Annotated in this window: 59 protein-coding genes and 1 riboswitch (2 of these 60 only partly in view); of the genes, 23 read left to right on the top strand and 36 right to left on the bottom strand. The window is 63.7% G+C overall.

What is annotated here, in order from left to right; all coding sequences use genetic code 11:
- The 4 genes from pucL to P4U43_RS04070 all read left to right on the top strand — a co-directional run.
- Positions 1-815, top strand: partial view of a factor-independent urate hydroxylase gene (gene pucL, locus P4U43_RS04085; protein ID WP_277357573.1) — the 3' portion only. The gene continues 139 nt to the left of window position 1, outside the view; the window shows 815 of its 954 coding nt (coding positions 140-954); its start codon lies off the left edge, out of view; the stop codon is at positions 813-815.
- Between the two features lie 121 nt (positions 816-936).
- On the top strand, positions 937-2,508 hold the full coding sequence (locus P4U43_RS04080; RefSeq protein WP_277357572.1) for a nucleobase:cation symporter-2 family protein: 1,572 nt from the start codon (positions 937-939) through the stop codon (positions 2,506-2,508).
- 169 nt (positions 2,509-2,677) lie between these two features.
- The gene (locus P4U43_RS04075; protein WP_277357571.1) at positions 2,678-4,024 is read left to right on the top strand and encodes an 8-oxoguanine deaminase; all 1,347 of its coding nucleotides are present in this window, start codon (positions 2,678-2,680) and stop codon (positions 4,022-4,024) included.
- Between the two features lie 187 nt (positions 4,025-4,211).
- Complete coding sequence (locus P4U43_RS04070) at positions 4,212-5,408, top strand: ATP-grasp domain-containing protein (protein WP_277357570.1); 1,197 nt, start codon at positions 4,212-4,214, stop codon at positions 5,406-5,408.
- A 45-nt stretch (positions 5,409-5,453) separates the two neighbouring features.
- On the opposite strand, the gene murJ is transcribed toward P4U43_RS04070, so the two are convergent.
- From murJ to P4U43_RS04055, 3 genes are all read right to left on the bottom strand, one after another.
- Positions 5,454-6,986: a murein biosynthesis integral membrane protein MurJ gene (murJ, locus tag P4U43_RS04065; RefSeq protein ID WP_277357569.1), complete on the bottom strand. Its 1,533-nt coding sequence runs from the start codon at positions 6,984-6,986 to the stop codon at positions 5,454-5,456.
- 213 nt (positions 6,987-7,199) lie between these two features.
- On the bottom strand, positions 7,200-7,787 hold the full coding sequence (locus P4U43_RS04060) for a DinB family protein (protein WP_277357568.1): 588 nt from the start codon (positions 7,785-7,787) through the stop codon (positions 7,200-7,202).
- Between the two features lie 23 nt (positions 7,788-7,810).
- Entirely contained in the window at positions 7,811-8,572 is a 762-nt protein-coding gene (locus P4U43_RS04055; protein ID WP_277357567.1) for an IclR family transcriptional regulator, read from the bottom strand.
- A 270-nt stretch (positions 8,573-8,842) separates the two neighbouring features.
- Here P4U43_RS04055 and P4U43_RS04050 point away from each other — a divergent pair, with 270 nt between their 5' ends.
- Genes P4U43_RS04050 through P4U43_RS04030 form a run of 5 tightly spaced genes read left to right on the top strand, consistent with a single transcriptional unit; the run spans position 8,843 to position 14,163 of the window.
- Complete coding sequence (locus P4U43_RS04050; RefSeq protein ID WP_277357566.1) at positions 8,843-10,258, top strand: NAD-dependent malic enzyme; 1,416 nt, start codon at positions 8,843-8,845, stop codon at positions 10,256-10,258.
- 9 nt (positions 10,259-10,267) lie between these two features.
- Complete coding sequence (gene aceB / locus P4U43_RS04045) at positions 10,268-11,866, top strand: malate synthase A (protein WP_277357565.1); 1,599 nt, start codon at positions 10,268-10,270, stop codon at positions 11,864-11,866.
- Positions 11,867-13,132, top strand: a complete 1,266-nt coding sequence (locus P4U43_RS04040) for a DUF6986 family protein (protein WP_277357564.1) — start codon at positions 11,867-11,869, stop codon at positions 13,130-13,132.
- Positions 13,133-13,142: 10 nt separating this feature from the next.
- Positions 13,143-13,955, top strand: a complete 813-nt coding sequence (locus P4U43_RS04035; protein WP_277357563.1) for a bifunctional allantoicase/(S)-ureidoglycine aminohydrolase — start codon at positions 13,143-13,145, stop codon at positions 13,953-13,955.
- Between the two features lie 28 nt (positions 13,956-13,983).
- The gene (locus P4U43_RS04030) at positions 13,984-14,163 is read left to right on the top strand and encodes an AsnC family protein (protein WP_404800696.1); all 180 of its coding nucleotides are present in this window, start codon (positions 13,984-13,986) and stop codon (positions 14,161-14,163) included.
- Here the strand turns inward: P4U43_RS04030 and P4U43_RS04025 are convergent.
- Complete coding sequence (locus P4U43_RS04025) at positions 14,160-14,294, bottom strand: hypothetical protein (RefSeq protein WP_277357561.1); 135 nt, start codon at positions 14,292-14,294, stop codon at positions 14,160-14,162. The two genes, P4U43_RS04030 and P4U43_RS04025, sit on opposite strands and share 4 nt — an antisense overlap.
- Positions 14,246-14,686 carry a VOC family protein gene (locus P4U43_RS18050; RefSeq protein ID WP_404800695.1) on the bottom strand — a complete coding sequence of 147 codons (441 nt, stop codon included), beginning with the start codon at positions 14,684-14,686 and terminating at the stop codon, positions 14,246-14,248. The genes P4U43_RS04025 and P4U43_RS18050 overlap by 49 nt, the downstream gene beginning before the upstream one ends.
- Positions 14,687-14,939: 253 nt before the next feature.
- Between P4U43_RS18050 and P4U43_RS18045 the strand changes: the two genes are divergently transcribed.
- Positions 14,940-15,152 carry a TetR/AcrR family transcriptional regulator C-terminal ligand-binding domain-containing protein gene (locus P4U43_RS18045; RefSeq protein WP_404800694.1) on the top strand — a complete coding sequence of 71 codons (213 nt, stop codon included), beginning with the start codon at positions 14,940-14,942 and terminating at the stop codon, positions 15,150-15,152.
- Between the two features lie 253 nt (positions 15,153-15,405).
- Here P4U43_RS18045 and P4U43_RS04020 read toward each other — a convergent pair whose 3' ends face one another.
- The gene (locus P4U43_RS04020) at positions 15,406-15,879 is read right to left on the bottom strand and encodes a hypothetical protein (RefSeq protein WP_318532999.1); all 474 of its coding nucleotides are present in this window, start codon (positions 15,877-15,879) and stop codon (positions 15,406-15,408) included.
- Positions 15,880-15,945: 66 nt separating this feature from the next.
- Between P4U43_RS04020 and P4U43_RS04015 the strand changes: the two genes are divergently transcribed.
- Entirely contained in the window at positions 15,946-16,404 is a 459-nt protein-coding gene (locus tag P4U43_RS04015) for a hypothetical protein (protein ID WP_277357560.1), read from the top strand.
- Positions 16,385-16,705, top strand: coding sequence for a transcriptional regulator (locus P4U43_RS04010; protein WP_277357559.1), 321 nt, complete (start codon positions 16,385-16,387; stop codon positions 16,703-16,705). The genes P4U43_RS04015 and P4U43_RS04010 overlap by 20 nt, the downstream gene beginning before the upstream one ends.
- On the opposite strand, the gene P4U43_RS04005 is transcribed toward P4U43_RS04010, so the two are convergent.
- The 4 genes from P4U43_RS04005 to P4U43_RS03990 all read right to left on the bottom strand — a co-directional run bounded on the left by P4U43_RS04005 (position 16,702) and on the right by P4U43_RS03990 (position 20,394).
- Entirely contained in the window at positions 16,702-17,460 is a 759-nt protein-coding gene (locus tag P4U43_RS04005; protein WP_277357558.1) for a class I SAM-dependent DNA methyltransferase, read from the bottom strand. The genes P4U43_RS04010 and P4U43_RS04005 overlap by 4 nt on opposite strands.
- A gap of 40 nt (positions 17,461-17,500) precedes the next feature.
- Entirely contained in the window at positions 17,501-18,061 is a 561-nt protein-coding gene (locus tag P4U43_RS04000; RefSeq protein ID WP_277357557.1) for a hypothetical protein, read from the bottom strand.
- Complete coding sequence (locus P4U43_RS03995; RefSeq protein ID WP_277357556.1) at positions 18,058-19,662, bottom strand: alpha/beta fold hydrolase; 1,605 nt, start codon at positions 19,660-19,662, stop codon at positions 18,058-18,060. The genes P4U43_RS04000 and P4U43_RS03995 overlap by 4 nt, the downstream gene beginning before the upstream one ends.
- Before the next feature lie 567 nt (positions 19,663-20,229).
- Positions 20,230-20,394, bottom strand: coding sequence for a hypothetical protein (locus tag P4U43_RS03990; RefSeq protein ID WP_277357555.1), 165 nt, complete (start codon positions 20,392-20,394; stop codon positions 20,230-20,232).
- Between the two features lie 387 nt (positions 20,395-20,781).
- On the opposite strand from P4U43_RS03990, the gene P4U43_RS03985 reads away from it, so the two are divergent.
- Positions 20,782-21,153, top strand: coding sequence for a thiol-disulfide oxidoreductase DCC family protein (locus tag P4U43_RS03985; RefSeq protein ID WP_277357554.1), 372 nt, complete (start codon positions 20,782-20,784; stop codon positions 21,151-21,153).
- A gap of 377 nt (positions 21,154-21,530) precedes the next feature.
- Here the strand turns inward: P4U43_RS03985 and P4U43_RS03980 are convergent, their stop codons facing one another.
- The 13 genes from P4U43_RS03980 to P4U43_RS03920 form a co-directional block, all read right to left on the bottom strand.
- The gene (locus P4U43_RS03980; RefSeq protein WP_277357553.1) at positions 21,531-22,505 is read right to left on the bottom strand and encodes an NAD(P)/FAD-dependent oxidoreductase; all 975 of its coding nucleotides are present in this window, start codon (positions 22,503-22,505) and stop codon (positions 21,531-21,533) included.
- 129 nt (positions 22,506-22,634) lie between these two features.
- On the bottom strand, positions 22,635-23,708 hold the full coding sequence (locus tag P4U43_RS03975; RefSeq protein WP_277357552.1) for an alkene reductase: 1,074 nt from the start codon (positions 23,706-23,708) through the stop codon (positions 22,635-22,637).
- A 102-nt stretch (positions 23,709-23,810) separates the two neighbouring features.
- On the bottom strand, positions 23,811-24,116 hold the full coding sequence (locus tag P4U43_RS03970; protein WP_277357551.1) for a winged helix-turn-helix domain-containing protein: 306 nt from the start codon (positions 24,114-24,116) through the stop codon (positions 23,811-23,813).
- Positions 24,113-24,577: a hypothetical protein gene (locus P4U43_RS03965; RefSeq protein ID WP_277357550.1), complete on the bottom strand. Its 465-nt coding sequence runs from the start codon at positions 24,575-24,577 to the stop codon at positions 24,113-24,115. Before P4U43_RS03965 ends, P4U43_RS03970 begins: the two co-directional genes overlap by 4 nt.
- Before the next feature lie 58 nt (positions 24,578-24,635).
- Positions 24,636-25,568, bottom strand: a complete 933-nt coding sequence (purU, locus tag P4U43_RS03960) for a formyltetrahydrofolate deformylase (protein ID WP_277357549.1) — start codon at positions 25,566-25,568, stop codon at positions 24,636-24,638.
- Positions 25,531-26,340, bottom strand: a complete 810-nt coding sequence (locus P4U43_RS03955) for a methylenetetrahydrofolate reductase (RefSeq protein ID WP_277357548.1) — start codon at positions 26,338-26,340, stop codon at positions 25,531-25,533. The genes purU and P4U43_RS03955 overlap by 38 nt, the downstream gene beginning before the upstream one ends.
- A 37-nt stretch (positions 26,341-26,377) precedes the next feature.
- Complete coding sequence (gene lipA / locus P4U43_RS03950; protein WP_277357547.1) at positions 26,378-27,385, bottom strand: lipoyl synthase; 1,008 nt, start codon at positions 27,383-27,385, stop codon at positions 26,378-26,380.
- Between the two features lie 25 nt (positions 27,386-27,410).
- Entirely contained in the window at positions 27,411-28,808 is a 1,398-nt protein-coding gene (locus tag P4U43_RS03945; protein WP_277357546.1) for an L-serine ammonia-lyase, read from the bottom strand.
- Positions 28,809-28,904: 96 nt separating this feature from the next.
- On the bottom strand, positions 28,905-30,236 hold the full coding sequence (glyA, locus tag P4U43_RS03940; RefSeq protein ID WP_277357545.1) for a serine hydroxymethyltransferase: 1,332 nt from the start codon (positions 30,234-30,236) through the stop codon (positions 28,905-28,907).
- On the bottom strand, positions 30,233-30,616 hold the full coding sequence (gene gcvH / locus P4U43_RS03935) for a glycine cleavage system protein GcvH (RefSeq protein ID WP_277357544.1): 384 nt from the start codon (positions 30,614-30,616) through the stop codon (positions 30,233-30,235). The genes glyA and gcvH overlap by 4 nt, the downstream gene beginning before the upstream one ends.
- A gap of 126 nt (positions 30,617-30,742) precedes the next feature.
- Entirely contained in the window at positions 30,743-31,864 is a 1,122-nt protein-coding gene (gene gcvT, locus P4U43_RS03930; protein ID WP_277357543.1) for a glycine cleavage system aminomethyltransferase GcvT, read from the bottom strand.
- Positions 31,865-31,874: 10 nt separating this feature from the next.
- A complete protein-coding gene (gcvP, locus tag P4U43_RS03925) occupies positions 31,875-34,727 on the bottom strand; it encodes an aminomethyl-transferring glycine dehydrogenase (protein WP_277357542.1) in 2,853 nt (950 codons plus the stop codon).
- Positions 34,728-34,885: 158 nt separating this feature from the next.
- A riboswitch (glycine riboswitch) is annotated at positions 34,886-34,983 on the bottom strand.
- A gap of 85 nt (positions 34,984-35,068) precedes the next feature.
- Positions 35,069-35,233: a hypothetical protein gene (locus tag P4U43_RS03920; protein ID WP_277357541.1), complete on the bottom strand. Its 165-nt coding sequence runs from the start codon at positions 35,231-35,233 to the stop codon at positions 35,069-35,071.
- 148 nt (positions 35,234-35,381) lie between these two features.
- Between P4U43_RS03920 and P4U43_RS03915 the strand changes: the two genes are divergently transcribed.
- From P4U43_RS03915 to xdhC, 3 genes are read left to right on the top strand one after another with little or no spacing between them, the layout of a single operon-like run.
- Positions 35,382-36,878, top strand: coding sequence for a xanthine dehydrogenase small subunit (locus P4U43_RS03915; RefSeq protein ID WP_277357590.1), 1,497 nt, complete (start codon positions 35,382-35,384; stop codon positions 36,876-36,878).
- Positions 36,875-39,265: a xanthine dehydrogenase molybdopterin binding subunit gene (gene xdhB, locus P4U43_RS03910; RefSeq protein WP_277357540.1), complete on the top strand. Its 2,391-nt coding sequence runs from the start codon at positions 36,875-36,877 to the stop codon at positions 39,263-39,265. Before P4U43_RS03915 ends, xdhB begins: the two co-directional genes overlap by 4 nt.
- A 1-nt stretch (position 39,266) precedes the next feature.
- Positions 39,267-40,082, top strand: coding sequence for a xanthine dehydrogenase accessory protein XdhC (gene xdhC, locus P4U43_RS03905; protein WP_277357539.1), 816 nt, complete (start codon positions 39,267-39,269; stop codon positions 40,080-40,082).
- Positions 40,083-40,119: 37 nt separating this feature from the next.
- Here the strand turns inward: xdhC and P4U43_RS03900 are convergent, their stop codons facing one another.
- From P4U43_RS03900 to P4U43_RS03875, 6 genes are all read right to left on the bottom strand, one after another.
- Entirely contained in the window at positions 40,120-40,413 is a 294-nt protein-coding gene (locus P4U43_RS03900) for a type II toxin-antitoxin system RelE family toxin (protein WP_277357538.1), read from the bottom strand.
- Positions 40,406-40,684 (bottom strand): type II toxin-antitoxin system Phd/YefM family antitoxin, encoded by a 279-nt coding sequence (locus P4U43_RS03895; RefSeq protein WP_277357537.1) that lies wholly within the window; start codon positions 40,682-40,684, stop codon positions 40,406-40,408. The genes P4U43_RS03900 and P4U43_RS03895 overlap by 8 nt, the downstream gene beginning before the upstream one ends.
- Before the next feature lie 52 nt (positions 40,685-40,736).
- Positions 40,737-41,432: an EAL domain-containing protein gene (locus tag P4U43_RS03890; protein ID WP_277357536.1), complete on the bottom strand. Its 696-nt coding sequence runs from the start codon at positions 41,430-41,432 to the stop codon at positions 40,737-40,739.
- Positions 41,433-41,684: 252 nt separating this feature from the next.
- A complete protein-coding gene (locus P4U43_RS03885) occupies positions 41,685-41,972 on the bottom strand; it encodes a DUF1905 domain-containing protein (protein ID WP_277357535.1) in 288 nt (95 codons plus the stop codon).
- 37 nt (positions 41,973-42,009) lie between these two features.
- The gene (locus P4U43_RS03880) at positions 42,010-43,518 is read right to left on the bottom strand and encodes an NCS2 family permease (RefSeq protein WP_277357534.1); all 1,509 of its coding nucleotides are present in this window, start codon (positions 43,516-43,518) and stop codon (positions 42,010-42,012) included.
- 10 nt (positions 43,519-43,528) lie between these two features.
- Positions 43,529-44,023, bottom strand: coding sequence for a nucleoside deaminase (locus tag P4U43_RS03875; protein WP_277357533.1), 495 nt, complete (start codon positions 44,021-44,023; stop codon positions 43,529-43,531).
- A 343-nt stretch (positions 44,024-44,366) separates the two neighbouring features.
- Between P4U43_RS03875 and P4U43_RS03870 the strand changes: the two genes are divergently transcribed.
- Complete coding sequence (locus tag P4U43_RS03870; RefSeq protein WP_277357532.1) at positions 44,367-44,954, top strand: pullulanase X25 domain-containing protein; 588 nt, start codon at positions 44,367-44,369, stop codon at positions 44,952-44,954.
- A 13-nt stretch (positions 44,955-44,967) separates the two neighbouring features.
- Here the strand turns inward: P4U43_RS03870 and P4U43_RS03865 are convergent, their stop codons facing one another.
- Entirely contained in the window at positions 44,968-45,228 is a 261-nt protein-coding gene (locus tag P4U43_RS03865) for a hypothetical protein (protein ID WP_277357531.1), read from the bottom strand.
- 100 nt (positions 45,229-45,328) lie between these two features.
- On the opposite strand from P4U43_RS03865, the gene P4U43_RS03860 reads away from it, so the two are divergent.
- Entirely contained in the window at positions 45,329-46,324 is a 996-nt protein-coding gene (locus P4U43_RS03860) for an adenosine deaminase (protein ID WP_277357530.1), read from the top strand.
- A 13-nt stretch (positions 46,325-46,337) separates the two neighbouring features.
- On the opposite strand, the gene P4U43_RS03855 is transcribed toward P4U43_RS03860, so the two are convergent.
- The 3 genes from P4U43_RS03855 to P4U43_RS03845 are packed head-to-tail and all read right to left on the bottom strand — an operon-like array spanning position 46,338 to position 49,232.
- Complete coding sequence (locus P4U43_RS03855; RefSeq protein WP_277357529.1) at positions 46,338-47,189, bottom strand: ABC transporter permease; 852 nt, start codon at positions 47,187-47,189, stop codon at positions 46,338-46,340.
- On the bottom strand, positions 47,179-48,135 hold the full coding sequence (locus tag P4U43_RS03850) for an ABC transporter ATP-binding protein (protein ID WP_277357528.1): 957 nt from the start codon (positions 48,133-48,135) through the stop codon (positions 47,179-47,181). Before P4U43_RS03850 ends, P4U43_RS03855 begins: the two co-directional genes overlap by 11 nt.
- On the bottom strand, positions 48,132-49,232 hold the full coding sequence (locus P4U43_RS03845) for a LolA family protein (RefSeq protein WP_277357527.1): 1,101 nt from the start codon (positions 49,230-49,232) through the stop codon (positions 48,132-48,134). The genes P4U43_RS03850 and P4U43_RS03845 overlap by 4 nt, the downstream gene beginning before the upstream one ends.
- Before the next feature lie 193 nt (positions 49,233-49,425).
- On the opposite strand from P4U43_RS03845, the gene P4U43_RS03840 reads away from it, so the two are divergent.
- From P4U43_RS03840 to P4U43_RS03820, 5 genes are all read left to right on the top strand, one after another.
- On the top strand, positions 49,426-50,421 hold the full coding sequence (locus P4U43_RS03840; RefSeq protein ID WP_277357526.1) for an acyl-CoA thioesterase: 996 nt from the start codon (positions 49,426-49,428) through the stop codon (positions 50,419-50,421).
- Between the two features lie 171 nt (positions 50,422-50,592).
- Complete coding sequence (locus P4U43_RS03835; RefSeq protein ID WP_277357525.1) at positions 50,593-51,675, top strand: ABC transporter permease; 1,083 nt, start codon at positions 50,593-50,595, stop codon at positions 51,673-51,675.
- A gap of 49 nt (positions 51,676-51,724) precedes the next feature.
- Entirely contained in the window at positions 51,725-52,432 is a 708-nt protein-coding gene (locus tag P4U43_RS03830) for an ABC transporter ATP-binding protein (protein ID WP_277357524.1), read from the top strand.
- A 47-nt stretch (positions 52,433-52,479) separates the two neighbouring features.
- Entirely contained in the window at positions 52,480-52,914 is a 435-nt protein-coding gene (locus tag P4U43_RS03825) for a DUF2269 family protein (protein WP_277357523.1), read from the top strand.
- Positions 52,915-52,977: 63 nt separating this feature from the next.
- Complete coding sequence (locus P4U43_RS03820) at positions 52,978-53,556, top strand: HutD/Ves family protein (protein ID WP_277357522.1); 579 nt, start codon at positions 52,978-52,980, stop codon at positions 53,554-53,556.
- Here the strand turns inward: P4U43_RS03820 and P4U43_RS03815 are convergent.
- The 3 genes in view from P4U43_RS03815 to hpaD are tightly spaced (at most 2 nt apart) and all read right to left on the bottom strand, a layout consistent with a single transcriptional unit that may run on beyond the window.
- The gene (locus P4U43_RS03815; protein WP_277357521.1) at positions 53,550-54,356 is read right to left on the bottom strand and encodes an HpcH/HpaI aldolase family protein; all 807 of its coding nucleotides are present in this window, start codon (positions 54,354-54,356) and stop codon (positions 53,550-53,552) included. The genes P4U43_RS03820 and P4U43_RS03815 overlap by 7 nt on opposite strands.
- Positions 54,341-55,126, bottom strand: a complete 786-nt coding sequence (gene hpaH, locus P4U43_RS03810; protein ID WP_277357520.1) for a 2-oxo-hept-4-ene-1,7-dioate hydratase — start codon at positions 55,124-55,126, stop codon at positions 54,341-54,343. The genes P4U43_RS03815 and hpaH overlap by 16 nt, the downstream gene beginning before the upstream one ends.
- A 2-nt stretch (positions 55,127-55,128) precedes the next feature.
- Positions 55,129-55,309 carry the 3' portion of a 3,4-dihydroxyphenylacetate 2,3-dioxygenase gene (hpaD, locus tag P4U43_RS03805; protein WP_056545274.1) on the bottom strand. It continues 911 nt past the right edge of the window, so the window shows 181 of its 1,092 coding nt (coding positions 912-1,092); the start codon falls outside the window, past its right edge; the stop codon is at positions 55,129-55,131.

Genomic DNA, 55,309 nt, shown 5'->3' with positions numbered 1-55,309 from the left:
ACCAGATCGAGGACCTGAACGTCACCTCACAGCTGCACGGCGACTTCGAGACCGCCCACACCGAGGGAGACAACTCACACGTTGTTGCCACAGACACGCAGAAGAACACGGTGTACGCGTTCTCCCGTGAAGGTATTGGCTCTCCTGAGCAGTTCCTCCTGCGCCTCGGCAAGCACTTCACCGAAAGCTTCGACTGGGTTTCCGGCGGACGCTGGGAGGCGGAGCAGTACTTCTGGGACCGCATCAGCGACCACGATCACGCGTTCTCGCGCAACAAGTCGGAAACCCGCACGGCTGTGCTGCTCATTGAGAACGGCACGCGCCACATCGTCGCCGGAATCGAGGATCTGACCGTATTGAAGTCGACCGGCTCTGAGTTCCACGGGTTCCCGCGGGATCAGTACACCACTCTGCAGGAAACCACGGACCGCATCCTCGCGACCGATGTGACCGCCCGTTGGCGCTACGCAGCAAATACCACGGACATCGACTTCAACGCGGTGTACGCCAGCGTTCGCAAGATCTTCCTCGATGCTTTCGCCCAGACCCACTCGCTCGCTCTGCAGCAGACCATGTTCCAGATGGGCAAGCAGGCACTGGAGGCACACCCGGAAATCGAGGAGATCAAGCTCTCCCTGCCGAACAAGCACCACTTCCTCGTGGATCTCGAGCCGTTCGGCGTCGACAACCCGGGCGAGGTCTTCTTCGCGGCCGACCGGCCGTACGGACTGATCGAGGCGACCGTAGAACGCGAGCGCGCCGAAGGATCAACCAACGAAGCAGCAATCTGGGCAAACATCCCCGGCTTCTGCTGAGAAAACGGTTGGGAACGGGCGCCTGCGCGGCAGGAACGCCGCCCCAACCGCGAACGGCCCGGCACAAGCCCGTGCCCGGCCGTTCACCCCACTACTCATGTGAGACAAGGAAGTCATACTCATGAAAGCAGTCAGCTCTATGAAACATCAGGCCAAACCCCAGCGCCCCGAGGATGAACGGCTGCCCCTCGGACGATCATTCGCCTACGGGTTCCAGCACGTCCTCACCATGTACGGCGGAATCATCGCCGTTCCGCTCATCGTCGGAACTGCCGCCGGCGTATCCCAGGACGACATCGCCGTCCTGATTGCCTCCTGCCTCTTCGTAGGCGGTGCCGCAACCATCCTGCAGAGCTACGGTGTGAAGTTCTTCGGCTCCCAGCTCCCGTTGGTGCAGGGCGTCTCCTTTGCCGGCGTTGCCACCATGACTGCGATCATCAGCGGCGGTGGAGGACTACAGACCATTTTCGGCGCAGTCCTCGTGGCCTCCGTGATCGGTCTGGTCCTTGCGCCGTTCTTCGCGAAGATCATCCGATTCTTCCCGCCGGTAGTGACTGGTGTCATCATCACCACCATCGGCCTGACCCTCATGCCTGTCGCTGCCAACTGGGCAATGGGCGGAAACCGGACCGCTGACAACTACGGCAGCCTCACGAACATCGGGCTGGCCGCCGGAACGCTGGCTCTGGTTCTCCTCATGAGCAAGCTGGGCAGCGCGGCAATCTCCCGCCTGTCGATCCTGCTCGCCATTGTGGCAGGAACCATCATCGCGGCGCTCCTGGGCCTCGCCGATTTCTCCAACGTCGCTGAGGGTGCCATCTTCGCCTTCCCGCAGCCGTTCGCCTTCGGCTGGCCTGTCTTTGATATCGCAGCGATCATTTCGATGACCATCGTGATCCTGGTCTGCATGACTGAAACCACGGCAGACATCCTTGCCGTCGGTGAAATCGCTCGGACCAAGGTCGACTCACGCCGTATCGCCGACGGCCTCCGCGCCGATATGCTCTCCAGCGCCGTCGCTCCGATCTTCAACTCCTTCCCGCAGACTGCCTTCGCGCAGAACGTGGGCCTGGTGGCAATCACGGGCATCCGCAGCCGCTATGTCGTAGCCGCGGGCGGCCTCATCATGGTCATCCTGGGGCTCCTGCCCATCCTCGGACGCCTGGTTGCCGCAGTTCCGACGCCGGTACTCGGCGGAGCTGGCATCGTTCTCTTCGGCACCGTGGCAGCGAGCGGCATCCGCACGCTGGCAAAGGTCGACTACGAGGGCAACATGAACCTCGTGATCGTTGCCGTGGCGCTCGCTTTCGGTACGATCCCCGTCGTGTCCCCTACCTTCTACGACGCCTTCCCCACCTGGTTCGGCATCATCTTCCACTCGGGAATCAGCTCGGCGGCCATCATGGCGGTGCTGATGAACCTGCTCTTCAACCACCTGAAGGCCGGTAATCCGGAGCGCGCTTCCGTCTTTGTTGCCAGCCCACCGCGCATGGTGCGGGCAGACGAGCTCACCGCCCTCCAGGACGGCGACAGCTTCCAGGGCGGCAAGCTCGTGGCAGCGGACGGTACCGAGATCCCCGTAGTGACCGCGGCGCAGTACACCGTAGTCAAGCAGAAACTCGATAACGGCGAGATCAGCTGCGTCGAGGACATTCGCAAAATCTGCGACGAGACTCCAAGGCACCAGCACTGACTTGGATCCCTGCCTGCCTGGCGAGAGTCAGGGCAGGCAGGGACCACAACCTGGATCAGCAGACAGGACCACTGAGCTGACGGCACACTCCGCCGTCACGCGGTGGTCCTGTGCCGTTTCGTGCCACTCAAACGTCATCCCCTGACAATCACGGAACGGAAATCCAATCATGCAACGCATCTGGGTGCGAGACCCGCTCGCCATCTTCACCGCGAATGAATCCGACGCCGGAGGTGGACTCGTGATCGAAGGCGCCGCCATTGTGGAACTGGTCCGGACGGGAGCAACGCCGGCCGCCCGGTACGACTCCGTCTTCGACGCCCGGAGCCATGTGGTGCTTCCCGGACTCATCAATACGCATCACCACTTCTACCAGACGCTCACCCGCGCGTGGGCGCCGGTGGTCAACGTGCCGCTTTTCCCCTGGCTGGTGAACCTCTACCCGGTATGGGCGCGGCTCACGCCCCGTGATCTCGAACTGGCGACGACTGCGGCGCTCGCTGAGCTCCTCCTCTCCGGGTGCACCACGGCCGCGGATCACCACTACCTGTTCCCGGGCGGCATGGAGGAATCGATCGATGTGCAGGTGTCGGTGGTGCGCAGGCTCGGCATGCGCGCCACCCTGACGCGCGGTTCCATGACACTGGGGGAGGACGACGGCGGCCTGCCGCCCCAGCAGACGGTGCAGGACCCCGAAGTGATCCTCGCTGACAGTGAGAGGCTGATCCGGCAGTACCACGAACGCGCTGCAGGTGCGCAGGTTCAGATTGCGCTGGCGCCGTGCTCACCGTTTTCGGTCACTACGGAGATCATGAAGGCCAGCGCTGCACTTGCCGACCTCCATGACGTCCGGCTGCATACCCATCTCGCTGAGACGCTTGACGAAGAAGACTTCTGCCGGGAGCGGTTCGGCATGAGGACGGTCGAGTACCTCGACAGCGTCGGCTGGTTGGGGCCGAGAACCTGGTTGGCCCACGGCATCCACTTCGACGACAGCGAGATTGCCCAGCTCGGAGCCGCGGGGGTCGGCGTGGCGCATTGCCCCACATCGAATATGCGCCCGGCCTCAGGGATCTGCCGGGCCATCGAACTCGAGGAGGCCGGCGTAGCGGTGGGCCTTGGTGTGGATGGGTCCGCCTCCAACGATGCATCCAATCTGATCCTCGAAGCGCGCCAGGCTCTCTATATCCAACGGCTGCGGTACGGCGCCGAGCGCGCCACCCCTTCCCGTGCTCTGGGGTGGGCAACGCGCGGATCGGCCGCCGCGTTGGGCCGGAGCGACATCGGGGAACTGGCTGTGGGCAAACAGGCTGACCTTGCGATGTTCCGGCTGGATGACCTTCGATTCTCGGGCAGCCACGACCCTCTGTCGGCGCTGCTGCTCTGCGGTGCTGACCGCGCCGACCGGGTGATGATCGGTGGCCAATGGCGGGTGGAGGACGGCGTCGTTGTCGGGCTGGATCTCGAATCGCTGATCGCTGAGCACACGGCAGCAGCACGGCGGCTGGTTGGCTGAAAGCTGCAGCACCCCTGATCCTGGCAGGCGCATGCAGTGCATGCAGAGGATGCACTTTTCCGGAAGACCTTCCGCCTGCCAGGGCGGTTCCGGTGCTTGCGACTCGCCGTTCAATCGCTCTATCATCTGTTTCTCATCTGCGCTTCCTAGGCTGGGACAAGACGTTTCCCGCCTATCGGAAGGCCGTGTGGACACGCAGCCCAGAATTGATGACGCTTCACACGCGCACCGCCGTGCACTGATCGTCAGCACATCCCGTGACCGCGGTGCGCTCGCGGCCGCTCGTTCGCTGCGCGCAGCCGGTTGGACCGTGGGGGTGGGCACGCCTGAGGGAAGGGGGATGCTCTGCTCCTCACGCGCCGTCGCCGTCTGTCACACAGTTCCTCGTCCCCGAGGCGACGGTAAGGCCTTCATCAACGGAGTAGCGGCCGCGGTGAAGGCCGGCGGGTATGACGTGGTTTTCGGCGGCGGCGACGACTGGATGGCTGCGCTCGCAACCTACCGGCACCAAATCCCGACGACTGTGGCACACCCTTCCCCGGACGCGGTCGAGCGGGCGCTGGACAAGGTCCTGCTCGCGGAGAGCGCCGGCCGGGTGGGACTGGCGGCGCCCCGCACAGTGCCTGCCACGCCGGAGGCGATCGCTGACTGGGAGGGTCCCGTTGTGGTGAAGTCGCGTGCGCACTGGTCTCCGGGGCAGACGAGGCCGCACCGCATCGAGGCGCGGTTGTTCGACAGCATGACCGCCGCCAAGGAACGCGTCAACCACATGGAGGAACTCGGCGCTGAGCCGCTCCTCCAGGAGCCCATACGAGGACAACTCGGTGCGCTCATCGGCTTTTTCCGCGACGGCCGCCTTGAAGGAAGGGTCCAGCAGGAAACGCCGCGGCTCTGGCCCACACCCAACGGAGCGTCAGCTCGTGCACGGACAGTCGCAGTCGACGCGGTGCTGGCGCAACAGGTTGACGCGCTGCTTACGGAGATCGGCTGGTGGGGACTGGTGGAGTTACAGTTCTTGACAGACGACGACGGCGTTTCCCACCTGATCGACTTCAACGGCCGGTTCTTCGGGTCCATCGCTCTCACCAATGCAGCCCGCCCCGGCCTGGCCGACGCATGGGGCAGGCTGGCTCTGGGCGAGACGGTGCCGCATCTTGCGGACGCGCCCGCCGGCTTTAGGTACGCGTGGACTGCGGGAGATTTACGCCGCGCGCGCATCGAGCGGCGGGGCGGGCTTGCCGCGGACCTCATCGACACCGTCCGTTGGGCAAGCCGTGCACAGCACAGTGTGTGGGACGTGAAGGATCCGGGCCCCACCCTGAACCTGATTTTTGCGCGGTTCACGCGGGACAAACCGGTGACGCTTCGCCCGTCCGCCGCATAAGCAACAGCGTCTAGTAAGCAACAGCGTCGAAGGCAGCACCCCCGCTCAGCGGCGTCGTGCCGCCCGCAGCATGTCGAGGGGCACCCGGCCCTCCGGAGCACGCAGCACAACCAGCCCGAGCGCGTAGGTGCCGCACACCCCAAACACCACGACGACGGACGTCATCAGCGCCGGACCGGCAACGAGGCTCGCCAGGACAACCCCGACAGCACCGGCAACAGCCGCCAACAGGGCAGCGCGGAGAAGGAGGACGAAAGCCTCGCGCAGGTTCACGCCGTCGTGCCTGCTTCTGAGAAGCCACGCATTCGCAACGGCGGCGAGGACCAGTGAGGCGCTGGTGGCCAGCGCAATGCCTGCGACTCCCATCACCGGTGCCAGCAGAATGTCACCCACAACGTTGACCACCATGGCCAGCACGGAGATCACTACGGGAGCCCTGGCGTCGCCCAGGGCGTACGCGGTACTCACTACTACCTGGCGGATGCCCAGGGCCAGGAGTGCCGGCGCGTACCAGAGCACTGCGGTGGCGGTGGCCTCGATGTCCTCCGGGGAAAAGGCGCCACGGCCGAAGGCCACTTCCACGAGCGGCTCCGCAGCGACCGCCAGGACAACGCAGAGTGGAACCAGGATGGTCACAGTCACTGAGAGGCCGCGGTTCACGAGCCGCCTGAGCTCTGTAAGGTCGCGCACCGAAGCGCTGATCGCCGGATACAGCGGCACGAGCAGGGAGGCGATCAGCAGCTGTTCGGGGAGGTTCACGAGCCGCCAACCGTAGGAGAGCGCAGTGATCGCGCCCTCCTCAAGCGTGGAACCCACAGCCCGGTCCACCAGTGTGTTCACATTCCCGACCGCGCTGCCCACCAGCATTGCCGGGACCAGTACGGCGATCTCCCGGAAGCCTGGATCCTTCAGCTGCAGGCGGGGGCGCACCCGTGTGCCGAGGCTGCGCAGCGGGGGCAACTGCAGCAGGAGCCGTGCGCCGGAGCCCACAACGAATCCCACGGCGAGAGCCGCAATGCCGTAGCGGGGGCCGAAGAGCCCGGCCGCCGCGATCATGATCAGGTTGAACGGGACGCCCTGGAGGGATGCCCAGGCGAAGCGTCCGTGCGACTGGGCCAGTGCGGCCAGCAGATCGGTACCCGCCACGAGCACCGTTGCCACCAGCACGATGCGCGTGAGCGTGGCAGCTGTGGCTGTGGTCTCGGCGTCGAATCCTGGTGCGAGCAGCGAGGCCACAGGACCGGCGAAGATCGCCATGACCACGCCGCCGATCCCGAGCACCACCATGGTGAGGGTGAAGGCGACATCGAAGCCGGTGTGTCCCCTGCAGTTGCCGTCTTCAACCGCTGCTTCCCGGGAGACCACGGGTGTTGCGGAGCGGGCCATCGCGTAGGCAACCAGGCCCAGCACGATGTTCATCAGCCCCTGCGCCACGAGATAGGCGTCGAGCTCGGCACCCGCCCCGAAGATTGCTGCTATGACGACGTCGCGCAGGAACCCGAGGAGCGTGGAAACTGCAGTCAGCCCGGCGACAAGGACGGCAGCCCTGGAGATCGACTTACCTCCGAGTCTGGCCACGAAATTCCACGCTATCCTGTCTGGGCGGTGAAGCGCTGCATCCACGCCCGTTCCGTGCACGATTGGCGGATACGAAACCGCTGTGTGCAGGTTTGCTGGCCAACGCCCCCTATCTTCGGCGTGTCTTGGAGGACACGCCGTACCAGCGCTCCAAACCTGCATGGAATGGTATGTGGCCGGCGATGCTTCCGCAGCAGCTTTGCGGCGAGGGGGTCAGGTGGCGCCCTGCTCGGCATGGCGTGCCGCCGTTTCGATCCGTTCCCAGTGCTCAGCCCATTCATCGGCGCTGCGCTGCGGCATGTTCGGGTCATCCGGCCCGCGGCCGGTGGCGCCGTCGAGCTGTTCACGAAGGATGTCAGCGTGCCCGAGGTGCTGGGCCGTCTCAACGCACATGTGCACGAGCATCTGCTGCAAGGTCACCTGCCGGCGCTCAGGTGCCCACCATGGGACCTCCCCGACGGCGTCGAGCGGCAGTGCCTCGATGGTGGCGTCAGTGTGCGCCGCGGAGAAGTGGTGCAGCTCAATGATCTCCTCCGGGGTCTCCTCAGCGGTGAGCCACAGATCGGCTTCCGGGGTGGCGTCGTCGTCGAACCACGGCAGCTCCCGGCCGCTGGGCCGGTTGAAAACCTCACCGAAGTAACCCAGCTGCACGCTGGCGACATGCTTCACGAGGCCCAGCAGGTTGGTGCCCGTGGGGGTCAGCGGCCGGCGCGCGTCATAGTCGCCGAGGCCGTCCACTTTCGCGAGCAGGTCAGCGCGGCGCAGGCGCAGGTAGCGGTGCAGAACCTCTTTGTCATTCATGGGTGGCACTCTACTGGCTGCACCTAGCTTGCGAGGTTGAGGTCATCCGAGATCGCCTGCGCCGCGGAGCGCAGCAGTGGAATGGCCTTGTCAGCGAACCCTTCGTCCACGCGGGAGATTGGTCCTGAGACGGAGATGGCCGTAGGGGTGGGAGCGTTGGGCACGGCCATCGCGAAACAGCGAACCCCCAGTTCCTGCTCCTGCTCATCAATGGAGTAGCCGCGCTCGCGGATGTTGTCGAGTTCGGAGAGGAGCTGGTCCACGGACTTGATGCTCTTCTCCGTGGGCGTGGGCATGCCAGCCCTGGTCACGATGTTGCGCACGGTCTCATTGTCGAGCTGGGCCAGGATGGCCTTCCCGACGCCGGTGTCATGGGTATGCGCCCGGCGCCCCACTTCGGTGAACATGCGCATGGAGTGCGACGACGGCACCTGAGCAATGTAAACGACCATGTCGGAGTCGAGCACCGCCATGTTCGAGGTCTCGCCCAACCGGTCCACGAGCATTTTCAGCTGGGGACGCGCCAGCGCGCCGAGCTGCTTGTTGGCGCCCTCGCCGAGGCGAATCAAGCGGGGGCCTAGGGCGTAGCGTCGGTTGGGGAGCTGCCGGGCGTAGCCCTTCATCACCAGGGTGCGCAGGAGCCGGTGGATCGTGGGCAGGGGGAGATCCGTAGAGGAGGAGAGCTCGCTCAGCGTGACCTCACCGCCGGCGTCGGTAATCAACTCCAGCAGTTCAAACACGCGCTCCACCGACTGGACGCCGCCACCTGCAGCCTTCTCGGCCATTTGGCACTCCTTGCTAGAAACTATCCGCACAGCGGAATAACTTCTCCAAAGATACCCTACTTCCGCAGAGTGGAAACTGGTGTTGGGGCCGTGGGCCCGTGCGGCCCTCGGCGCAGAAACTGCCCGCAAGTGCGGCCCCGCCGGTTCGAAGCGGCAGCCCTGCACCTCCGGGCCGTTTCTGTGCTCCGGCCCCCAAGGCGCCGCGCTTGCAATTCCACTTAGTAGATAATAATATCCACAATACGAAATAACTTATCTGGAGGATCATCAATGGCGAGTCCTAGCCCCGGTTACTCAATCACCCTGCGCGTTCAGGCGCCGTCGAGCTTCACAGCTACTGCTGAGCTGGCCGCCGCCGTCGGCTCCGCCGGTGCATCGATCACTGCGCTCGATGTCACTGAGTCGCACCATGACAGCATCGTGGTGGACGTCAGCTGCAACACCACCGACGCTGCTCACGGCGAGCGCGTCCGTGACGCCCTCAACGCCCTCGACGGCGTGAACGTGAAGAAGCTGAGCGACCGCACCTTCCTGATGCACCTCGGCGGGAAGCTCGAGGTTGTCCCCAAGGTTCCCCTGCGTAACCGGGACGACCTCTCCCGCGCCTACACTCCCGGCGTCGCACGCGTCTGTATGGCAATTGCAGAAAACCCCGACGACGCCCGCCGCCTCACCGTCAAGCGCAACACCGTCGCTGTGGTGACGGACGGCTCAGCTGTGCTCGGGCTGGGCAATATCGGCCCCGCCGCCGCGCTGCCCGTCATGGAGGGCAAGGCCGCACTCTTCAAGCAGTTCGCCAACGTGGATGCCTGGCCGGTCTGCCTCGATACCCAGGACACCGAAGAGATCATCAGCATCGTCAAGGCGCTCGCGCCCGTCTACGGCGGAGTGAACCTCGAAGACATCGCAGCTCCCCGGTGCTTCGAGATTGAGAACCGGCTGCGCGAGGAGCTGGATATTCCCGTCTTCCACGATGACCAGCACGGCACCGCCATTGTGACGCTGGCCGCGCTGACCAATGCCCTCCGCGTTGTGGACAAGAAGATCGAGAACGTGCGGATTGTCGTTTCCGGCGTCGGCGCCGCCGGATCAGCCATCATCCAGCTGCTGCAGGCCCAGGGTGCGAAGAACATCGTGGCGTGTGACCGCAAGGGCGCCATCCACAGCGGGCAGAACTACACCGACGAGCACCGCCGCTGGATTGCCGAGAACACCAACCAGAATGCTTTCTCCGGGACGCTGCATGAAGCACTGAACGGCGCGGACGTCTTCATCGGTGTCAGTGCTCCGAACCTCCTCGGTGAGGAGCAGGTGAAGTCCATGGCTGACAAGGCGATCGTCTTTGCCATGGCCAACCCTGACCCGGAAATCGACCCCATCGTCGCTGCCCGGCACGCCGCGGTAGTGGCCACCGGCCGCAGCGATTTCCCGAACCAGATCAACAACGTGCTCGCCTTCCCGGGCTTCTTCCGTGGGCTGCTCGACGCAGGGGCGTCCGACATCACGCCGCAGATGCTGGTTGCCGCAGCGGATGCAATCGCCGCTCGGGTGGACGATGATGAACTCAATGCCAGTTTCATCATCCCGAGCGTGTTCGATCCGCACGTGGCAGGTGATGTGGCAGCAGCGGTTGCCGCAGCGGCGCACGCCGCTCATCAGGGTTCAGCCGCAGAATCAGCAGAGTAGGAGCAGGACATGTCGATTGAAGTCACAGATACGACGCCGGCACCCGGCGCGGAGGCCATCCTCACCACAGAGGCGCTCCAGTTCATCGAGAAGCTGCACCAGCAGTTCCGTGACACACGGAACGAGCGCCTGGCCGCGCGCGGCAAGCGCCGCGAGGACGTGGCCCAGAGCGGCCGCCTCGATTTCCTTCCCGAAACGGCCGAGATCCGCGCAGGCGACTGGACCGTCGCCGAAGCGCCTGCCCAGCTTCAGGACCGCCGCGTCGAAATGACCGGCCCGGCGTCGCCCGCCAAGATGGCCATCAACGCTTTGAACTCCGGCGCCAAAGTCTGGCTCGCCGACCTCGAGGACGCCAGTACCCCCACCTGGCACAACGTCATCGACTCACAGCTCAACCTCCACGGTGCCGCCCGTGGCACACTCAGCTACACCTCACCGGAGGGCAAGGAGTACGCGCTGCGCACGGACGCACCGCTGGCTGTCGTTGTTGCCCGTCCCCGTGGCTGGCACCTGCCCGAGAAGAACATCACCATTGACGGCGAGCCGGCCATCGGCGCCCTGGTGGACTTCGGTCTGCATTTCTTCCACAACGCCAAGCACCTGCTGGAGAACGGCAGCGGCCCGTACTATTACCTGCCCAAACTGGAGAGCCACCTCGAGGCCCGGCTGTGGAATGACGTTTTCGTGTTCGCGCAGGACTACGTGGGAGTTCCGCAGGGCTCTATCCGTGCCACCGTGCTCATTGAAACCATCCCTGCCGCCTTCGAGATGGACGAGATCCTCTACGAGCTTCGCGACCACGCCTCGGGCCTGAACGCCGGCCGCTGGGACTACCTGTTCAGCATCATCAAGTACTTCCGTGACGGCGGGGAGTCCTTCATCCTCCCGGACCGTGCGTCCGTGGTGATGACGGCACCGTTCATGCGGGCGTACACCGAGCTGCTTGTCAAGACCTGCCATCGCCGGGGCGCTTTTGCCATGGGCGGTATGGCGGCGTTTATTCCCAACCGCCGCGAACCTGAGATCACCGCCCAGGCCATCGATAAGGTCCGCGCGGACAAGACCCGCGAAGCCAACGACGGATTCGACGGCTCCTGGGTTGCGCACCCCGACCTCGTGCCCGTGTGTCGCGAAGTGTTCGACGCCGTTCTGGGGGATAAGCCGAACCAGATCGACCGGCAGCGGCCTGAGGTCGAGGTGACCGCCGAGCAGCTGCTCGATGTCGAATCCGCGGACGGCGATGTCACCGAGGTGGGATTGCGTGCCAACCTCTATGTCGCCGTCGCGTACGTGGCGGTATGGCTCTCCGGTAACGGTGCGGTAGCTATTCACAACCTCATGGAGGATGCTGCGACGGCTGAGATCTCGCGCTCGCAGGTCTGGCAGCAGATCCGCAACAAGGTGGTCCTCGCCGACACTGGCAATACGGTGACTGCCGAGCTGGTGAACTCGATCCTCGCCGAGGAAACGGAGCGGCTACACGGAGAGGTCGGAGATGACGCTTTCACCAGGTTCTACGAGCCCGCAAGCCGGCTGATCGCTGACATCTGCGTTTCCGACGAGTACACGGACTTCCTGACTCTCCCCGCCTATGAGCTGGTGAACTGAGTGGAGTTCGCGCTAGGTTTCGACGACTATGCGGCGATCGACTCGAAGCTCGCGGATACTGACCGGCTCCTCCGCATCGGCTATCCCGGGGACACCGGCTCACGCCAGCCCGTCCACACGGTGTACGTGCCGGCGGACAGGTACCAGCCCTCGCTTCCCGGTGACTGGGGCAGGGAGGCGGCTGCCGCCGTCGAGCGCGCCGGTGGCATGGATACGCTGTGCAGTGCGCTGGGAGTAAACAACGACGTCGGCACGCTGGTGAGCGCGAAGCTCACCGCTGAGCCGATCGAGGACCTGCGCCTGGACTTCGAGGACGGTTACGGCAACCGGCCCGACGACGAGGAGGACGCCGACGCTTCCCGCGCCGCCATCGCGGTGGCCCGGGCTGTGCGCGACGGGATTGCTCCGCCGTTCATCGGCATCCGGTTCAAGTGCTTCGAGGAGCCCACCCGCCGACGCGCGCTGCGCACGCTGGATCTCTTCGTGGGCGGCCTGCTGGCTGAGGGTCCGCTGCCGGAGGGGCTGGTGCTCACGCTGCCCAAGGTCTCCACGGTGGCGCAGGTTGAGGCGATGGTCTTCGCCTGCCAGCGGCTTGAAGCGGTGCACGGACTCGCGCCGGGCAGGCTGCGTTTCGAGGTGCAGATGGAAACGCCGCAGCTGATCCTGGCCGCGGATGGCACCGTACCCGTGGCGCAGCTGCTGCACCGGGCCGAGGGCCGTGTCTCTGCACTGCACTACGGGACGTATGACTACAGCGATTCACTGCAGATCGCGGCGGAATACCAGTCCATGGAGCACCCAGCCGCGGACTACGCCAAGCAGGTCATGCAGGTGGCGGTTGCAGGCACCGGCGTTCGGCTGTCTGACGGGTCAACGAACATCCTGCCCGTCGGCAGTGATGCCGAGGTATCCGCGGCGTGGGCGCTGCATGCCCGGCTGGTTCGGCGCTCGCTGGAGCGCGGCTACTACCAGGGCTGGGACCTCCATCCCGCCCAGCTGCCGAGCCGGTTCATTGCTACGTATGCGTTCTACCGCGAGGGCCTGCCGGCAGCGGCGCAGCGCCTTCGTAACTACGTGCATCAGATCGAAAGCGCAATTCTCGACGAGCCTGCAACGGCCCGTGCGCTGGCACGCTTTGTCCACCGCGGCGTGCTGTGCGGCGCCGTGACGGAGGCTGAAGTGAACGAGCTGGCCGGCATCTCCTTTCCTGATCTGGAAGCACTTGCGCATCCGCGGAAACTTCCCGAAACAGCTGAAAACATCTAAGGACTGAACGTTGAGCAACTACTACGCACCTGAAACCGTCCTGCCTCCGCAGACAGATCTGCTGACCGGACGCGCCGTCGTCACGGAGGCCTATACGGTGATTCCTCGCGGAGTCCTCCGCGACATCGTGGTGAGCGAACTCCCTGAATGGACCGGTACCCGCACCTGGGTCCTGAACCGGCCGGTGGCAGGCGGCGCGACGACGTTCGCCCAGTACCTGCTCGAGGTCTCGCAGGGCGGCGGCTCCACCAATCCCGAGCCCGAAGCCGGGGTTGAGTCCTTCGTGTTCCTCCTAGAGGGCGCTTTGACCATCAAGCTCGAGGGTGAACTCCACGACCTCACCCCGGGCGGCTTCGCCTTCATCCCGCCGGGCGCTGAATGGGAAGTGTCCAACTCCGCGCCGGAGCTCGCCAAGTTCCAGTGGATCCGCAAGGCATACCAGCCGCTGGCCGGGCACACGCCGAAGGCCCGCGTTGGCAACGAGAAGGACATCGAGCCCGGCGCCATGCCCGGCACCGACAACAAGTGGCGCACCACCCGCATGCTGCCCACCGATGACATGGCGTATGACATGCACATCAATGTGGTCACCTTCGAGCCGGGTGCCGTCATCCCCTTCGCTGAAACCCACGTCATGGAGCACGGGCTCTATGTGTTGGAAGGCAAGGCCGTCTACCGGCTGAACCAGGACTGGGTGGAGGTCCAGGAGGGCGACTACATGTCCTTGCGCGCATTCTGCCCGCAAGCCTGCTACGCCGGCGGGCCGTCCAACTTCCGCTACCTGCTGTACAAGGACGTGAACCGTCAGATCAAGCTGACCTAAGCGGCTCAGGCTTATGGAGGTGGCGTCAATGGATGGGAAAGGTCCCGCGGACGCGCTGCAAGCTGTTGCGGAGTTGCAGAAGGAAGTCTCACGGACGGAAGCATCCCTTGTTCGTGCGGGTCGGCGGGCCGGCCTGTCCTGGGAGGCGATCGCGCTCAGTCTCGGCGTCAGCAAGCAGGCAGTGCACCGCAAGTACGGAAAGCGCTAACGCCTTCCCAGTTGGTCGCGCAGCTCGCGAACATCGGCTCCCTGCCCGAAAGCGCCAGACACCACCGCACCGCCCATCAGCGCTAGCCCAGCAAGGGCGGGGTAGGGAACCCGCCGGGTTCCTTGCCCCACTTCGGGAATTCTATGGGTTCGCGGTGGCAGCCTCCTCCGCAACATCGCCCAACCTTTTGCGGACCGCAGTTGGGGCTGACGTATGGGCCGTTATCGGCATCGCTCGAATTCCTAATCAGGGAGTGCAGACTTACCCTGTTTGGACGGGAGTTGATGGCCAGATTCGACCAGCGCAGCAACGACCCGTATGCCGAATACTGGTTCGCCGAGGGCCTTCTAAATCTGGTCGGAACTAAATCGGTCGGACCGCGGTAAGGCGGAAAGGGAACGGCGGGATCCAGTAGCACTCGCCATTGATCCGGGGAAGCTTGGTGCTCCGCCGTTCTCGCACCCAGTGCGGTAGCAGTGTGGGTAGCAGAGTCGAGGTCTTCTACAGTGACATCCAAGTACATCTGCTGATGTTATGGTCCTTCCGGCCAGGACGGGGCAGCGTAGTTATCGACGCGCATTAGCTGGTGCGGGGTCGACGCTAAGATCCGTACTGCACAGCAGTGCCGCGGTATTGACTATCGCGCCGATCGCGCTACAAACCGTCGTTGGAGGTTGCGTTCCATGAGTGGGCATAGATTTCGTGGTGAGTACTTCGCTTCTGCTGGGAGATCCTAAGACTCGAACGGCTGTTCGGCCTCATTGGAGCGTCCCGCCGTGGACCGACTGTGCCGCGCCGAGGAGGAAGATCAGCTCGCTCAAGATGTTGATCCCGAAGTCATGGTCGATCAGCTATGGGGTGCCTGCTATCACCGGCTCTTGATTCCGGATGAATCGCTGACCGGGGTTTTCGCAGATGCATTGACAAGGAACATTCTGCGCAGCGTCACGCCGAGGGAACGCCCGGCGCCCGGCACCCGGTGCCGTTGACGCCGAGACGTGACGCCGGGTGGCTGCCCAAAAAGTTGTCCAGCGTTTCCGCACCGGGGTTTTTGGCACGGTGGAAGGGCCCGGCGGGAATAGGACCATGCTATGGGCAGGCTATCGCTGCCTCGTTCGCGCCGATGGAGCTTGCGGACGGGGTTCCGCGCGCTGGTGTCCTTTGTGTAGGAAATGGGCTCTGGTTTGGTTCTGATCCCGACGCAACGGCCCTTCATCGACCTGCGGGCTGGAAGGGGCTCTCCTAGATAAGCCTGAGGCCGGCACTGGCCAAGGCGCCGAACGCGATCCCCCACAGGACGATGGAAATGCTCTGCCACAGAATGACTTTCTGTTTAGACGCGCCAGCGGTGACCATGAGCATCGAGGTGATCTGGCTGGGCAGGATTGCCTGACCAAGCAGGCTCACTCCGGCCACCCCATATTGGTCGAATCGGCGCATGAACTTCTCATGTCTTGGTGACGGCTTTGTGCGTTTTTTGGACCACCAGGAGTAAATATTGTGCCCAAAGGAGACCAGGAGAAACATGCTGATAAAGTTCCCCAGGACCGCAGCGCCCAGCGCGACCACGAACGGGAGCCCAGCAACAAGCCCCAACACCGTCCCAAAGTAGGACTCAACAAAGGGTAAGGCCCCGGCCAGGAATATTATCGTCCATTGAAGCAAAGGCGGCACACCGATGGTGGCATCCTGCAGTCCGTCGATCAGCTCTTGCACTTGGTCCCCTTCACTCAGCTTCTTGGTCCTCTTCATGAAATATTTTAGAAGTGCTAAAGTCAACTTATGAATCGTGACTACGAGGAGGCACAGGTGTCTTCAAATGAGCAGCCAGTCAGCCTGCAGGAACGTCAGCTCTACTCTGTTCAGCGCTCTCAATACCGCCTCACGAGGTGGTTCGGCGTATGGATGTGCGTCGTGGGTTTTGTCCTCATTCCCTCCGGTTTCGTGCTTCCGTGGCCGCTCGAACTGAGACTTCTCGTCATCGGCGTAACGATGGTTGTCCTATGGGCGGCTTCTTTGTTTTTCCGCGCACGCAAGGTTATTCCTAATTCCTGGCATGTAGGGCTGGCCATCGTGTTGTGGGTCTTGCTGTCGATAGCTCTCGATGTGCTGGTTCCGGCGAACTCCTCTCTTGCCGTTGCGGTTTCCGCTGCCGTCGCAGCGACGCTGCCCTTCTACGTGATCGGTTCCTACTTCCTTATTCGCCGGCCGGCAGGTAACCATGACACATACACGGCATGAGATAGATCCGGTTATCCATTCGCCGGTGCGTTTCTCCATAGTGGCGTTCCTCATCGGGCTTGATGAGTGTGAGTTCAGTGCGCTTCGTGATGCCATCGAGCTCAGCGACTCGAGCCTGTCCCAGCACCTGACGGTTCTGGAAACTGCGGGTCATATCGAAATTTCGAAGCGGAAGGTCGGCCGCCGTTCGCGCACATATATTCGTTGCACCGATGGTGGCCAGGGAGCCTTTCGGAAGAACCTGCAGGCGCTGGCTACCATCGCGTCGAGTAACGCGGAATCCCTGTCGGCGCAGAGTTAGGTATGGGTGCGCTTGAAGGCAGCGACGAACATGGCCGTTGTGAACTCGTCGTAGGGCGAGCGAGACCAGTCGCCGTAGAGGCCGGATAATTCGAGTCCGTTCTCCTGCACGATGCTTGAGATGATGTGTGGGTCGATGAGGTGAACCTGTTCGAGGAAGTTCCGGTCACCGCCGCCGTCGCTCCATGTGTGGTCCAGTGTTACCGACAGCCGATTATCGTCCAGTTTCCCTAGTGAGTGCAGCTGGGCGGCAGCATGCGGATATTCGGCTCTGGCTTCGAAGGAGGGGACCTGATCGAATACCCGGAGCAGCGGTGGAGGGTTGTAGGACTCGATGACTAGGTGTCCTTCGTCGGCCACGTTCGCGCAGGCCCGGATCAGGGCTGCCCGCTGCTGGTCCAGGGTGGGTAGGCAAGCGATGCTGCCTAGCACCGAATAGACCAGCTCAAATTTTTCCTCCCCTAGGGGTTCCCATGTGGCCATGTCACCGAGGTGTACCTCGACCGCGGACGTGTCAAACTCCGTCAGTTTTTCCTGCAGGACATCCAGCATGCCTTGTGAGGCGTCAACTCCGACTATGGGATGGCCTTTGGCGGCAAGGCGCAGGGCTACCCGCCCTGTGCCGATTCCGAGTTCCAGCGCTTTTGCCGAGTGCTCGGGCATTAGAGCGCCCAGGAAGTCCGCTGTGGAGCGCGCCATGTCTTCCTGGTGGAAAATCTGGTCGTACACGTTGGCGTAGTGCCCGTCGTAACTCATGCGTAGCTCCGCTCGAACGGTAAGGAGGGCTGTGGCGGGATCATGCGGCGATCCGTAGCGTTTGGTGTTCGCGCTGCACAGCTCGGCTGCTTTCGCGCGAAACGAACAGGACGCTCGGGCGGATGGTTTCGTCGTACCCGCCGGAGCCGACTATGCAGAATTGGTAGCGGTCGAAGCGTTCTATTTCGCTGGCGGATTCAGCCTTACTGAGAACGTAATCTTCGAGCACCCTGTAGGCGCTCAATTTGTGGATGGATTCTCCATCTACGTAAGGGAAGGCCCGCAACAGATCGGCCATGACGTCGAACATCCCTTTCTCTGTTCGATGTTCGGGGTGCCAGATCAGTTGTAGGGGTCGTCGTTGGCCGACTTGGTGGACGTCCACCCATCCAGAGAGCTCCTCGTCGTTCACGCCACGGCAGAAGAGGTGGTAGTCGGATCGTGCCGGTGTCGGCGCGAAGAACCTCCAGCTGGGCACGAGCGAGAAGAAATCGTGCGATTTCATCCTTGAGAACGCGTCGTTGGGGAACTGGGCCAGAAGGGTCGTGACAATATGCCCGCCCAAAGCGGCTGCTAGGACGTGCCGTACCGGTATGTTCATGCTGCTGTCTCCTCGTTCGTCGTTTGCGGTATCGCGGTGATGAACTCGTGAATGTGCTGAGCACATTTCAGGGAGTGTGCCCGGTTGCTGAGCATGGATTCGTGCGTGACGTCATCGACAACGACATGGCGCTGACCGGCGAGTTCCTGGTGGAGCCGGTCAAGGACACTGTCCGAGGTGATGGTCCGGCCAGCGGATATGACCAGGCTGGAATCGATCGTTGCGACTTCCGACGCGTCGTCGGGCATTTCTCCCAGCACAGCGTTCCACTCCATTTGGCCGCCGTACCAGAGAGCAGGGTCCGCGTACTGATCAAACGCTTCCTTCTTGACCTGGTCGGGAAGGGTTCGTACCCAGTCCGGGTGTACGAGAAATTCGCCGAGCCGCGCCGTGATCAGCGAACGAAAGAGTACAAGGTGGTCGGTGAAAGTTTGCTTGCTGCCCGCCTGAAGGGCCGAGGCGCGGAACTGATTGGGATGGGTGGGGTCCAACGCCACCGTCCCCACAACGGATTCGGGTGCTCTCAAACCAGCGCGCCTGATGAGTTCAGCGCCGAAAGAATGGCCGATAAGGATCAACGGGCGACCCTCCCGGCGACTCCGGACGTGCTCGATAACATCGACCAGCTCATCGACCGCATGATCAATCTGGTAGTGGCCCTGGGCTGTGCCCGCATCGGGAAGATATGCGGCACGGATGTAGGTTGCGCTGGATACGCCGCGGCTGTGGAGATCTTGCTGGATCCAGTGGAACTGTTCGGGCAGGCCAAGCAACCCGTTTTCGAAGACCACAACCGGACCGGTCCCGGTGTCAGCAGTCAGCTCAAGCGGCAAAACATTCCCGTGACGGGTTGCTACTTGCTCCCTCTTGGCCAGAACGTCCCGCAAGCGGCTCCGACGCCGCCCGTAACCTACCCATCCCATGGTGAGCGCCGCCGCCATTCCGGCGGTACAGTAAGCAGCCAGGGTGCGCAACGCCTCCCGCCGCGGGCTGCCTTCAATGGTATACCGCAGGGCGGGATGAAGGGATCCGAACGCGAAAGCAAACCGCCACAATCCCATGGCCGGACCGTTCACGATATGGAACAGCATGCCCGTAGCTGAGAAGGCCCGCGACAGGGGAGTGGGCAGGAAGTATATCGCCGGGAATGCGCACTCCCACACGAGGACTCCGTAATTGGCGGCCTTGGAGATCAGCGGGTGGCTTTCAAGTAGCTTCCAGAGCCCCTCATGGCCGTACGTCTTAGTTCGCACAATGTCCTTGACCGCGCTCCCGTCGCGCCAGGGCCTGCCACACATCTTGGCCCACCCGGCCACCGCGTAGGACATGGTGCACTGGATGGATTGGAACCACAGAATCACATCGCGGGATGCGTCATCGCTGACCAGGCGCGCAATCGCGTTCGTGCCCTGGGTGACGGTCGTGGCCTGGTCCGCGCCATCGGCCCCGTATCGGTCGATCGGAGAAAGCAACCCCGAAATGAGCGTGGAAACAACACTGGCCGCGGCCCGCGAACCGTTGTTGGTTGCGGTCGGCCAAGATGGCCCGGCTAGGAGGAACAGGTTCGCGCTGGCGCGCACCACGTGCAGGATGGTGTTCACTGTGGGTTGCGCAAGAGGATTCAGGACGGATACCAACCGTGGTGCCCGGACCGATTCGCTCTCTCGGCTGATCTGCCACGCGCCGATATTTTTTCGCTTCGTTGCACGGTTATACAAGACCTCACAGCTGGAGGCCAGAGCCGGTATGGCACCGATCCGCTCTGAAAGTGTTAAGACGCTGTTGTGAGCCGGGCTCACCACAAAATTGGGTATGGTCACGTTTCCCCCATGGGTGACATTGATATTCGCTCGATGCAATGATGGAACGTGAGCGGCCCAAGCGTTGACCAGGACCGCTCACGTCGTGAGTGCTTCCTAGAAGCTGGCCGAATTATCCCGTGCGGCCGCGTTCGTAGGCCTCCACCAGGAGGCAAATGACGCCGTAACCGGCAAAGACCGCGGCCGGGCATCCAAGAACCGGGTCCGTGCTGGCCTGCTCGGGCAAGATGCGGCTTTGCCCTCCGGTCCTCTGATCACCGATTCTCTGCAAGGACTGCGCAAGTACGCTTCCTGCTGTCAGTGAATCCCGCTTGTGGCCCCCCATGGAATGACGCATTCCGCTGCCTTTCATCCGTACCACCGTCCAATCTCCTCCGCGGCGGCGACCAGAGTCATTCCGCCCCAGAACGCCAGCCCGGGCGTTGCCATCTTCGGACTTGCTTCATCGACATAGATCTTCGAATGAACACCTGGGCTGAGGCGTTCGGGCGCCAGCTCCCCAAGGTAGCTCACGATCGTTCCTGACATATTCCCCCCTTGTTTGAACCCTGAACGGGTTGAGACCGACTCAGTCTCCGGTCAGACGGCTGATCAGGTCGCAAGCGACCATGCCGAGCGCGAATAGGGCCGGGTATCCAAGTTTCGGTTCGACCACATCCATTTGGATGCGCGAAGCTCCGGTCGGACGCGGAATCCCTGCTAGCTCGGTACCTAAGGCAGCATTCATTTACCTATCTCCTCTCAAAAATTGGATCCATAGGCCGATTGCCTATGCCCATTCAATTCGAACCGCGCCCCACCGGCCCGTCAATGGGTACCTCGCTGAAATGATTTAGTGGTTATAAAATCGTTACATCATGGGGGATCGCGGGACGGTTTCTGCCGCTCTAGTCTGGAAGCATGCTCACCACTTCACCGGGGATCCTCGTCTACGATGCCGACTGCGGATTTTGTAAACGTTCAGCGTCCGCGATCGCCCACCCCGGCATCGTCGAAACCAAACCATGGCAAAGTATCCGCGACCTTTCTGCGCTCGGCCTTCCTACCGAAACCAGCTGCTCAGCCGCCTACTGGATTCCCCCTCAAGGGCAGGTTCGGCGTGCAGAAGCGGCGATCTCGGCCGCGCTCGTCGCCCGAGGTGGGCTGTCCAGGATCCTCGGCGCTGTCATTGGCGTGAAACCGCTGCAACCGTTGGCCGCGTCCATCTACCGACTGATCGCGCGGCACAGACACTCCCTTCCTGGCGGTACAAACGCCTGCCGCCTGCCATGAAAACTGCCACGATCAGGAGTACGACAAGAGCCCTGGCATCGAAAGTCGTGTCGGTGCTGGGCGCCCTCAGCTGGCTTTGACGATGGGCAGTTCAGACTACTCGGTGGCGTAGCGGGGGATTGTTGTTTGCGACTTATGGTCCAGTCCGGTGGTTTGAGCAGGCCTGCGGTCCCTAAGTCGATGCTGGTAGGGCCGTACTTGTCTTTGATTTCGCCCATGAGGTTTCCGATTTCTCGGCGTTCGTGGACGGTGACGAATTCTCGAACAGGTTGCTGCCGGGTTCGATGGGAACTTCGGTCCCGGCATCGATGAGGTCAGCGCCTGTGTGTCGTTGAGGCCGTTGAAAAGGCTGATTCCCCGGAGCTCGTTGACGTCCATCAGATTGTCCCCAGATACCGGTGCACCAAATAGACGGACATTGCGCCCTCGCCGACCGCTGACGCCACCCGCTTCATTGAGTCGAGCTGCACATCTCCGGCCGCGAAGACGCCGGGGACACTTGTCTCGAGCGCGAACGGCGCCCGCGTCAGCGGCCAGCGCTGGGGATGACCGGCGTTGAGCAGGTCATGCCCAGTGACCACGAAGCCTCTGCTGTCGCGAACGACGTCGTCGCCAAGCCAGCTCGTGCGCGGTGAGGCACCAATGAAGATGAAAAGCCAGCTTGAAGCGACCTCCTCAGTCAGCCCGGTGTCCCTGTCCGTGATCTCCAGGAATTTCAGGTGTCCGTCCCCGCGAACGGCCCTCACCTCGCTTCGGTAGCGGACCTCAATGGTGGGCGAGGAGGTGATGCGCTGAATGAGGTAGGAGGACATCGTTGCCTCAAGAGTGCCGGATCGGACCACGAGCACTACCCGTTTTGCGAAGCGGGCCAGGTTCAACGCTGCCTGTCCGGCGGAGTTCGCGGCACCGACTACGTAGACATCGTCGCCCTCGCACTGGCCGGCTTCGCTCGCGTTCGCGCCGTAGTAGACGCCTCGTCCGCTGAGCGTCTCCAGGCCTTCAGCTTCAAGCCGACGGTAGGACACTCCGGTCGCGATGATGAGCGCCCGTGCCTCGATATCCCTGGAGCCGAACAGCACGGCGCGTACCTGGCCCCGGGATTCGAAACCCACCACGTCGTTAGCGAGCACCACTTCCGCTCCGAACCGGGACACTTGCGCCATGGCACGCTGGGTGAGGTCGGAGCCGCTCAACCCCTTCGGGAAACCGAGGTAGTTCGACTTCCAGTGCTTCAGCGCCCGACGACGCCCGCAGGATTCTGAACTCGGCCCATACCTGCTGCGGAGGTCCCGGGCGACCGCCGCGGAAACCTGCGGAACGTCGTCGACCGTCAGGATGCTCGGCTTCGTCATGACCGACGGACCCTGGTACCAGCCATGTGGCACGACCCATCTGCTCAGGAGACCTAACGTGAAGCCTATCCAGAGCAGTTCCGCGAGTCCATGACTCTGTCCGTCTTGTTTGCAGGTCCCCTTACGGGATCATGCCGGCTGGTAGACGGGGTAGTCCGTGTACCCTTCGGCGCCACTGGTGTAGAAGGTGGCCATGTTCGGCTCGTTCTCCGGCAGGCCCTCCTTCCAGCGGTACACCAGATCCGGATTGGCGATGGCCGCACGGCCGACGACGACGGCGTCAGCCAGGTCATTCTCGACCAGTGAGATGGCCTCATCCCGGGTAGTCATGACGCTGAAGCCGGTGTTCAGGAGGAATGGACCGTCAAACTGCTCACGCAGTTCCCGGACCAATTCACCGGCAGGCTCGTTATGAAGGACGCTGAGGTACGCCAGTCCCAGCGGTGAGATGGCCTGGGTCAGGGCGGAGTAGGTCCGGCGGAGATCCTCGCGGTCCAGCTCTGTTGCGCCCTGGACATTGTGCTCGGGTGAAACGCGGATGCCCACCTTCTCGGCTCCGACTGCCTTAGCGACGGCTTTGACCACCTCAACGACGAACCGCGCGCGGTTCTCCGGTGAGCCGCCGTACTGGTCCTCGCGCTGGTTTGCCGCGGGAGACAGGAATTCGTGCAACAGGTAACCATTGGCGCCGTGGAGTTCAACGCCGTCGAACCCTGCCCTGATCGCATTCAGTGAGCCCTGAACAAACTCCTCAATAACTCCGGGAAGCTCGTCTTCCGTAAGCGCGTGGGGGACCGGATAGGGCTGCTTTCCCTTGTAGGTGCGGGTCATGCCGTCGATCGCGATGGCGCTCGGTCCAACGACCGTGCGGCCTCCGTTGGTGTCCTCGTGTGTAACCCGCCCGGCATGCATGACCTGTGCAAAGATGCGACCGCCCTCGGCATGGACGGCGTCAGTGACCTTGGTCCAGCCTTCGACCTGCTCGTCCGTAACGAGGCCGGGCTGACCCGGAAAGCCCTGGCCGGCATGGCTTGGGTAGGTTCCTTCGCTGACGATCAGGCCGAGCGACGCGCGCTGGCGGTAGTGCTCGACGACGATAGGTCCCGGAACGCCGTCCTGGCCGGAACGGCAGCGGGTGAGCGGAGCCATTACCAGACGGTTGGGCAGTTTCAGTTCGCCTACGGTGATCGGGGAGAACAGCATGGGGGGAGTCCTTTCGCGGAAGCTTTCACTGTGAAAGCGCAGTTGCCCCGGCAACTATTCCGAATGGGACGTGGATCACAGTGGGCGCAACTGATGCTGCAGCTACGTCAGCCCGTTCGCGATTTCCTGCAGCGCGCTGAGGTGCTTCCTGAAAGCGGCTTCACCCTCGCGGGTGAGCTGAAAGACCGTTTGCGCCCTCTTGCCGACGAATGACTTCTCCACGCTGATATAGCCGGCTTCTTCGAGAACGGAGGCATGCTTGCTCAACAGGGGGTAACTGACGTCCAGCGCTTCCTTCAGTGTTTGGTAGTTTGCGCTGTCGACGCTTGCCAGCGCGGCGAGGATGGAGAACCGAAGCGGTGAGTGAACCACATCGTCGAGTTTGGCCCGCGATTCTGAGAGGCTCATCGCCCGCGTGCCACCAACCAGATGCCGCAGGCGATAGTCGGCGCCGCGCACAGTACCGCCAAGAGAATCGACCACCACAGATTTACCTGCCCGTCGCTTTCATGCGTCAGGAAAAGTGAGGCCACCAACATCACGCCTGCCCAGATCCCCGCGGCTCGCCACATCTGCGAAAAGTATTTTGGTCTGACGGTCCGGGCGGCTGATCGCCTCCAGTTCACTATTCCTACCACTACGTAGAACGCGATCAAGAGCGCTATTCCTGCCGCACCTTCCCACCAGGCAAATCGCTGGAGCACTGTGAAGAGACCAAGCCCGAGAAGGATTCCCCACAGGACGGTCCAGAAACCTTCGGCACGCGTGGAAGTGGCGCGCAGACGTGTGGACCAGGCGTCGGCGGCGTGCAGCATCCGCCGCGCCTCCGCGGCCTCAGTGCTCTTCGGCTCTTCCCCATGACGTGCCATGGCACCACGGTAGCAAGCACTTAACGATTTGGAAAGTACTTGTTCACCAGTGGCGCTGCTACCGCAGAACGACCGTCCGGTTGCCGAGCAGCAGGATCCGTCCCTCACAGTGCCAGCGCACCGCATTGCGCAGCGCGGCGCATTCGGCGTCGCGGCCCACGGCAACCAGGTCCTCCGGCCCGTAGGTGTGGTCCACCTCGATAACCTGCTGGGAAATGATCGGGCCCTCGTCCAGTTCCGCATTGACGTAGTGGGCGGTGGCCCCGACGGTCTTTACGCCCCGCTCGTAGGCCTGGTGGTACGGCTTGGCGCCCTTGAAACTCGGCAGGAAGGAGTGGTGAATGTTGATGACCCTGCCCGCCATCCTGTTGGAGAGCTCATCGCTGAGGACCTGCATGTAGCGGGCAAGGACCACCAGCTCGACATCGAACTGGTCGACGATGTCCAGGAGCCTTGCCTCGGCCTCCGACTTGGTGTCCTTTGTGACGGGCACATGGAAGAACGGAATTCCATGCCATTCGACCAGTCCTTCCTGGTCACGGTGGTTGGAGACGACGGCGACAATCTCTACCGGGAGCTCGCCCGTGCGGGTGCGGTAGAGCAGGTCATTGAGGCAGTGGCCCATCTTTGACACCATGACCAGGACACGGCGTTTGCGGCCCTGCGGCTCAAGCTGCCAGTTCAGCTGCCACTGTTCGGCCACCGGCGCGAAATCGCGGCGCAGGTCCTCCGTGGTGAAGGGGGCCGTGGCGACTGCGTCAGTTTGGGATCCAGAGGACCCGAAGGAGAAGTGGACGCGCATGAAGAAGTGCCGCTGCGCTTTGTCCCCGTACTGCTTGATGTCGAGGATGTCGCAGCCGTGCTCGAACAGGAATCCCGAAATGGCGTGGACGATGCCGGGGGACTCGACGCAATCGACTGTGAGGACATGCTCTTCCTGGGACGGCGGGGTTTCAGTTAGCACGGGATGCTCCTTTGATGTCTGACCCATGGTCAGTGCCGGAGGGCGTCGGGTCAAGGCTGTTGAAGCTGTAGAGATGGATACCGGCGAGCCTCGCGGACTGGCTTTTCAGCTCGGCTATCAGGCTCTCCGGCGCATAATGGTCACCGACCAGCAGCTTGCGGGCCAGCGGCCCTTTGCGGCTGAGGAACTTCAGGGAGCTCCCGACGCCGATCTGCGCCGCCAGCGACACCAGGCGGGTTCGCGGAACCGCTCCTGCCACGCCGGCCCAGACGGGCAGCTGCACTCCTACCCGGCGCAGCAGTCCGACATAGTCAAGGATCCGCGGAGCTGAGAAGCACATCTGCGTGACTACGTGGGACGCAAGGTGCTGCTTGGCCAGCAGGGCATCCACGCCCGCCCCCGGATCGAGGAAGGGGTGGCCCTCAGGATAACCCGCGATTCCCGCCCGGATCAGGCCGCTTGAATACTGCTCGATGTCTTCCAGCAGTGGCAGCGCCGAGTCATACGGGCCGGCAGGATGTTTCCGGTCCCCGCCGATGACAAACACTTCCCCGATACCGGCGTCGCTGCAGTTCCGCAGGATCCCGGTGAGCTCCGCCCTGCTCTGAACGCTTCGCGCGGCGAGGTGCGGGATCGCCGTGTACCCGAGACCAGCCAGCTGCGTCGCGGTGCGAACCGTCCGTCCAACGCCGTGATGCGGAAGACAGGTCACGGTGATCGGGGTACTCGGGGCCACCGCAGCGGCAACCCGCTCAACAATTCCCTCGGAAGGGATTATTTCAATTCTGGTGGGGAACATCATTGGTCCTCTCAGTGCATCAGGATCCGGCTGGAACTCAGCCGTGTGCAGCCAGCAGGGTGCTGGCTTCCTGGCGGGTACTGCCGGAGCTTTCAATGTGCGCGAGTTCGGCGGGGATCTCCCACCCCTTCTTGCGCATCGCGGTGGCCCAGAGCCGGCCGGCGCGGTACGAAGAGCGCACCAACGGCCCGCTCATGACCCCGAGGAAGCCGATCTCGTCCGCTTCCTGCTGGATGTCGACGAACTCCTGGGGCTTGACCCAGCGGTCCACCGGCAGGTGGCGTTCGCTCGGACGCAGGTACTGCGTGATGGTGATCAGGTCGCAGCCGGCCTGGTGCAGGTCGGAGAGCGCCTGCGAAATTTCCTCCCGGGTTTCGCCCATGCCCAGAATGAGGTTGGATTTGGTGACCATGCCGAGATCCCGACCCTGCGTGAGCACGTCGAGAGAGCGCTCATAACGGAACGCCGGCCGGATCCGCTTGAAGATGCGCGGCACGGTCTCGACGTTGTGGGCAAAGACCTCGGGCTTGGAATCGCAGATCGCCCGGATGTTTTCCGGCTTGCCGGAGAAGTCCGGAATCAGGAGCTCGACGCCGGTGCCCGGGTTGAGTTCGTGGATCTTGCGGACGGTCTCCGCGTAGAGCCACACGCCCTCATCCTCGAGGTCGTCACGGGCCACGCCGGTCACAGTGGCGTAGCGCAGCTGCATGGCCTTGACCGAGCGAGCCACCTTGGTGGGCTCGAACCGGTCCACCGGGGAGGGCTTGCCCGTGTCGATCTGGCAGAAGTCGCAGCGCCGGGTGCACTCGGAACCGCCGATGAGGAACGTCGCTTCCTTGTCCTCCCAGCACTCGAAGATGTTGGGGCAGCCGGCCTCCTCGCACACGGTGTGGAGGCCTTCCTTCTTCACGAGGTTCTTGAGCTGGACGTACTCCGGACCCATCTGGACTTTTGCCTTGATCCAGTCCGGCTTGCGTTCCACCGGTACTGCAGAGTTGCGCTGTTCTACGCGGAGCAGCTTGCGGCCTTCTGGTGCCAGAGTCATGGGTTCTCTTCCTTCGACTTCCGATTCAGCATTCGACGACGTTCACGGCAAGGCCGCCGAGTGCCGTTTCCTTGTATTTGGAGCTCATGTCCTTGCCGGTTTCCCGCATGGTCACGATGACTTCATCCAGAGATACCCGGTGCGAGCCATCTCCCCAAAGAGCCATCTTGGCAGCATTGATTGCCTTCGCGGCAGCAATCGCGTTGCGCTCGATGCACGGCACCTGAACCAGTCCTCCGATGGGATCGCACGTCAGGCCGAGATTGTGTTCCATGGCGATTTCCGCCGCGTTCTCAACGTGGGAAGGAGAGCCGCCCATCACCTCGGCGAGGCCGGCCGCTGCCATGGACGACGCCGACCCGACCTCGCCCTGGCAGCCCACCTCCGCGCCGGAAATGGAAGCTTGCTCCTTGTACAGCACGCCGATCGCGGCGGCTGTCAGCAGGAACTTGATAACGACGTCGTCCCGGTCCTCCTGCGTCGCGTTCTCCATACCGGGCGCGAAGTGGAGCGCGTAGTAGAGCACGGCGGGAATGATGCCGGCGGCTCCGTTGGTGGGCGCGGTGACCACCCTGCCGCCTGACGCGTTCTCCTCGTTGACGGCGAGGGCAACGAGGTTGACCCACTCCTGCCAGTACTTCGGATCCCGGTCCTTGTCCTCCTTGAGCAGCCGCTCATGCCAATCCGGAGCACGACGGCGGACCTTCAGACCGCCGGGAAGCAAGCCTTCTCGCTTGATCGCGGAGTTCTTGCACTCCTCCATCACCTGCCAGATGTGCAGCAGGCCGTCGCGGATTTCCTCCTCGGAGTGCGCAACCTTCTCGTTGAGGAGCATGATGTCGCTGATCCCCAGGCCGGTGTTGCGGCAGTGCTCCAGCAGTTCTGCCGCAGTGCGGAAGGGGTAGGGCAGTTGTTCCTTCGACTCCTCGAGCTGTTCCGCAGCGGCATCTTCCTCGCCTTCCCGCACGATGAAGCCGCCGCCCACCGAAAAGAACGTTGCCTCGTGGAGTACCTCGCCGTCGTCGTTTTTCACTTGGAAGGTCATGCCGTTGGTGTGGCGGGACAGTACGGTCAGCGGACGCAGGACCATGTCTTCGACGCCGTAGGGCAGGGAAGTGCCACCGGCCAGCTGCAGCATTCCGGTGTCGGCGATGGCAGCCAGCCGTTCCTCCACTTCGTCCGGCAGGATCAGCTCGGGGTGGAAGCCTTCGAGCCCGAGGAGGACGGCGGTCATGGTGCCGTGTCCGCGGCCCGTCGCTGCGAGGGACCCGTAGAGGTCCACCCGCAGTGACGCCACTTCCGCCAGTCTGCCGGAGGCCTTGAGCTCCTCCGCGAAGACGGCGGCAGCCCTCATGGGGCCGACGGTGTGCGAGCTTGAGGGCCCGATCCCGATGGAAAAGAGGTCAAAGACTCCAACAGCCATTGGTCATTCCTTACTGCTTGGAAGGTCAGAACTTTTGTCCAGATATGGAGACCTAAACGTCTCCGAACTCTCGTTACCTGGACAAAAGTTCAGAGGTCAGGCGAGGTCGGCAACGTCGGGGTAGAGGGGGTGCGCGGCGGCGAGTGCTTCCACACGGGAGCGCAGGCCGGAGAGATCAGCGCCGGCGTCGGCAATCAAGGCCTCGGCAATGATGTCCGCGACCTCCGCGAAGGCTTCCTCGCCGAAGCCGCGGGTAGCCAGTGCGGGCGTGCCGATGCGCAGACCGGAGGTCACCATCGGGGGACGGGGATCAAAAGGCACCGCGTTGCGGTTCACGGTGATGTCAATTTCCGCCAGGCGGTCCTCGGCCTGCTGGCCGTTGAGCTCGCAGTTGCGCAGGTCCACCAGGACGAGGTGCACATCGGTTCCGCCGGAGATGACGCTGATGCCCTTCGCAGTGACGTCGGGCTGGACCAGGCGTACGGCCAGGATCCGGGCGCCCGCAAGGACGCGCTCCTGGCGTTCCTTGAACTCCGGCGAGGCTGCGATCTTGAAGGCAACTGCCTTGCCCGCGATGACATGCTCCAAAGGTCCGCCCTGCTGGCCCGGGAACACCGCGGAGTTGATCTTCTTGGCGATGTCGGCGTCGTTGCTCAAGATGATTCCGCCGCGCGGACCGGCGAGGGTCTTGTGCGTGGTGGAGGTGGTGACGTGCGCGTGCGGTACGGGGGACGGGTGCAGCCCGGCGGCGACGAGGCCGGCGAAGTGCGCCATGTCCACCATCAGGTAGGCGCCCACCGAGTCGGCAATCCGCCGGAACTCGGCGAAGTCCAGCTGGCGGGCGTACGCGGACCAGCCGGCAACGATGAGCTGCGGCTTGTGTTCCTGTGCGAGCCGCTCCACTTCCGCCATGTCGATCCGGTGGTCATCCTCGCGGACCTGGTACGGAATGACGTTGTACAGCTTGCCGGAGAAGTTGATGCGCATGCCGTGCGTCAGGTGCCCGCCATGAGCCAGGTTCAGGCCCATGATGGTGTCGCCCGGCTTGATCAGCGCGTGCATCACCGAGGCGTTTGCCTGGGCGCCGGAGTGCGGCTGCACGTTGGCGTACTCAGCGCCGAACAGGGCCTTCAGGCGGTCGATCGCCAGCTGCTCGATGACGTCCACATGTTCGCAGCCGCCGTAGTACCGCTTGCCGGGATACCCTTCCGCGTATTTGTTGGTCAGGACGGAACCCTGTGCCTGCATCACGGCAGCCGCGGTGTGGTTCTCAGACGCGATCATTTCCAGACCGGTGCGCTGGCGGTTCAGTTCGTCGTCGATCTTGGCGGCGATCTCCGGGTCCAGATCGGACAGCTGTGCGTTGAGCGACGTCGACACAACCTGCTCGAAAGCGACCGTGGCCCCGCTCGCGCCTGCCGGGCTCACAGCTCGCCGCCATTGGCTGCTGCGTACTCTTCAGCTGACATCAGCGGGCCTTCTTCGGTGACGGCCACCTTGAACAGCCAGCCGTTGCCGTACGGATCGCTGTTGATCAGTTCCGGATTGTCGACGACGTCGGCATTGGTTTCGGTGACCTCGCCGCTGACCGGCGCGTAGAGGTCTGACACGGACTTGGTGGATTCCACCTCGCCGCACGTCTCGCCGGCGGTGACCGTGTCCCCGACCTCGGGAAGGTCCACGTACACGATGTCGCCGAGGGCGTCAGTGGCCACGGCGGTGATACCGATCGAAACGGGTCCGGAGCCGTCGCCGGCAATCCATTCGTGCTCGGCGGAGTATTTCAGGTCGGCAATAACCTTGCTCATCTGTTTTTCCTTTACAACGAGAAATCTGTAGGTAAGAGAACTCCGGCAGTGCCGGCGTTTTCGGAAGTGTGCGTTAAGCGAAGCAGCACGCGTGAAAATGCCGACTCTGGCGGAGGTGCCGCAGGACTACTTCGAACGCTTGTAGAACGGCAGCGCGACAACTTCGAACGGCTCGGCCTTGCCGCGGAGGTCGATGTCCAGAGCAGTGCCGGGCTCGCTGAGTTCGACATCGACGTAGGCCAGGGCGATCGGGTAGCCCAGGGTGGGGGAGGGCTGGCCGGAGGTCACTTCGCCCACCACCTTGCCGTCTTTCAGCACGGGATAGTGGCTGCGGCCTGCGCGGCGCCCGAGGCCCTTGAGGCCCACGAGCTTGCGGCCGGTAGTGGAGCCGGCGCCGGCTGCCTTGAGTTCGGCCAGCGCGGTCTTGCCGATGAAGTCCGATTCCTTGGCCAGCGAGACGACCGGGCCAAGACCTGCAGCGTAGGGGTTGCCCTCGCGGGAGAGCTCGTTTCCGTACAGCGGCATGCCTGCCTCAAGGCGCAGGGAGTCGCGGGACGCGAGGCCGGCGGGGATGAGGCCATGCCCGGTCCCGGTCTCCAGCAATGCTTCCCACAGACCCGGGGCACCCTCGTTCGGCACGTAGATCTCGAAGCCGTCCTCGCCGGTGTACCCGGTGCGGGCAAGGAGCAACTGCTCACCCTGAATCTGAACCTTGACCGCCGCGTAGTACTTGAGTTTGGTGACGAGTGAATGCTGGTCGGCCGGCACCAGCGTGAGCAGGATTTCCTCGGCTTTGGGTCCCTGGACAGCGATCAGTGACGTCTGGGCAGAGATGTCGTCGATGGTGACATCGAAGTTGACGGCCCTTTCAAGCAATTCCGAGGCGACCACGGGCGCGTTGCCGGCGTTCGGCACCACCAGGTACTTCTCCTCCCCGCGGCGGTAGGAAATCAGGTCGTCGATGATGCCGCCGTCTTCCTGGCAGATCAGCGAGTACTTGGCTTTTCCGACTGCCACTGCCGAGAGCTTCCCAGCCAGTGCGTAGTCAAGGAAGGCCGCGGCGTCCGGGCCGGTGACCCAGACTTCTCCCATGTGGGAGAGGTCAAACAGCCCGGCCGCTTTGCGCACTGCGTGGTGCTCGGCGAGTTCGGAGCTGTACTTCAGGGGCATCTGCCAGCCGCCGAAGTCGGTGAATGAGGCGCCGGCCAGCTTGTGCTGGTCGTAGAGTGCTGTGTACTTCTCAGTCATCGAGGAATCCTTAGTCTTCGAAAGCGGTGAGGGGAGGGCAGGAGCAGACCAGGTTACGGTCTCCCGCGGCGCCGTCGATGCGGCCGACCGGCGGGAAGTACTTGTCCTGTCGGAGTGAGTGCACGGGGAAAGCGCCCTGCTCGCGCGGGTACCGGCGCTCCCACTCGGAGGTGACGACGGCGGCAGCGGTGTGCGGTGCATTGCGCAGGGGCGATTCCCCGATAGTGAAATCGCCGCTGGCGACCTGCTCCATTTCCTTGCGGATGGTCACCATTGCTTCGATGAAGCGGTCGATTTCCGCGAGGTCCTCGGACTCGGTCGGTTCCACCATGAGCGTTCCCGCCACGGGGAAGGACAGCGTGGGGGCGTGGAACCCGAAGTCGATGAGGCGCTTGGCAACGTCCTCGGCCGTGACTCCCGTGCGGGCTGTGAGCTCGCGCAGGTCCAGGATGCACTCGTGCGCAACGAGTCCGCTTTCGCCGGTGTAGAGGACCGGGAAGTGCTCGTTCAACCGGGCGGCAATGTAGTTCGCTGCCAGGAGGGCGGACTTGGTGGCTTCGGTGAGGCCCTGGCCGCCCATCAGCTTCACGTACGCCCAGGAGATCGGCAGGACGCCCGCGGAACCGAAGCGGGATGCGGAAATCGCAACGCCGTGTCCGGCTTCATGCGCAGACTTGTTCGCGTCGCCCGGCATGAACGGCGCAAGATGTGCCTTTGCAGCCACCGGGCCCACGCCGGGACCGCCGCCGCCGTGCGGGATGCAGAAGGTCTTGTGCAGGTTCAGGTGGGAGACGTCGCCGCCGAACTTGCCCGGCTGGGCGAGGCCGACGAGCGCGTTCAGGTTTGCGCCGTCGACGTAGACCTGTCCACCGGCCTCGTGCACCGCATCGCAGACTTCGCGGACGTCGGCGTCGTACACGCCGTGGGTGGACGGGTAGGTGATCATGATCGCGGAGAGTGCATCCCGGTGGGCCTCGATCTTCGCCCGGAGGTCCCCGTGGTCGATGGTGCCGTCCGAAGCCGTGGCCACGACGATAACCTTCATACCCGCGAGAACGGCGGAAGCAGCGTTCGTGCCGTGTGCGGAGGCAGGAATCAGGCAGACGTTGCGCTGGCCCTCGCCGCGGGAAGCGTGGTAACCGCGGATAGCAAGCAACCCGGCGAGCTCACCCTGTGAACCGGCGTTGGGCTGGATCGAGACCTGGTCGTACCCGGTGATCTCAGCGAGGTCGGCTTCGAGTCCGTCGATCAGCTCGCGCCAGCCTTCGGTCTGGGAATCCGGGGCAAAGGGGTGGATGGAAGCGAATTCCGGCCAGGAGATGGCCTCCATTTCAGCGGTGGCGTTCAGCTTCATCGTGCAGGAGCCCAGCGGGATCATGGTGCGGTCCAGCGCGAGGTCGCGGTCCGAGAGCCTGCGGATGTAGCGCAGCAGCTGGGTCTCCGAGCGGTGTGTGTTGAAGACCGGGTGCTGAAGGTATTCCGAGGTGCGCACCGCGGCGGCGGGCAGCTCGAAGCCTGCGGCTTCCCTTACCTGGCCGGCACCGAAGGCGGCGGACACGGCGGAGAGGATTTCCGGCGTCGTCGTCTCATCGACTGAGATGCCGACGGTGTCGGCGTTGACGAGGCGCAGGTTGATGCCGCGGGATTCGGCAGCGGAGACTACCTTGGCGGCGTCGCCCGGTACGCGGACGGTGAGGGTGTCGAAGAAGGAGTCGCTCTTCAGTTCCCAGCCGGCGGCCTTCAGCGTGGTGGCGAGCGCACGGGTGTTGCTGTGGACGTTCTCCGCAATGGCCTTCAGTCCATCAGGGCCGTGGTAGACGGCGTAGAAGGAAGACACGATGGCCAGCAGTGCCTGCGCGGTGCAGATGTTCGACGTGGCCTTTTCGCGGCGGATGTGCTGCTCGCGGGTCTGGAGGGCCAGGCGGTAGGCGGTAGCACCGGCGTTGTCCTTCGAGACGCCGACGATGCGGCCTGGGAGGGTGCGTTCCATGCCGTCGCGCACGGCCATGTACGCGGCGTGCGGTCCGCCGAAGAACAGCGGAACACCGAGGCGCTGGGTGGAACCGACGGCGACATCCGCTCCCTGCTCACCCGGAGGGGTGATGAGCGTCAGTGCGAGGAGGTCAGCGGCGACCGTGACCAGCGCACCGCGCTCCTTCGCTTCTGCGATGACGGAGGTCTGGTCCCAGACACGGCCGGAGACGCCCGGCTGCTGGAGGACGACGCCGTTGATGTCGCCTTCCGGGAGTCCCTGCGACAGGTCAGCGACCTCAACCTCGAATCCGAGCGCCTCTGCGCGGCCGAGGACGATGGCAATGGTCTGGGGGAGGCAGTCCGCGTCGAGAACCGTTTTGCCGTCCTTGACGGCCTTGTTCTTGTTGGCCCGGCGCATGAGCAGCACGGCTTCGGCCACCGCGGTGGCTTCATCGAGAAGGGAAGCGTTGGCCACCGGTAGGGCAGTGAGATCCTGCACCATGGTCTGGAAGTTGAGCAGCGCCTCGAGCCGGCCCTGCGAGATTTCGGGCTGGTAGGGCGTGTAGGCCGTGTACCAGGCGGGCGCCTCGAGGATATTGCGGCGGATCACTGCCGGCGTGACGGTGTCGTAGTAGCCCTGACCGATCATCTGGACGGCGGTCTTGTTCCTGCCGGCAAGCCTTCGCAGTTCGGCCAGCACCTGGACTTCGCTGAGCGCGTTGTCCAGCCCGAGCGGGCTTTCCTGACGAATGGAGTCGGGAACCGCACTGTCAACGAGGCCGTCGACGGTGTCATAGCCGACAGCCTTGAGCATCGTGTCGATGTGGTCCTGGCGACGCGCACCGATGTGGCGGTCTGCGAACGTGGGGACGAATGACTGGACTGTCATATGAGGAACTCCATAACTCAGGTGGCGCAAAACACCACGATGACTTGGGTTCCTCCCCGCTCTGTATTGGACCTGAGAGTTTCCGTTTTTCCTGATGTTCTCAGGATCCACTTGCACCGTCGGTGAGCCCGGTTTCCCGGACTGCTTTCCAGAGTTGCCTCGCCGCGGCGGTACGTGGGCCTGAGAGATTCCTGGGGAGGATTTGCTCCTACGGCGCCTGCTGAACGTACCGGCAGGACTCTCCCGCCGCGGATCGAAAGCGTGCGTCACTGACAGGTGACGCGATTCACAGACTACCGGTTGGTTGAGTCTTCACGCAACTCCTGTACGACTGGGTCCGTCTAGTTCAGTGACTTCTCTACGTCAGCCAGTTCTGTACGCTCCCAGAGGGCAGTCTCGTATCGATGGCCAGCGGCACTAGCGCTCGATGCCGCATCCACTGCCTCCCTGAACTTCAACAACCGAAGTCGCCGCTCTTCCTCGGCAGCAGGACTTGTTGTGCTCAAAACTTTGCTCCTTTCTATCGCATGGTGGAAACGAAGTTCCGCTCGGTGGGTGTACGCTAGGTCACACCGAAACTACGTAACGAACAGTTTGACACGCTTCAGACAGTTCGGTTGGCGCGTCGGTCCGGTTCGTACGGGAGCGTGAATGATGGACGGAATCAAGGTAACCGTCAACGGCAAAGTCCGGGACTGCAGCGGAACAAACCCCCACACTCGATTACTCGACTGGTTGCGGGATGAAGGCCTGACAGGGTCAAAAGAAGGATGTGCTGAAGGGGAATGCGGTGCCTGCGCCGTCCTCGTAGCCCGCCCGGACGGAGCCGACCGCAGCCGATGGACCTCGGTCAATGCGTGTCTCCCACCGGCCCTCGCCTTCGACGGCCAGGAAATCATCACCGCCGAGGGTCTCGGAAACGTCTCTGATGCCTGCACGCCGGAGGACCTCCACCCCGTGCAGCGCGAGATGGCGGAGCGCGGCGGCTCGCAGTGTGGCTACTGCACCCCGGGATTTGTCTGCTCGATGGCTGCTGAATATTACCGACCGGAGCGCTCGCCGGCGCAGGAAGACAAGGAGACAGGAACCGCCGTCGTCGGTGAAGAGCATGCAACCGACCACGAATGCGGCCCCAACGGGTTTGACCTCCATGCGCTCAGCGGGAACCTGTGCCGCTGCACCGGCTACCGGCCGATCCGCGACGCTGCTTACGCGCTCGAAACACCTTCGGGCTCGGATCCGCTGCTCGAACGGCAGAACCGGCCCGCCCCCGCGCCGCAGCACACCCGTGTCAGCGGTGAATCGGAGTTTATCCGTCCGCAGTCGCTCGATGAGGTCCACCAGACATTGCGCGAGAACTCGGACGTGAAGCTGGTTGCGGGAGCGACCGACCTCGGCGTTGAGGTTAATCTGCGGCATTCCCGCCCGCCGCTGGTCCTCGCGATTGATCGGCTGGAGGAACTTCGGGCGCTGACGTTCGACGCCGATTCCATCGAGATCGGCGCCGCGCTGACACTCTCTGAAGTCGAGCGGGCGCTCGACGGCCGCGTCCCGCTGTTGGGTTACCTTTTCCCGCAGTTCGCCTCCCGGCTGATCCGTAACGCCGCGACGTTCGGTGGGAACCTCTCCACGGGTTCGCCCATCGGCGACTCTGCGCCGGTTTTCCTGGCGCTCGACGCAAGAATTGTCCTCTCCTCCACAGACGGAGAGCGCGAAGTTCCGTTGTCCGAGTACTACACCGGCTACCGCCAGAGTGTTCGTCAGCCGCACGAAATGCTCCGCGCTATTCGCATCCCGTTGCCGCTCGCCGAAAGCACCGCGTTTTACAAGATCGCCAAGCGGCGCTTCGACGACATCTCAAGTGTGTCCGTGGCCATCGCACTGCAACTCAACGGCGGCGTCGTAAGCTCCGTGCGCATCGGACTCGGCGGTGTGGCAGCGACGCCAATCCGCGCTCTCGCGACGGAAGAGGCGCTCGTCGGTCAACCCTGGACGTCGGACACGGTGGCCGCCGCCGCCGTCGTCATGGCGGGTGAAGGAACGCCGATCGATGACATGCGGGCCAGCTCGCTGTACCGCTCGGCGATGCTGAGGCAGGCGCTGCTGAGATTCCATGCTGAGAACGCTGAAGATCTGGAGGTGGCCAAGTGAAGTCGCTGTCGGATCGCCCAGTAAACCCCGTGGTCGGTGTCCCCGTATCCCACGAAAGCGCCGCAGCCCACGTCACCGGTACGGCTCTGTATACGGATGACCTGGTTGTCCGTAGCTCGAACGCGCTGCATGCCTGGCCGGTTCAGTCGACGCATGCTCACGCCCGCATAGCTGGCCTGCGCACCGAGCCCGCGCTGGAGGTTCCGGGCGTCGTCAGGGTACTAACGGCGTCGGACGTTCCAGGCGTGAACGACGCCGGGATCAAGCATGACGAACCGCTCTTCCCCAGCGAAGTGATGTTCTACGGCCACGCCGTGTGCTGGGTGCTGGGGGAGTCGCTAGAAGCCGCGCGCCTCGGCGCGGAGGCGGTGGAGGTCGATTACGAGCCGTTGCCGTCGTTGATCACCGTTGAGGAAGCCATCGCGGCCGAGAGCTTCCAGGGGAACCGCCCGACGGTTGCTCGCGGCGAGCCGGACAAGGCGCTCGAGGATGCAGCGCACCGGTTCAGTGGCGAGTTCCAGTTCAGCGGGCAGGAGCACTTCTACCTGGAAACGCACGCATCGTTCGCCTACATCGACGAGTCCGGGCAGGTGTTCATCCAGTGCAGCACCCAGCACCCCTCCGAGACGCAGGAAATCGTGGCGCACGTGCTGAACCTATCCAGTCACGACGTCACAGTGCAGTGCCTCCGCATGGGCGGCGGATTCGGCGGCAAGGAGATGCAGCCGCACGGCTTCGCGGCCATCGCGGCGCTCGGCGCCACGCTTACCGGCAGGCCCGTCCGGCTGCGGCTGAACCGCACCCAGGACATCACCATGTCCGGCAAGCGCCACCCCTTCCACGCCATGTGGGACGCAGGGTTCGACGACGACGGCCGCCTCCAGGCGCTGAAGGCCACCCTCACGAGCGACGGCGGGTGGAGCCTTGATCTCTCCGAACCGGTGCTGCAGCGCGCGCTGTGCCACATCGATAACGCGTACTTCATCCCGAACATCGAGGTGAACGGCCGGATCGCGAAGACCAACAAAACCTCGCAGACGGCGTTCCGCGGCTTCGGGGGTCCGCAGGGGATGCTCGTGATCGAGGACTTGCTTGGCCGGTGCGCGCCGTTGCTGGGGGTGGATCCGAGTGAGCTTCGTCGTCGTAATTTCTATGAGCCCGGGCAGAGCACGCCGTACGGGCAGCCGGTGCGGCACGCCGAACGCCTTCAGGCGATCTGGCAGTCGCTTTCGGACCGTGCGGACGTTGCCCGGCGCCGCGAGGAGATCGCGAAGTTCAACGCCTCGCACCCGAATGTGAAGCGGGCGCTCGGTTTGACCCCGGTCAAGTTCGGCATCTCCTTCAACCTGACCGCGTTCAACCAGGCCGGCGCGCTGGTGCACGTGTATAAGGACGGGTCGGTGCTCATCAACCACGGCGGCACGGAGATGGGCCAGGGCCTGCATACCAAGATGCGGCAGGTTGCGGCGACTGCGCTGGGGGTGCCGCTGTCCTCCGTCCGGCTCGCGCCGACGCGGACGGACAAGGTGCCCAATACGTCGGCGACGGCGGCCAGCTCAGGAGCGGACCTCAACGGCGGCGCGATCAAGAACGCTTGCGAGCAGATCAGCGAACGGCTGGCGGAAGTGGCCGCGCGGAAGCTGAACATCCACCCCGACGATGTCCGGTTCGATGACGGAAAGGTCACCGGCATCGGCTTCCATGATTCGGCGATGACCTTCGCGGAGTTGGCACGTGACGCGTACTTCCAGCGAGTTTCCCTGTGGGCGGCCGGGTATTACCGGACGGAAGGACTGCACTGGGACAGCGCCCGCATGCAGGGCGAACCGTTCAAGTACTTCAGTTACGGCGCGGCGCTCGCCGAGGTGGAAGTGGATCGCTTCACGGGTGCTTACCGCCAGTTGCGCACAGACATAGTGCACGACGTCGGCGACAGCCTCTCTCCGATGATCGACGTTGGGCAGATTGAGGGCGGTTATGTTCAGGGCGCGGGTTGGCTGACGCTCGAAGATCTGCGCTGGGATGCATCCGACGGCGCCAACCGCGGCCGGATCACCACGCAGTCCGCCAGCACCTACAAGTTGCCGAGTTTCTCCGAGATGCCCGAGGAGTTCAACGTGCACCTGTTCGAGCGGGCGACCGAGAGCGGTGTGGTCTATGGCTCGAAGGCCGTCGGTGAACCGCCGCTGATGTTGGCATTCAGCGTGCGGGAGGCTCTTCGGGAGGCGGTCGCCGCCTTCGGGCCCGGTGATGTCGAAGTGGAGCTCGCAAGCCCGGCCACCCCGGAAGCGGTGTTCTGGGCGATCGAGCGGGTGTCCGCGCCGTCGTCGTCCTCTTCTTCCTCGGGTTCCGGTGACCTTGTCACGTCCACGAGTTCAGCGCAGTGACATGGACTGGCTGGAGGCTTTGCAACGCCTGAGGTCAACGGGACAGCCAGGTGTGCTGGCGACCGTGTCCGAAGTGCGTGGGCATTCGCCCCGGGAAGCCGGGGCGAAGATGCTAGTGGGGTCGTCGTCGAGTTGGGGGACCATCGGCGGTGGGAACCTTGAGGCGACCGTGATCGATCGGGCGCGGGAGATGATGGCGGGCGGCGTTTCAGCTGCCGAGAACGTCGAGTTTTCGCTCAGCGAGCACGCGGTGACGCAGCACGGGAGGCAGTGCTGCGGCGGGAAGGTTCGGGTGCTGCTGGAGCCGTTCCTGTCGTTGCCCACGGTGGCGGTGTTCGGCGTCGGGCATGTGGGGTATGAGCTCGGGAGGGTGCTCTCGCGGCTGCCGATGAACCTGTACCTCGTGGACAGCCGGGCCGAGCAGTTGCTGCCGGAGCGGCTGGCGGATGTGACCTCGGGGGTGGCGGCCGTGCATCCGGTGCATACGCCGGTGCCGGACTCGTTCCTGGGGGAGCTTCCCGCCGGTGCGCACGTGTTCATCATGAGCCACGATCATTCCGAGGACTTCCTGCTGTGCGATGCCGCGCTGCGGCGCGGTGACCTGGGGAGTGTCGGGCTGATCGGTTCGAAGGCGAAGCGGTCGCGGTTCCGGCAGAAGCTGGCGGCGGAGGGGTATGGCGAGCAGGAGATCGGGCGGATTCAGTGCCCGATCGGGCTGCCGGATGTCACTGGGAAAGCACCGGCGGTGATCGCGGTGAGTGCGGCGGCGGACCTGCTGAAGCGGCTTTCTGGGCCTTCATCGACTCAACCAAATTAGATGGTGCAGCCCGGCGCGTCGTCAACTTCAGGCCGATTCACCGGGGCTTGTAAACGCTGGACCGATGTTCGATGCGATGAACGTACGAGATGTGCTCTTCGACATCGAGGGTGAACAGCACACGGTAGTCACCACGGCGTGAGGTACGCATACCTAGGAGTTCATTCGTGAGGGGTTTGCTCAGCCTATGAGGATTATCGGCCAGGACTCCGGTGACGAATTCGACGATTGCGGCGGCAGCCTTTTCCGGCAGCTGACGAAACCCCTTCAATGCGGGACTGGTGACTTCGATTTTCCATCGGCCGGGACCGTTCGATGGTGCTTCACTCACCGGGTGGCAGCCCTAACTCACGGCGCAGTTCGTCGCCGCTGACTGTGTTGCTTTCCGCGATGTCCCGTCTGGCCTGCTCCAGATCTTCTCTTATGCCCGGCTGCGAGAGCCAGAAGATGGTTTCCTGCAGAGATTCCAGATCGTCAGCGGACATCAGGACGGCCGACGGATGCCCGTGCCTAGTGATTTGGATGATCTCGTGCGTCCTGTCCGCTTCATCGACCAAAGACGAGAGTTTGTCTTTTGCTTCACTCAGCGGCACCGTTTTCATTCTCCTATTCTAGCCTGAAGTTCGGCTAATTTGGGCTCACGGTAGAGGATGTTCAGGCGGGGACCACCTGCACCGGCGGAAGCCGTTCGAACTCGGGCTCCGCAAACCAGTAGCCCTGGAACAAGCGGATGCCGCCGGCGGCCAGGTGCCTGAACTCCATCTCCGTCTCGACGCCTTCAGCAAGAACTGTCATGCCTAGTTCCCGAGCCATAGCCAGTATGCCGGTCACTACGGCTTGGCGAGACGGGCTGTTGTCGATACCCCGGACGAGCTTCATGTCGATCTTGATGAGGTCAGGTTGGAACTCGACCAGTAGCCCCAGCCCGGCGTGGCCGGCACCGAAATCGTCGATGGCCGTGGTAAAGCCGTGCTTGCGGTATTCGGTGATGATGTTGGTGAGGTGAGCGGTATCCGTCACCTCCTCGTTCTCCGTGAACTCGAACATGATCGACGACGTCGGGAAGCTGTATCGCTCTGCCGCCAGGAGGGTCGCCCGGAGGCAAGCGGCGGGTTCGTAGACTGCATTCGGCATGAAGTTGATGGACAGCTTCAGATCTTCGCCAGCAGGAAACAGCCGCGATGCCAGTTCGATTGCCTTGACCCGGCAGTCCTGGTCGAAGCGGTACTTCTGCTCGGCGGAAACCCTGGACAGGACCTCGAAGGCACCTTCGCCCGATGCGCCCCTGACGAGCGCCTCATATCCCCACACGCGATCGTCAAGCGCGTCATAGATAGGTTGGAAGGCCATGCTGAAGTCAAAGTCGAGTTTCGATGATGGCGCGCAGCCGTTACATGCCATGCAGAATGGCCCCCTCACTGGTCCCGTCCACAATAAGACACCCACAGGACATGGGATCCCACAGCCGCTTATAACGTGTCATGGATTTTCTGTTCGGCACGGCATGCCAGTCCCGGCGCGCGCGCTCAATCACGCGCTGTCCAGCATGGCTCTCCTGGCAGCCGTGCGCTCAGCCCACTCCTCGCACTCGGTCTCAAGCGGTCAAGCATCAATCGACAGCACAACCGTCACCGTGTCGCCGTCGTCGATTTGCTCGTCCCGTCGCACGAAGTCCTTGATCGGCACAATGTAGCCGCCGTTCTTGGGAAACAGGGACGTGGTCCAGGTCGTCTTACCGATCGTCACAGACGCCGGGATCATCCCCCAGCCGTAGCTGACGATCTTCGACACCGCCCGGATCTCCACGCACTGAAGGTCCGGCACCGTCACAAAGTGATACGGTGCCGGACCTCTCCAGTACCAGATCTCGCCCTCGAAGGTCAGCTCCACGGGGTCAGCCTAGACCCGATTTACACGAGGGGAAGGTCTATCCGCCCATCCAGATCGTGATCGGGCCTCGCGCAAAGTAGACGAGGAACCCGGCTGCCACCACCCAGAGGAGCGGATGGATCTTGCGGGCCTTCCCGGAGGACGCCCGGATGATGACCCAGCTGATGAAGCCGGCGCCGATGCCGTTGGCGATCGAGTAGGTCAGCGGCATGGTCACGATGGTGAGGAACGCGGGCAGCGCTATGGAGAAGTTCCGGAAGTCGATCTCGCGGATCTGCGCCACCATCATGGCACCGACGACGACGAGAGCTGCCGCCGCTACCTCCAGCGGCACCACTGCGGTCAGCGGAGTAAAGAACATGGCTGCCAGGAAGAGCGCGCCAGTCACCACTGAGGCGAGGCCGGTCCGCGCACCTTCGCCGATTCCGGAAGCGGAGTCGATGAACACGGTATTGGACGAGGCCGACGTCGCACCGCCGGCAACCGCACCCACGCCCTCGATCACCAGCGCGGACTTCAGGCGAGGGAAGTTGCCGCGCTTGTCAGTCAGACCCGCCTGTTTGGCAAGCCCGGTCATGGTGCCCATCGCGTCGAAGAAGTTCGTGAACACGAGCGTGAACACCAGCATGGTCGCAGCCAGGATACCGATGCGGTCGAACGCACCGAAGAGGTCGAACGCTCCCACCAGGCTGAAGTCCGGCAGCGAGACGATGTTCGAGGGGATGACTGGCGCATTGAGGTGCCACCCTGCAGGGTTGTCCGGTCCGCCCGCACCCAAACGCAGCGACATTTCGACGATGATTGCGATGACCGTGGTGACGATGATGCCGATGAGCAGCCCGCCCTGGACCTTCCGGGCGATCAGGATGCCCATGGTGACCAGGCCGATGATGAAGACGAGCGTCGGCACGGTGGTGATGGAGCCGCCGTCGCCCATTTGTACCGGCGGGCCGCCGGCCGTACGGGTGACGAAGCCGGAGTCCACAAAGCCGATGAAGGCGATAAACAAGCCGATTCCTACGGTGATTGCAGCCTTGAGCTGGCGCGGTACGGCGTTGAAGATAGCGGTTCGGGCTCCGGTCACTGCGAGCAGGACGATCAGCAGGCCGTTGATGACTACGAGACCCATGGCTTCGGGCCAGGTGACGTCGCCCACCACCGAGACGGCGAGGAAAGAGTTGATTCCCAGCCCGGCGGCGATGCCGAAGGGTAGATTCGCGACCACACCGAAGAGGATGGTCATGACGCCGGCGGTCAACCCGGTGACGGCGGCAATCTGTGTGGCTTGAAGCCAGCCGCCTTCGACGTCGAGTGCCGCGGCGTCGGGGCTGAAGCCGCCGAGAATCAGCGGGTTCAGAATGACGATGTACGCCATGGTGAAGAAGGTGACAAAGCCGCCGCGGACCTCGCGGCTGTTTGTCGAACCGCGTTCGGTGATCTTGAAGAACTTGTCGAGCGGGCTAAGCGTCCCGGGTTGTACGGGCCGGCGTACTGAACGGGAACCTCGGGGCTCAGGGTGGCCGCCGGTCTCGGTGAGGATTGCCATGGCGTGCTCCTTAGTAATCCACGCGGGCAACGAGGTTGCTCCACGCTTCGAAGGGTGCCAGGGCAGTTACTTCCGCCGAGGGCGTGAGTTCGTAGTGGCGCACCGGCATGATCCGGTCCTCCACAGGGGTGGCGAAGAAGTCGTAGAAGACGGCGTCGTCAAAACCGGCCTGCGCGGCGTCGTTCCGGTCTGCAGCGAAGACGACGGCGTCCACCCGGGCCCACAGCGCGGCCGAAAGGCAGAGCGGGCACGGCTCGCAGCTTGTGTAGAGGGTGCTGCCGGATAGGTCGAAGGTTTCTAGCGCTGTGCAGGCGTTGCGGATAGCCATCACTTCCGCGTGCGCCGTTGGATCGTTGGTGGCGGTAACCCGGTTGGCTCCTTCGAAGGCCCGACCGTCGAGCGTCACGATGAGCGCACCGAACGGGCCGCCGGAGTTGTGGACGTTATCAGTGGCCAGGGAAATTGCACTGGAGAGGAACTGCTCTTCTTTGGTGGTGGTAGTCACGGTGATTCTCCCGAACGTGGGGCAGCAATCACTCGAGTCCACGGGCACCAACGATTCAGCGGTGTTCTGCGACCAGACTGCTGCGGGGTATGGGGATTTGCAGGTCCACCTGGTAGATAGCTCCGATTGGAGCCCGCCGTTGGCTTCGTTGTACGACGTTAGCAGTCAAATGTGACTTGGGCCATAGTTTTGATGAAACTTTCTTTTCATCCAGCGGAATTACTCTCCCAATGCTGGGTCACATTCCGACACGACATGCCGCAGGGCGCCCGGGCTCCCCGGTTCGGGAGCAATCGGCTGTCAAAATTTTCTCGGAAGTACAGCAAATTTGAGAGGTCCACACATGAGTGCCCAAGACAACACAGCAGCCCGCCTGAAGGCCATCGTCCAGGTCCTGGCGGAAGAGCCCGGCACCCCGGTGAAGGGTAGCGATGTGCTGGCAGCCGCGGTTGCCCGGATGCCGCTCAGCGCGTGGGAAAGCGAAGTCCTCAGCGGCGGCGTTGCACGCGGCGTGAAGCGTCTGTCCGCAGCGACAGCCACGCTGGTCAAGGAAGGCCTGATCCTGAAGGGCCGCACCGGATGGACCATCACCGAAGAGGGCTCCCGCTATGCAGCCGCGCCGGGCGCCGTGGCGCTCGCCGGTAACTTCGGCCACCGACTGGGTACCGAGGACTGGGCACCCGCAGCCGACCAGGTGCAGATGGCGTACAGCCCCGTATCCCAGAGCTGGGAACTGACCGCGCAGCTGCCCGCTGGCACTTACGAGTTCAAGGTCGCCATCGACCGCTCCTGGGAAGAGAACTACGGTGCGTTCGGCATCAGCAATGGAGCAAACCACGTACTGCAGCACGACGGCGGTGTGGTCACCTTCCGCTACGACCACCGCTCAAAGGACGTGGAAGTGACCGTCCTGGACGGCGCGCTGGTCTAGCTCTCCTCAGGCTCTAGCTTTCCTCGTCGCCGGGCTCGCGGGCCGGGTTCTCCCGGCCCATTTCGTCCCAGTGGCCTGAGTTGTCGGCGGCTTCTTCCGGTTTGTCTCCGGGTTGGTCGCCGCCGACGAAGGCCGCAGGGACAGCGCCGGCCGCGTGCGTTCCCTGCTCTTCGCGGATGTTTTCAGCGTCTCCTGCGCGCGGATCAGGTTCCAGGACCGCCTCGCGGCGGTCGTCGTCGTGCGCTTGGGTACCGTCAGTGGTGTTGTCCGTCATGAGGGCGATCCTTTCACCCTTGCGGTGGGCGCGCTAGCGTAGCCGTACTCCGGCACATGGATGCTTGAGTATCCTCCTACACACCGGAAAGAGAGCTGTCATGTCTGTGCTGCCCACGGCCGAATTGCATCTGCACATTGAAGGGACGCTCGAGCCGGAGTTGATCTTCGCACTCGCCGGGCGCAACGGTATTGAGCTGCCCTATGCGGATGTTGAGGAGCTGCGCAGCCAGTACCGGTTCGGAGATCTGCAGTCCTTCCTCAACCTGTACTACGGCAACATGGCTGTCCTGCAGACGGAGCAGGACTTCGCGGATATGACGCGGGCGTACCTCGCCCGCGCTCAGGCAGCGGGCGTTCGGCACGCCGAAATCATGATGGATCCGCAGGCGCACCTGTCCCGCGGTATTTCGCTGGCCACCTGCGTCAACGGTGTCGCGTCGGCGCTTGCGGGCAGCGAGGAGGAGTTCGGCATCAGCACCGAACTCATCGCCGCGTTCCTTCGTGATGAACCCGCCGAGGAAGCGCTCGCCGTGCTCGAACAGTTGCTGGCGATGGAGGCTCCGATCATCGGGATCGGGCTGGATTCCGCGGAGGTGGGGCATCCTCCGCGCGACTTCGTTGCCCTCTATGAGCGTGCACATGAGGCGGGGCTGAAGTGCATCGCGCACGCGGGAGAGGAAGGACCGCCGGAGTACATCCGGGAGGCGCTCGACCTGTTGCAGGTGTCGCGGATCGATCACGGCATCCGGTGCATGGAGGACGAGGAACTGGTGCAGAGGCTTGCCGCCGAGCAGACACCGCTGACCGTCTGCCCGCTGTCGAACGTGCGTCTGCGGGCTGTCGACACCCTCGCCGATCACCCGCTGCCCCGCATGCTTGAGCGGGGGCTGAACGTCTCGGTGAACTCGGATGATCCGGCGTACTTCGGCGGATATGTGGACAACAACTTCATCCAGCTGCAGTCAGTCTTCAGTTTCGACGACGACCAGCTCGCGCAGCTTGCCGCAAATTCCGTTCGTTCCGCGTTCATCACGGACACACGCCGCCGGCAGCTTCTCGCGGAGATAGAGGCTTGGCGGGCCGGGCGGCAGTAATGCGAACTGACGCTCAGGCCAGCACGTCCTTGGTGCTGAACCGGCCATACGCAAGGGCACCGAACACCACTACGTACCCGGCCTGAAGCAGGGCATTCGCGGCGAACGAGTCCCACACAATCGGACCCCGCAGCAGGTCCGCGAAACCCAGCCAGTACTGTGTGAGCAGCCACGGGTGAATCCACTCCAGTTGCGGTAGTTGCCCCACCACCTGACTGACCACCGAGGCCACCACTGTCGCCGCCATCGCGCCCACCGGAACGTCGCTGAGCGTGGACATGAAAAGCCCGACGGCGCACAGCCCCAGCAGCGACAGCGTCACGTAGAGGCACACCAGGGCAATGCGCAGCAGCGCTTCCGGCACGCCGATGCTGGTGCCGGACAGCAGGGTCACCGGCCCAATCGGAAACAGCAGGGCTCCCATGAGGGTGCCCACTATCGCCACGGTGAAGGTTGCCGCCAGGCAGAAGACGACGGCGCCCACATATTTCACTGCCAGCAGCCGCCCGCGTGCCACGGGAGACATGAGCAGGTACCGCAGCGTGCCGGTGCTCGCCTCGCCCGCGACGGTATCACCGGCGACCACCCCGACGGTGAGCGGCAGGAACAGCGGAATCGCAACGATGGTTGCGACGACGGCGACGAACAGACCGTTCTGGCTCACCTGATCGAGGAAGGCGGGTCCCCGCCCCGGTGACGGTCCGGAGGACAGCCTGACGGCCACGGCGATCAGAACCGGTATCGCGGCAAGGGCGGCCAACAGGGCCCACGTGCGACGACGCCGGAACAGAACGGACAGTTCGGACGCCAGGAAGCGGCCTCCGGCGCCTTTGCGGGGCGCTGATACAGCTGTGCTACTGGACAACGTCGAACCCCTCTCCGGTGAGCGCGACAAACAGATCCTCGAGCCCAGCCTGATCAACGCTGAAGCCGTTCACCCGGACGTCCGCCTCGACGAGCGCCCGCACTACCCGATCCGGTGCCAGCCCTGCCGGAAGCAGCGCGGTGACGCTGTGCGCGCCGGAGGTGGCGCCGTCGTCGTCCGGGGTTGTCCCCAGCCGGTGAAGCACAGCGTGCGTCTGCGGCACATCAGGGGTGATCACGCGGATGCGCGGTTCACCGGAACGGCGCAGCTCATCGAGGCTGCCCTGGGCCACGAGCGAGCCGGCGCTGAGCACCGCGGCGTGGGAGCAAATCTGCTCGACCTCCGTCAGCAGGTGGCTGGACACGAAAACGGTAGTGCCTTCCTCGGTGAGGGAGCGCACGAGGTGCCGGACTTCGCGGGTGCCCTGCGGGTCAAGGCCGTTGGTGGGCTCGTCCAGGACGATCAGGTCGCGTTGCGTGAGGAGCGCGTTGGCGATGCCGAGACGTTGCTTCATCCCGAGCGAGTAGCGGCCCACCTTTTTGCCTGCGGCCTGCGAAAGCCCCACCCGTTCGAGTGCGGTCTCAACACGTTGCCGGCGTGTGGAGGGGGAGACGTAGCGGTCAGCGGCGTCGAGGCGGAGGAGGTTCGCGGTACCGGAGAGGAAGGGGTAGAAACCCGGGCCCTCCACGAGCGCGCCGACCCGGGGGAGTACCTCCTGCAGCGCTCGCGGGATGTCTTGCCCGAGTACCCGGACCTCCCCGGACGTTGCTGACGCGAGGCCGAGCAGGATGCGGATAGTGGTGGTCTTTCCGGAACCGTTGGGGCCGAGGAAACCGAACACTGATCCGCGCGGCACCGCGAGATCGATGCCGTTGACCACGTCCCGGCCGCCCAACCGCTTGGTCAGGCCTGCTGTCTCGATGACGAGGTCGGCGGCCCCGCTCACTGTCCGGAAGCTACTGCCTGCAGGCGTTCAACGGTGACGGAGCCGGCGAGGATGCGGCCGTCGTCAGTGATGAGGACGTTCACCAGCGCGGTGGACAGGAGCTGACCGCCGTCGACTGCTGTGCTGAGCTGCATCAGTTCCGCTGGAATCTCCTGCTGACCGGCAGGAACAACGACGACGGCGTCCCATCCTTCGCCTACCACTGTCGGCTTTTCTGCAGCTTCCTTGTCAGCGTGCTCGCGCTGGTGCTCGGCTTTGTGATCGCCTGGATCCACCTCGGTGACCGTTGCGCCTTCCGGCGGGGTGAAGGCGAACAGTTCTGCTGACGGTTCCTCGTAGCTGATTTCGGTGAACGTGGAGCTGTACGCCGGGTCGGTGGAGCCGGCGGCAGCGACGGTGACCCCGAGGGCAAGGCCGGTTTCGCCGTCGACTGCGATGCTGACCGAACCCACGAGGGTCTCGGTGGAGCGCGGAGTCAGCACGAGATCGTAGACGGCACGCCCGGCGACCATGCGGTCCGAGCCGACGGTGACCTCGGTGGACGGGTCGATCTTCTCGAGGAAGTGGGCGGCGACGTCGTTCGGGGCGGACGTGGCGCCGTCGGGCTTTTCATGGTCATCAAGCGTCGCGTGAATGGCCTCGTTCTCATCCGAGTCGTAGTACCAGAGGTCATCTCCGTTGCGGACGACGTTGCGTTCTTCAAGCGGATCGAGCACCTGAAGGCGGGCCTGATCAGGACCATTGACGAAAACCTGGGCGGTGTGGGATCCGGTGATGAGCCCCATGGCGGCGCTGGCCGGGGAGGGTTCGCCGCCGTCGTCGTTAGTTGTTCCGCCTGTTGTCCCGCCGCCAGGACTCATCGCGCCGAGAGCGGAGAGGTCCGGAAGGCCGAGGTTTGAGCTTTGTTCCACGGTGCCGGAGAAGGCGTCAGCGTCTTTCTCCTGAACCAGCGCGAGGACTTCGGCGGCGGTCTTGTCAGGAAGATCAACCGCCGCGTTGGCACTGAAGGGGGCCACGAGCGCTGCGGCGCCCACCGCCCCGGCGGCAACGACTGCCGGCGTCCACTGACGCCATGATTTTCGCCCTGTACGAGTCATTGCGAACTTCCTCGTTCTGGTGGTGGTTTTAGGATGCGGTCCTGCGCGTCACGCTACACCCGTAACCTGAGAATTTCGTCGGAGTTTCCGCCCTTCCCCAACCCGGAAGTTTTGTGCAGGTCCGGTGGGTCGAGGGCGTCGTGAAGTCGCCATAAATGCGCAAAAGTTCCGGGTTCAGCTAGCGTGAACAACCATGGACAACGAGACGCAAGGACGCGTCGACGCGACCGCCCGCCCCAACCCGCATTCAGTGACGCTGCGGTTCCTGGCCGCACCGACGGACCTCGGGCACAGCGGCTCCGTGGACGCAGGCACTGTGCTGGAGTGGGTGGACAAAGCGGCCTATGCCGCGGCCGTCGGCTGGGCCAAGAGCTACTGCGTGACGGCGTACGTGGGGAACATCCACTTCGCGGACCCGGTGAACATCGGTGACATGGTCGAGGTCGAAGCAACAATCGTCTACACCGGGAGGTCCTCGCTGCACATCCGGACCGTCGTCTCCTCGGGTGAGGTCAAGGGCGGCGCGGCAACGATGCGCAGCCAGTGCCTCGTGATTTTTGTTGCCGTGGGACCGGACGGCAAGCCTGTACCAGTGCCACAGTTCGTGCCCGTAACAGCTGCGGAAACAGAGCTTCGTGACCAGGCGGTTGCCCGGATAGAAGTACGGGATTCGATCGTTGCCGCCATGAGCGGGCAGCAATATACCGGCGCCGGAACCGCCGAACGCGTCACGCTGCGCTTCCTTGCGGCGCCGACGGACGTGAACTGGGGCGGCAAGGTTCACGGCGGAACCGTCATGGACTGGATCGACGAAGCGGCCTACGTCTGCGCCACGCGCTACTGCGGCCAGGACACGGTGGCGGTCTTCTCCGGCGGCGTGCGATTCTACCGGCCGCTGTTGATTGGAGACCTGGTCGAGGTGGAAGCACGCCTCGTGTACACGGGAAACAAGGGCATGCACATTGCGGTGCACGTCCGGTCCGGCAAACCCACGGGACGGGACATGCAGCTGACCACCTACTGCCTCACGGTAATGGTGGCCAGGGATGAGACGGGCACCGCCGTCCCCGTTCCGCAATGGATTCCGGTCTCGGACGAGGACAAGCGACTCGCTGCGCACGCCCGTGAACTGCTCGAAATCCGGGGCCGAGCACCGGGAAGCAGCCTTCCGAGCCACCTGTCCGGATAGCGCTGCCGATCGGGCAGGCATCAACCATTCGGTTGATCTGCACATCAACCGACGGACAAGCCGCGTATCAACCGGCCTCCCGATGTAAGCACACCCGAACTGGCCGAGAGTTGAAGAGGCAACAAATGCCGAAACTGCAACTCGAAACCAGATCGGAAGAAGTGATACGGGATGTATCTAGCTCTGCGGGATATCCGCTTTGCCAAGGGCAGGTTCGCCCTGATGGGATCGGTGGTGGCGCTGATCAGCCTGTTGCTGGTGATGCTCTCCGGTCTCACGGCGGGGCTGGCCAACCAGTCGACGTCGGGCATTGAGCAGCTGAACGCTACGACCATCGCGTTCGGCGCCCCGTCCGGTAACGAACCCAAGGCTTCCTACACCGAATCACAGGTCACCTCCGAGCAGGTGAACGCATGGGTGCAGGCTGACGGAGTGAGCCATGCAGAACCGCTTGGCATCACGCAGACCCGGCTGGAGTCCGGCGGGACCGCCAACGTGGCAGTTTTCGCTGCCGATCCCGAGGGAGAGCTCGCGCCCGCGGGCTTGGAGCGCGGCGAGGCAGTCATCAGCGCACAGGTTGCCGAAGATCTCGATATTGCCGTCGGCGACACGGCAGCCATCAGCGGCACTGAGCTGACCGTCACCGGGATCATCGAAGACCAGTGGTACAGCCATACTCCCGTGGTCTGGACCACTCTTGCGGACTGGCAGGACCTTGCCCACGTGTCGGATCCGGACGTCGTCGGCACTGTGATCACAGCAAATTACGACGACGATGCTTCCCAGGCGACTCCGCTCGCGGCGATTGACGCCGCCGCAGACACGGTCAGTATGACAAAGACAGGCAGCTTCTCCGCACTGGGTGCGTTCTCCTCGGAGAATGGCTCGCTGACGATGATGCAAGGGTTCCTCTATGGGATCTCCGCGCTCGTGATCGTTGCTTTCCTCACGGTGTGGACGGTCCAGCGGACCAGGGACATCGCCGTGCTCAAGGCGCTCGGCGGCTCTAACGGCTATGTGCTGAAGGACGCCATGACGCAAGCCGCCCTCGTGCTGCTCGCGGGTGCAGCGCTCGGCGGTGGGCTCGGCGTCATCGGTGGACTATTTGCCGCGCAGGCCGCGCCCTTCCTCACCACCGCAGCCACAACGGTATTGCCCATCACCGGCGTCATCGTGCTCGGACTGGCCGGATCCGCGCTGGCCGTGCGCCGGGTGACCAAGGTCGACCCGCTGATCGCGCTCGGCGGAAACTAACCAGCCGGCACCGGCTGATACCACTCATCAGTTCAGTGAAGGACATGCCATGAACACCACCCCCAGCCCGGCCCTCACCATGCAGGGCGTCACCCTTGAATACCCAGACGGCGAGAACGGAACGCTCAAAGCGCTCGACAGCGTGAACCTGACCGCCGAGGCAGGAACCGTCACATCGCTGGTCGGTCCATCCGGCTCAGGAAAGTCCAGCCTCCTGGCCGTGGCAGCAACTTTGATCCGGCCGACCAGCGGGTTGATCACCATCGACGGGACTGACGTTACGGCCCTGGATGACAAGGATCGAACCACGCTGCGCCGCGAAAACATCGGCATCATCTTCCAGCAACCGAACCTGCTTCCCTCGCTGACCGCCGTCGAACAGTTGGTGATCGGAGAGCACCTCCGTGGAAACGCCGGCAAACGCGCTACCTCCCGCGCCATGGAGATGCTCGACGTCGTTGGCCTCTCCGATTCCGGCGGACGGCGCCCCCACCAGCTCTCCGGAGGGCAACGCCAGCGGGTCAACATAGCCCGCGCCCTGATGGGCCAGCCGACAGTGCTGCTCGTCGATGAACCTACCGCAGCGCTGGACAATGAGCGCTCGGAGTCCATCGTGCGGCTGCTGTGCCGCATCACGCGTGAATTCAATGTGGCCACTGTCATGGTCACTCACGACACCGAGTTCGTGCCCCTCACCGACGCCGTTGCCAGCATGCGTGACGGCCGCCTCACCGATTCCCGGCTCATCGCGGCCTAAGTTCGACAACCTCATCTCAGCCACTACTTACAGGACAAAGAAGCACCATGGACACCATCCTGAACATCCTCCACGTCGCTACGGCCGTTTTCATCATTGGTCCGATGGCCATACTCCCGATGACCGCTCTGCGCACCATCCGCACTGGGGCGGCCAGCCAGGTGACGACGCTCGCGAAATCGACTGCGCTCTTCACCTACCTGTCTCTAGCCGTGGCCTTTTTCGGCTTCGGGGTGCTGGGAATGGCGGACCCGCAGTACGACCTCTCCGTCACCACCCCGTGGGTGATGGCGTCACTGATCCTCTACGTCATCGCCTTCGCGCTGAATCTTGTCCTCGTTGTTCCCGGTCTGCGGAAAGCAGCTCACACCATGAGCGTGAACGGTGGTCGCGGCGCCACCTACCCGGCGGTTGCCGCCGGATCAGGTACGGTCGCGCTCCTGCTCCTTGCCACTGTTGTCCTCATGGTGTGGAAGCCCTGACCGATAGCGGTCAGCCGATAGGGTTGAGCGATGCGTCACTATACGGCGGGAAGCTATGTTCGGATGCCGTGGAAAAATGGCGCCGGCTTCACTACTGAGGTGGCGCGCTCCGGCCCGGTGGAAGGGTACGACTGGCGGCTCTCCATAGCCGACATCGCCACCGACGGGCCGTTCTCCTCCTTTCCGGATTATTGGCGAGTCATCACGGTGCTTGAAGGTGCCGGGATGCACCTGACGGTGGATGGTCAGCCAAGTGAAGCGCTGGGTCCCTTCGAAGCCTTCACGTTCGACGGCGCCGGCAGGACTGAATGCGCGCTGGTTGGTGGCCCTATTCGCGACTTCAACCTGATTTACCGGAAGGGCCGCATAGGCTCCCGGCTCACCTGGATCGAATTGTCGAATGCGCAGCACCTGGTCACGGACGCGCCGACGATCCTCATCTTTGCTGCTGTAGGACAGGCGGCACTTAGATGCTCGCAGGGAAGTGGACTTCTACTCGGCGTGCAGGAGCTCGCGAGAATCGAGAACGGCACCGGCGCGACGCTCACCCTCGATATCGAGGGAGAGCGCGGCGCTCATGCTGCTGTCATCGAGCTATGGACCCGGGAAGGCGAAGGCGGGAGTCGCCCGGATGGTCAGTAGCTCGCCGTGCGTTCATCGCCGTCGGCAGCGGGTACAAACTGTGCAGCGAGGGCCTCAGATCCCCTTGCCAGCAGGGCAACGTCAGCGCCGACCAGGATAAAACCGGCGCCGGCGTCCATGTAGTGTCGAGCAGTGTCGGGATTGAAGGCGTTCACACCGGCAGGCTTGCCGGCCTTCTTCGCCGCATCAAGACAGCGTTCGACGGCGGCGCGCACCTTCGGATGCTCCTGCTGGCCGAGTAGCCCCATGGAAGCGGCGAGGTCGGCGGGACCCATGAAAATGGCGTCGACGCCCTCCACCGCCAGGATGTCCTCCACAGCTTCAACAGCTGCTGCGGACTCGATTTGAACCGCCACGCTGACCGTTTCCCCGGCCCGGGCAAGGTAATCGGGAACGCGGTTCCAGCGGGCCGCCCGCGCCAGTGCCGAGCCAACGCCGCGCACACCCTCCGGCGGGTACCGGGTGGCAGCCACAGCGGCCTCGGCCTCGGCCGCCGAATGAACCATCGGGATGAGTAGGTTTTGCACGCCGAGGTCCAGGTATTGCTTGATCAGGACAGTGTCATTCACGGGTGGCCGCACCATGGTGTGCACCGGGTAGCCGTGGATGGCCTGGAGCTGGGCGAGGATTGTCTCCAGGCTGTTCGGGCTGTGCTCGGCGTCAATCAGGATCCAGTCGAGGCCCGCTCCCGCGCACAGCTCGGCGATCAGCGGGCTACCGGAACAAACCCACATGCCGGCGAGCGGACGCTCGGCCGTAGCCATCACGTCGCGGAAAGTGGTGGTTAGTGGAAGTGGCATGTCACAGCTCCAAGTGGCCCGTAGTCGGCGTGCACGGTATCGCCCTTATGAACCCAGAGCGGACGGGTGAAGGAGCCGGCGAGAATGATGTCTCCGGCTAACAGACTGTCTCCGTGGGCGGCGATCTTGTTCGCCAGCCAGTGGACGCCCGCGGCAGGATGGTCCAGAACGCCGGCTGCTACGCCGGTTTCCTCCACCGTCTGGTTCTTATAGAGGATGGCGGAAACCCAGCGAAGGTCGACGGCGTCGGGTTTCACCGGACGGCCGCCCACCACCATCGCGCCCATCGCGGCGTTGTCGGAGATGGTGTCCACGATGGTCCGGCCCTCCATCTCTATCCGGGAGTCCAGGATCTCGAGGGCCGGAACCACATAGTCCGTTGCATTGAGCACGTCGAAAATGGTGCAGCCGGGGCCCTTCAGCCCGTCCTTCAGCACGAACGCGAGTTCCACCTCAACACGTGGATGGGTGTACTTGTCCCACTCCACCGAGCACCCGGTCTCCAGCACCATGTCATCGAAGATGGCGCCGTAGTCGGGCTCTGTGATCCCGGTAGCGGCCTGCATCGCTTTGGACGTGAGACCGATCTTGCGGCCTACGAGTTTGCGCCCGGCTTCCTCGTTGCGGCGCCGCCACAATTGCTGGACAGCGTAGGAATCCTCCACCGTCATGTCCGGGTAGCGTGCGGTCAGCAGGGGAACCGGGGTGCGGCTGCGGCCGGCTTCCACCAGTTCGTCGGCGATGGCCTCGATTGTTGCGTGATCCAGCATGATTACAGCTGCGCCCCGAGCTTGAACCCCTGCGGCTGGCTGTCCGCGCCGTCGTCGTCCTGCTTCCGGGTGTAGGAGAAGCCGTCGGCGCCAACGGTGACCGCCATCTCGCTCTTCTCCTCACGCTCAACCACTGGCTGGGGGTTACCGTCAAGGTCCAGGACCAGGGAGGCTTCCGTATAC

The organism is Arthrobacter vasquezii (assembly GCF_029455255.1).
GTDB lineage: Bacteria > Actinomycetota > Actinomycetes > Actinomycetales > Micrococcaceae > Arthrobacter_D > Arthrobacter_D parietis.
The sequence above is the reverse complement of the archived record's forward strand: the minus strand, read 5'-3'. Positions and strand labels throughout refer to the sequence as shown.

Excerpts from the sequence above, each read along its gene's own strand:
- P4U43_RS04080 (WP_277357572.1), top strand. The coding sequence starts at position 937 with ATGAAAGCAGTCAGCTCTATGAAACATCAGGCCAAACCCCAGCGCCCC.
- P4U43_RS04075 (WP_277357571.1), top strand. The coding sequence starts at position 2,678 with ATGCAACGCATCTGGGTGCGAGACCCGCTCGCCATCTTCACCGCGAAT.
- P4U43_RS04060 (WP_277357568.1), bottom strand. The coding sequence starts at position 7,787 with ATGAATGACAAAGAGGTTCTGCACCGCTACCTGCGCCTGCGCCGCGCT.
- P4U43_RS04055 (WP_277357567.1), bottom strand. The coding sequence starts at position 8,572 with ATGGCCGAGAAGGCTGCAGGTGGCGGCGTCCAGTCGGTGGAGCGCGTG.
- P4U43_RS04050 (WP_277357566.1), top strand. The coding sequence starts at position 8,843 with ATGGCGAGTCCTAGCCCCGGTTACTCAATCACCCTGCGCGTTCAGGCG.
- aceB (WP_277357565.1), top strand. The coding sequence starts at position 10,268 with ATGTCGATTGAAGTCACAGATACGACGCCGGCACCCGGCGCGGAGGCC.
- P4U43_RS04030 (WP_404800696.1), top strand. The coding sequence starts at position 13,984 with ATGGATGGGAAAGGTCCCGCGGACGCGCTGCAAGCTGTTGCGGAGTTG.
- P4U43_RS18050 (WP_404800695.1), bottom strand. The coding sequence starts at position 14,686 with ATGTACTTGGATGTCACTGTAGAAGACCTCGACTCTGCTACCCACACT.
- P4U43_RS04015 (WP_277357560.1), top strand. The coding sequence starts at position 15,946 with ATGAATCGTGACTACGAGGAGGCACAGGTGTCTTCAAATGAGCAGCCA.
- P4U43_RS04010 (WP_277357559.1), top strand. The coding sequence starts at position 16,385 with ATGACACATACACGGCATGAGATAGATCCGGTTATCCATTCGCCGGTG.
- P4U43_RS04005 (WP_277357558.1), bottom strand. The coding sequence starts at position 17,460 with ATGAGTTACGACGGGCACTACGCCAACGTGTACGACCAGATTTTCCAC.
- P4U43_RS04000 (WP_277357557.1), bottom strand. The coding sequence starts at position 18,061 with ATGAACATACCGGTACGGCACGTCCTAGCAGCCGCTTTGGGCGGGCAT.
- P4U43_RS03985 (WP_277357554.1), top strand. The coding sequence starts at position 20,782 with ATGCTCACCACTTCACCGGGGATCCTCGTCTACGATGCCGACTGCGGA.
- P4U43_RS03980 (WP_277357553.1), bottom strand. The coding sequence starts at position 22,505 with ATGACGAAGCCGAGCATCCTGACGGTCGACGACGTTCCGCAGGTTTCC.
- P4U43_RS03975 (WP_277357552.1), bottom strand. The coding sequence starts at position 23,708 with ATGCTGTTCTCCCCGATCACCGTAGGCGAACTGAAACTGCCCAACCGT.
- P4U43_RS03970 (WP_277357551.1), bottom strand. The coding sequence starts at position 24,116 with ATGAGCCTCTCAGAATCGCGGGCCAAACTCGACGATGTGGTTCACTCA.
- P4U43_RS03965 (WP_277357550.1), bottom strand. The coding sequence starts at position 24,577 with ATGGCACGTCATGGGGAAGAGCCGAAGAGCACTGAGGCCGCGGAGGCG.
- purU (WP_277357549.1), bottom strand. The coding sequence starts at position 25,568 with ATGGGTCAGACATCAAAGGAGCATCCCGTGCTAACTGAAACCCCGCCG.
- P4U43_RS03955 (WP_277357548.1), bottom strand. The coding sequence starts at position 26,340 with ATGTTCCCCACCAGAATTGAAATAATCCCTTCCGAGGGAATTGTTGAG.
- lipA (WP_277357547.1), bottom strand. The coding sequence starts at position 27,385 with ATGACTCTGGCACCAGAAGGCCGCAAGCTGCTCCGCGTAGAACAGCGC.
- P4U43_RS03945 (WP_277357546.1), bottom strand. The coding sequence starts at position 28,808 with ATGGCTGTTGGAGTCTTTGACCTCTTTTCCATCGGGATCGGGCCCTCA.
- gcvH (WP_277357544.1), bottom strand. The coding sequence starts at position 30,616 with ATGAGCAAGGTTATTGCCGACCTGAAATACTCCGCCGAGCACGAATGG.
- gcvT (WP_277357543.1), bottom strand. The coding sequence starts at position 31,864 with ATGACTGAGAAGTACACAGCACTCTACGACCAGCACAAGCTGGCCGGC.
- gcvP (WP_277357542.1), bottom strand. The coding sequence starts at position 34,727 with ATGACAGTCCAGTCATTCGTCCCCACGTTCGCAGACCGCCACATCGGT.
- P4U43_RS03915 (WP_277357590.1), top strand. The coding sequence starts at position 35,382 with ATGGACGGAATCAAGGTAACCGTCAACGGCAAAGTCCGGGACTGCAGC.
- xdhC (WP_277357539.1), top strand. The coding sequence starts at position 39,267 with ATGGACTGGCTGGAGGCTTTGCAACGCCTGAGGTCAACGGGACAGCCA.
- P4U43_RS03895 (WP_277357537.1), bottom strand. The coding sequence starts at position 40,684 with ATGAAAACGGTGCCGCTGAGTGAAGCAAAAGACAAACTCTCGTCTTTG.
- P4U43_RS03890 (WP_277357536.1), bottom strand. The coding sequence starts at position 41,432 with ATGGCCTTCCAACCTATCTATGACGCGCTTGACGATCGCGTGTGGGGA.
- P4U43_RS03880 (WP_277357534.1), bottom strand. The coding sequence starts at position 43,518 with ATGGCAATCCTCACCGAGACCGGCGGCCACCCTGAGCCCCGAGGTTCC.
- P4U43_RS03870 (WP_277357532.1), top strand. The coding sequence starts at position 44,367 with ATGAGTGCCCAAGACAACACAGCAGCCCGCCTGAAGGCCATCGTCCAG.
- P4U43_RS03865 (WP_277357531.1), bottom strand. The coding sequence starts at position 45,228 with ATGACGGACAACACCACTGACGGTACCCAAGCGCACGACGACGACCGC.
- P4U43_RS03860 (WP_277357530.1), top strand. The coding sequence starts at position 45,329 with ATGTCTGTGCTGCCCACGGCCGAATTGCATCTGCACATTGAAGGGACG.
- P4U43_RS03845 (WP_277357527.1), bottom strand. The coding sequence starts at position 49,232 with ATGACTCGTACAGGGCGAAAATCATGGCGTCAGTGGACGCCGGCAGTC.
- P4U43_RS03840 (WP_277357526.1), top strand. The coding sequence starts at position 49,426 with ATGGACAACGAGACGCAAGGACGCGTCGACGCGACCGCCCGCCCCAAC.
- P4U43_RS03835 (WP_277357525.1), top strand. The coding sequence starts at position 50,593 with ATGTATCTAGCTCTGCGGGATATCCGCTTTGCCAAGGGCAGGTTCGCC.
- P4U43_RS03830 (WP_277357524.1), top strand. The coding sequence starts at position 51,725 with ATGAACACCACCCCCAGCCCGGCCCTCACCATGCAGGGCGTCACCCTT.
- P4U43_RS03825 (WP_277357523.1), top strand. The coding sequence starts at position 52,480 with ATGGACACCATCCTGAACATCCTCCACGTCGCTACGGCCGTTTTCATC.
- P4U43_RS03820 (WP_277357522.1), top strand. The coding sequence starts at position 52,978 with ATGCCGTGGAAAAATGGCGCCGGCTTCACTACTGAGGTGGCGCGCTCC.
- P4U43_RS03815 (WP_277357521.1), bottom strand. The coding sequence starts at position 54,356 with ATGCCACTTCCACTAACCACCACTTTCCGCGACGTGATGGCTACGGCC.
- hpaH (WP_277357520.1), bottom strand. The coding sequence starts at position 55,126 with ATGCTGGATCACGCAACAATCGAGGCCATCGCCGACGAACTGGTGGAA.